This is a genomic window from Bradyrhizobium sp. B025 (assembly GCF_042257955.1).
GTDB classification, from domain to species: domain Bacteria; phylum Pseudomonadota; class Alphaproteobacteria; order Rhizobiales; family Xanthobacteraceae; genus Bradyrhizobium; species Bradyrhizobium diazoefficiens.
Window position 1 is genome coordinate 4209454 of record NZ_CP170150.1, and the last position, 57671, is coordinate 4267124.

Below are 57671 nucleotides of genomic sequence, written 5' to 3' on the forward strand. Positions count from 1 at the left end.
CTCTATTTGCGCACGCGCCACGGCCGCTTCGACCTGCATTGGGTCGATCCGTTCGGCGGCGAGACCGAGGAGCAGGCCGGCGCGGACAAGATCGCGGCACCCTTGCCGGGCACGGTCGTCGCCGTGCTGGCCGAGGAGGGCGCAACGCTGGAGAAGGGCGCGCCGATCCTCACCCTCGAAGTGATGAAGATGGAGCAGACGCTGCGGGCGCCCTATGCCGGCGTGCTGACGTCGATCAAGTGCAAGGTCGGCGACATCGTGCAGGAGGGCGTCGAGCTCGCCGTGGTCGAGCCTTCGGGAGAATGAGATGAGCGAGCCCGTCCGCATCATCGAGATGGGGCCGCGCGACGGCCTCCAGAACGAGAAGAGTCCCGTCAGCGTCGAGGCCCGCATCGCCTTCGTCGAGGCGCTGGTCTCAGCCGGCCTCGATACGGTCGAGGTCGGCGCTTTCGTGTCGCCCAAGGCGATCCCGCAAATGGCAAGCTCCGATGCCGTGCTGCGCGGCGTGAGCCATATAACGGGTGCCGAATTCCACGTGCTGGTGCCGAACGAGAAGGGCTATGACGCCGCCCGCGCCGCGGGCGCGAAGGTGGTCTCGGTGTTCGCGGCAGCCTCCGAAGGCTTTTCGCGGGCCAACATCAACTGCACGGTCGCGGAGTCGATCGAACGGTTCAAGCCGGTGCTGGCGCGCGCCAAGACCGACGGCATCAAGGTGCGCGGCTACATTTCCTGCGTGCTGGGCTGTCCGTTCGACGGCGAGATCAAGCCGAAGGCGGTGGCCGATCTTGCTAGCACGCTGTGGGACCTCGGCTGCTACGAGATCTCGCTCGGCGACACCATCGGCGTCGGCACCCCGGCCAAGGCGAAGGAAATGCTGCGCGCCGTCAGCGCCGACATCCCCGCCGCCAATCTCGCGATGCACTTTCATGACACCTACGGCCAGGCGCTCGCCAACCTCTATGCCGGGCTGGAGCAGGGCGTCCGCGTCATCGATGCCGCCGCCGGCGGCCTCGGCGGCTGCCCCTACGCCCCCGGCGCGACCGGCAATGTCGCGACCGAGGATGTCGTCTACATGCTCGAAGGCATGGGCATCAGCACCGGCGTCGACATGGAGAAGCTGTTGGCGGCGACGAACGAGATGAGCGGCGTGCTGGGCAAGCCGCCCGTGAGCCGCGTGGCGTCCGCGCTGAATGCGAAGAAGAAGCGAACTACGTCCTAATTTTCGTAGGGTGGGCAAAGGCGCATAGCGCCGTGCCCACCATCTCTCCGCGATCGAATTTGGAAATGGTGGGCACGCTTTCGCTTCACCCACCCTACGAGACAACGAAACGCGCGGTCAGGCCGCCTTCAGCCCAACATCCGGCAGACGCGGCCGGCTCTTGAGCGCCTTCACCATCATGGCCTCGACCTCGGCCTTTTCCTGCGGCAGCAGGGCGAGGCGGGGCGGACGGGTCAGCACCGTGCCGCGGCCCATGATGTGCTCGCACAGCTTGATGCACTGGACGAGGTCCGGGCGCGCATCGAGATGCAAGAGCGGCATGAACCATTCGTAGAGTGGCATCGCCTCGGCATAGCGTCCCGCCTTGGCCAGGCGAAACAGTGTCTCGCCCTCGCGCGGGAAGGCGTTCGACATGCCGGAGACCCAGCCCACGGCGCCCATGGCGACGCTCTCGACGATGACGTCGTCGAGGCCTGCGAACAGCACGAAGCGGTCGCCGACCATGTTCCTTGTGTCGATGAAGCGGCGCGTGTCGCCGGAGGAATCCTTGAAGCAGACGACCGTCTCGACGTCGGCGAGCGAGGCGAGGATGTCGGGGGTGACGTCGTTCTTGTAGATCGGCGGGTTGTTGTAGAGCATCACGGGAAGGTCCGTCGCGGTGGCGACGGCGCGGAAATGCGCGGCGGTCTCGTGCGGCTTCGACGAATAGATCAGGGCCGGCATCACCATGACGCCGTCGATGCCGACGCGCGCGGCTTCCTTCGCCGTCTCGACCGCGAAGGCCGTGGTGAACTCGGCGATGCCGCACAGCACGGGCACGCGCCCGGCCGCGACGGATTTCGCCGTCTCCATGATCGCGACCTTCTCCTTGCGATCCAGCGACGTGTTCTCGCCGACGGAGCCGCAGACGATCAGACCGGAGACGCCGTCGCGGATCAGTCCGTCCATCACCTTCGCGGTCGCGTCGATGTCGAGCGAGAGATCGTCGTGGAATTGCGTGGTGACGGCCGGGAAGACGCCTTCCCAGGAAACGCGGCGGCTCATGGTCTTACTCCAAGTAAATTTCGCCGGCGGGGGGCTGGGGCCGCCGGCTGTGGTGAAGAGGATGGCGGGCGGGATCAGAGCGTAGCGCCGACCTTGCGCAATTCGGCGAGGACCGGAGCCTTGGGCAGCCAGATATTGTCGAACTCGGCAATGACTGCCTCGGTGTCGCCGGCCGGCACCTGGCGGATCGGGATCGGCGCGCTCTTGAAGTTCTCGATCAGTGCGGGCTCATTGCCGGCGAGCTCGTCGATCTGCGCGTCCAGCGTCGACTTGACCGTCTTGGCGATCAGCTCGCGGTCGGCTGCGGGGAGCGACTGCCAGACCCGGCCCGAGACCACTGCGGCCATCGGCATGAAGACGGCGTTCATCTGGAGGATCACCTTCGAGACCTTGTCGAAGCGCTGGTTCCAGGAGAATTCGAGATCAGCCTCGAGGCCATCGACCTGGCCGTTGGCCATCGCGTCGAACACCTGCGGCGTCGGGATCGGTGTCGGCGCTGCGCCAAGCGAAGAATAGAAATCGCGATAGACCGGCGTCGGGTTGATGCGCAGCTTCATGCCCTTGATGTCGGCGAGCGAATTCAGGTCCCTGGAGGAGAACACGGCGCGCATGCCGGTGATGCCCCAGCCGAGCCCGATCGTGCCGGTCTCCTGCGGCAGCACGTCGAACAGCTTCACCGCCGCGGGATGCCGCACGAATTTCGCGACCGCCGGCGTCGAGCGGACGATGTAGGGCGCATTGATCGCGGCGATGTGCGGGACGCGCGAGCCGAGCTCGGCGGCCTGGATGAAGCCCATGTCGAGCGCGCCGGACTGCAATTGCTGCATCATCGCGGGCTCGTTGCCGAGCTGGCCGGAGTGGAACACGGTCAGCGTCAGCCGGCCGCTGGTGGCGGCCTTGAGGTCGTCGCCGAATTTGAGTGCGGCCTTGTTCCAGGAATGGCCGTTCGGCGTGATCAGGCCGAGGCGGAATTCCTTGGCCTGGGCGAGCGCCAGCGACGGCGCGAACACCGATGCGGCGGCGCTGGCGGCGAGAAGGCGGCGACGAGAAAGCGGCATGGTCGGGCTCCTTTTGGACGGGCCTATTTGACGAGGATCAGCGAGAGCGAAGGGAAGAGCGAGAGCAGCACCAGCAGGACGCAGGAGATGACGAAGAAGGGCAGCGTCACCATGAACATCTTGCCGGGCTTGGCGCCGGTGACAGCGGCCGCAACGAAGAAGCAGAGCCCGACCGGCGGTGACAACAGGCCGAGCACCAGGTTGATCACCACGACGACGCCGAAATGCCGGGGGTCGATGTGATAGACGTCGGTTGCGACCGGCAGCAGGATCGGCACCGTCATGATCAGGCCGGGAATGCCGTCGATGACAGTGCCGATCACCAGCAGGATGACGTTGCAGATCAGCATGAAGCTGATCGGGTCCTTGGCCGCCGACTGGATCCAGCCGGCGGTCTCCTGCGGAACCTTGCCGAAGATCAGGACCCAGGAGAACACCGCGGCGGCGGCGACGAGGAACAGCACGATGGCCGAATAGATAGCACTGCGCAGCATCATCTGCGGCAACTGGGAGAACTCGAACTCTTTGGTCCAGTATTTCCCGACCAGGGCAGCGGCCACGGCGCCGACCGCGGCGGATTCCGTTGCGTTGGCGAGGCCGCCGAGGATGGTGCCGACGATGACGATCGGGATCAGCAGGGTGGGCGACGTCCGCAGGATCGTCATGACGCGCTGGCGCGGCGTCTGATAGTCGGCGCGGGGATAATTGTAGATGTATCCCATCAGCGCGATGACGAGGCAGAACATCACGGTCAGGATGACGCCCGGCACGATTCCGGCGATCAGCATGTCGCTGACCGAGACCTGCGCGAGCACGCTGTAGACCACGAACATGACCGAGGGCGGGATGATCGGCCCGAGCATGCCGCCATAGGCGGTGAGGCCCGCCGCAAAGGTCTTGTCGTAGCCCTTCTTCTCCATCTCCGGCACCATGATCTGGGCCATGATCGCGACCTGCGCGGTCGCAGATCCCAGGATCGAGGAGATGAACATGTTGGCGAGGATGTTGACGTAGGCGAGCCCGCCCTTCAGCGAGCCGACGAAGGCCATCGCCATGTCGACGATGCGGCGGGTGATGCCGCCGCCGTTCATGATCTCACCGATCAGGATGAAGAGCGGAATGGCAATCAGGCCGTAACTGTCGACGCCGCCGAACAGCTGGAGCGGATAGGACTGGAACAGCACCGGATTGCCGGATGCGGCGATATAGACGAGGCCGGCGAGGCACAGGCAGAGCCCGATCGGCACGCCGACCAGCATGATCGCGACGAAGGCGGCAGACGTGATCATCAGTTGACCCCGTCGAGCTCGGAGAGCTGGAAGCCCCTCAGCGGCGTGCGCGGGACCAGCTCGAGATCTTCAAGTAGATTGGCGAGGCCGTGAATGGTCATCGACACCGCGAAGATCGGCAGCGTCAAATAGAGCACCCAGGTCGGCCAGTTCAGCGTCTGGGTGTGCTCGGTGTAGAGGAAGTTGAAGGTTTCGGCCGCGAGCTTGCGCCCGTCGAAGCCGGCGCGTGCGAGCCCGATCGGGTCCATCCAGAGCACGCAGGTGACGATCAGGGCGATGCCGAACACGACGACGAGACCTGTCGAGATCACTTTGGCGATCTTCTGGTGCTGCGGCGAGAGACGCTCCGTCAGCATCGTGACGGCGAAGTCCAGCCGCAACCGCGTCATGGCGGAGGCGCCGATGAAGGTCAGCCAGACCACGCAATAGACCGCGGATTCATCGATCCAGTAGATCGGGAAATGCGAGTAGCGGGTGACGACGTTCACCAGGATCAGTGCGGTGAGCAGGTACATCAGGCCCATCAGCGCCAGACGCTCGAAGGCCAGCAGCGCGCTCGACGCCCTGATCACAATCCGCCGGGCGCTGAGCGCGCCCGTATCCGGCATCGTCCCTTCGATCATCAAAGGCCCCAATCCCCCGTCAGAATTCTCGTGCCAAGGCAAAATGTATAATTTATACATTTTGGGTGTCAAACGGAGATTGCGGTCATTTCGGCGGCAGGACGCGCTTTTGCTGGGCACCTGGTTTTGTGGGGGGCTGGCTTTTGCTGGCGCCCTCAACATGCAAGAGAGGGACCGCTTTCTGCCGGACGAGTCGCGAAGAAAGACGGAAGGTCAGATGAAACAGCCTCTGAAGCATCGCACCCTGTCGGCTGCGATCGTCGACCAGCTCCGGCAGGCGATCCTCGACGGCACCTATCCGGCGGGATCGCAATTGCGCCAGGATGCGCTTGGCGATGCCTACGGCGTCAGCCGCATTCCGGTGCGCGAGGCGCTGTTCCAGCTCGAGGCCGAAGGGCTGGTGCGCATTGTTCCGCAGAAGGGCGCCATCGTCTCGGAGCTGTCACTGGACGAGATCAACGACGTGTTCGACCTCCGCCGCATCCTGGAGCCGCGCTTGCTGGCGCAGTCGGCGCCGCGCTTCACCGCGGAGGATTTCGCGGGGCTCGACGACATCCACAAGAGTTTCGAGAAGGCGATCAAGGCGCGCAACGTCAGCGAATGGGGCCAGCTCAACGCCGACTTCCACATGGCGCTCTACGTCCACGCCCCGCAGCCGCGCACGCGCGCGATCGTGCTGTCGCTGCTCCAGACCAGCGACCGCTACACGCGCCTGCAGCTCTCCAACACCAAGGCGATGGGGACGGCCGAGAAAGAGCACGCCCACCTGATCGCGCTCTGCCGCGCGCAGAAGGTCGATGAGGCCTGCCGGTTTTTGGAGCGGCACATCGAGGCCGTGCGCAAGGATCTGTTGCAGGTCGTGGCCGGCAGCACGATCGCGCCGAAATCACGGCGGAAGGAGAAATCGTAGGGTGGGCAAAGGCGCATAGCGCCGTGCCCACCGTCTAGGCGTCGTACATTCTGGTGGGCACGCTACGCTTTGCCCACCCTACGGAAGTTGCGATTGCCGCTACCTGCTCCCGTCCGGCCCCATCACGAGATCCGGCAGCGCGGTCGATATCCCCGGCACGAAGCACAGCAGCAGCACGGCGAGCATCATCAGCAGCACGAAGGGGAGGGTGCCCCAGATCACCTCGCTGAGGGGAATATCGGGCGCGACGTTGCGGATGACGAAGATGTTCAATCCCACAGGTGGGTGGATCAGCCCCATCTCCATCACGATGGTCATGACCACGCCGAACCAGATGATGTCGAAGTTCGCGGCGCGTAAGGGCGGCAGGATGATCGGCGCGGTCATCAGGATGATCGAGACCGGCGGCAGGAAGAAGCCGAGCACGACGACCATGACGAGGATCGCGAACAACAGGCCCCAGCGCGGCAGGTGCATCGCGACAACGGATTCGGCGACCGATTGCGAGATGTGCAGATAGCTCATCACGTAGGAATAGAGCAGCGACATGCCGATGATCATCATCAGCATGGTCGATTCCCGGATCGTCGACTTCATGATCGGCGCAAGGTCGCTCGGCCGCCACACGCTGTAGATCGCGGCGATCAGCCCCAGCGCGAGGAGGCCGCCGAGGCCGGCGGTCTCCGACGGCGTGGCATAGCCGCCATAGAGCGCGATCATGACGCCGGTGAGCAGAAGCACGAACGGGATCACACGCGGCAGCACGCTGAAACGCTCGGCCAGCGTGTACTCGTCGCGGGCGAGAATTGCGGCTTCCGGTCCGCCTTTCCTGTAGATGGCCTCAGCGGCTGCATATTCCCGGCGGAAGCGGATCACGGCATAGGTGCCGAACAGGGACACCAGCAGCAGGCCCGGCCCGATGCCGGCGAGGAAGAGACGCCCGAGTGACTTTTCCGCCGCGACCGCGAACAGGATCATGGTGATCGAGGGCGGCAGCAGGATGCCGAGCGTGCCGCCGGCGGCGATGATGCCCGCGGCAAAGCCGCCGGAATAGCCGCGCTTGCGCATCTCGGGGATGCCGGCCGAGCCGATTGCCGAGCAGGTCGCTGGGCTCGAGCCCGCCATCGCCGCGAATAGCGCGCAGGCGAACACGTTGGCGACGCCGAGCCCGCCGGGGACGCGATGCAGCCAGGCATGCAGGGCCAAATAGAGATCCTGGCCGGCACGCGACTTGCCGATCGCCGCGCCCTTCAGGATGAAGAGCGGGATCGACAGCAGCGTGATCGAGGCCATTTCCTCGTAGACGTTCTGCGTCACCGTATCGAGGGAGGCCGACGGCATGTAGATGCCCATGAACACGACCGCGACCGCGCCAAGTGCGAAGGCGATCGGCATGCCCGAGAACATCACGACCAGCGTCGCAATCGCGTAAGCTAGGCCAATACCGAAAACGCTCATGGACGCCTGGCTCCTGCGAAAGGCAGCGCAAGCTGCACGAGAATTTGGACGCAGAGCAGGCTCATGCCGAGCGCCATCAGCGAATAGGGAATGGCGAGTGGCGGCGACCACATCGAGTTCGAGACCTGGCCGTCGACATAGGCCTCATGGGCCAGCGTCCAGGATTTCCATGTGAAGAAGGCGCAGAACATGAATGTCGCGGCATCGACCAGCCAGAGCCTGATCCGGTTCGCCAGCGGCGAGAGCAGGCCGACGAAAGCCTCGATGCCGATATGACCGCGGTTCTGCTGCACATAGGCGGCCGTCATGAAGGTCGCGCCGACCAGCAGGAACACGGCGGCCTCGTCCTGCCAGTAATTGGCGGCCTTGAACAAGGCGCGGCTCAGCACGCTGTAGCTCAGGATGGCGCAGGCCGCGACCAGCGCGATCGCCGCGAACACGACGATGATGCTGTTGAGGATGGCGAGACCGCGATCGATCGCCGCCGCAAGGCCGGTCCTTGCGGCAGCGTTGGCCTGGTCGTCACGATCCGGAAGCGGACCGTGGCTCATGCCGCGACGTCGGTGGCGAGCTTGAGCAGGTTCGCGGCGGTCGCGGTCTTGGCGCCGTAATCCTTCCACGCGGTGTCGCGGGCGATGTCGCGCCACTTTCCGACGGTCGCGGCATCGAGCACCGAGACCTTGGCGCCGGCCTTCTCGTATACCTTTGCGACCTCGACGTCGTCGTCCTGCGCGCCCTTGCGGCCGAAGACTTCGAGCTCGGCGCCAACTGCGAGCAGCACGTCCTGCTGGTTCTTCGGTAGCTTGTCGAAGATCGCCTTCGACATCATCAAGGGCTCGAGCATGAACCAGTAGGAAGCGCCCGCGCCCGAGGTCAGCGACTTCGCGACCTCTTCGAGCCGGAACGAGATCAGGCTGGTGGAGGAGGTGAGAGCGGCGTCGCAGGCGCCGGTCTGCATCGCCGCGTAGATTTCGTTCGAAGGCACCGACAGCACCGAGGCGCCGGCGGTCTGGAGCACCATGTCCATCTCGCGCGAGCCGCCGCGCACCTTCATGCCTTTGGCGTCTTCAGGCGCGACGATAGGCTTGGAGCGGCTGGCGAGGCCGCCGGCCTGCCATACCCAGGTGAGCAGGATGATGCCCTTGTCGGCGAGGAAGTCGGAGAGCGCCTTGCCGACCGGCTCCTTCTTCCAGCGCATGCCCTGGTCGTAGGTGGTGACGAGGCCCGGCATCAGGCCGATATTGGTCTCCGGCAATTCGCCGCCGGCGTAAGGCATCGGATAGAGCGAGATATCGAGCGCGCCCTTGCGCATCGCGGAGAACTGCGCGTTGGTCTTGATCAGCGAGGAGTTCGGATAGATCTCAGCGGCAATGTCGCCATTGCTGCGCTTGGCGACTTCGGCGGCGAACATGCGGCAGAGCCGGTCGCGGAAATCGCCCTTGTCGATGGTGCCGCCCGGGAATTGGTGCGAGATCTTCAGCGTGGTCGCGGCATGCGCGGTGCCAGTGCCGAAGCGGAGAATGGCGGGTGCCGCGACGGCGGTCGCGAGCAGGTGGCGGCGCGTGAGCATGGTGTGATTCCCTTGGACGGTTCTTGTTTGGTGTGATTTGGGTCAGGCCTTGTGAGACCGGTGCCTGGGCCCATCCTAGCCGGTCTTTCGCCCGATGTTCTCTCATCTGATAGTTCGAGACCGAATGCCGCGGCAAGTGTCGGCCGTGCTGCGCTGCACACTTCTGGTCCTCCTAGGCCAGGCGGAACGAGGGACGGCGGCGGCGCGCAGAAATTTATCAGCGACCGCGTAACAACGCCGCGTGGCAATCCGTCGAGATTGAATAGCGGCGTCCGTCGCTGACAAACACCATCTCGAAGGGAAGACCAATCATGACCATTCGCACCCGCATCGCGCTCGGCGTCTCGGTTGCCGCTCTCTCGCTTGGCCTCGCACTGTCGCCGGCCGCCTTTGCCCAAGACAAGATGGGCGACAAGATGGGCAAGGAGGACGGCATGATGAAGAAGGACACCATGTCCAAGGACGGCATGAAGAAGGATGCCATGACCAAGGACGACGGCATGAAGAAGGATCACATGTCGAAGGACGGGATGAAGAAAGACGACGGGATGATGAAGAAGAACTGATCTTCCATCGTCGCGGGAGGCGTTTGCGCAAGGCAGACGCGCGCTCTCGAAAGTCCGGAGCGGTCCCGTGGACCGCCCCGGAGCGATGTCTCAGCGCAAGTTCAACTGAATGTGACTTGTGAACGTTACTTGCGCTTGGCCTTGCGGGCGGCGTAACGGGCGTCGCGCTTGGCCTTCTGTTCGGCCTCGAGCGCAGCCGCTTGGGCGGCCGCTTCCTCGGCCTCACGCGCAAGTCGCGCAGCTTCCGCGGCCTTGGCTTCTTCCTCAAGGCGCTTCTGCTCGGCCTTTTCCGCCTCGCGCGCAGCCTTTGCCTCGGCGCGCTTGGCCGCGAGCGCCTCACGCTCGGCACGCTTCGCCGCAACCGACGGATCATCCGGTCCCGGTTGGGATTTGAATTTGTTCAAAAGATTTTTGCGGGCGTCCTGCGCCGCCTTTTGCCGGTCTGCGAAACCTGGTTCCCTGAATCCACTCATCGACGAGCCTTGTCTTCCTCGCTTTCGACCCTACATCACTGCGTGTTGGTACGTCGGCTGGGCATAGCAGGCGCCACGCGACGCAGATGCGTGTACATCGCCGCGCGTCGCAACGCCACCCAAATCGCAGCCGACCAGGTAGACGAAAATCGCCTCCCGACGATCCTCGTAGCCCGGAAAAACTGCCGAATTGTGATGTCCCTCATAAGGGAGCACGCGGAGCGGCGCCTAGCGTCCGCGCCAACGAGACGGAGCACGGGCATGATGATCTTCCGATTGAGCCTGAAGGCGCTCGCAATCACCGTCGCTGTCGCCGCCTTGGCCGGCGCCGCGTTCCTGCTCGCCCGTCCGCAGCCGATCGAAAGTGCCGTCCTGGGCGCCGACTGGGAGTGCAGCCAGACCGCGTTCGTGCTCACGACTTGCGCACCACGCGTCCGTGAGGCGATCCCCGCGGTCGAAACCTCGCGCAAGGATGCGATCCGGGCGACCCGAGGCTGAACCGGAACTTGCGATGTGACGCGTCGCCGCAGAGGTGTTAAAGCCGGCTCGCCTCCGTGATCATCCCGTCATGACCAAGCCCGAGTCTGAGCCCAATCCCGAACCCAAGCCTGAACTGGGTGAGGGGCCCAAATCCCCGCCAAGACCTCAATCCGGTGACAACCGCCGCGGCGCGGTCGCCGGCCTGATCATCGCGATCGTGATCCTCGGCGTCGGCTGGTGGCTGGCCCGCGATCTCACCGCCGCCAGCAAGATGCAGGACTGCCTGATGTCGGGGCGAAGCAATTGCAACGTGATCGAGCCGGCCCGCTAGAAGTCCTCCAACGCTGTCCTCTGCAGCTCTTTGGGCCGAAAAATCGCCGTGATCTTAATCATTTGTAACGGGACTTCGCCGATCAGGCAGGTCAGTTATGTCAGCCGGCATCAGCCCAGCGCGCAGCGAATCGTCTATCGCGCTGGGACCACGGCAATCGAAAGAGTAGGGGGGCAAGCACGCATGAGTGCGTCCAGCAGCAAGAAGATCATCATTCCCTTGGTTTCGGCCATGTCGTTGCTCGCGCTCTCGGCGCAGGCGCAGGAAGCCAGGCCACCGAGGGACGCCGGCCAATTTCCGGCAGCGCCAGCTCCGGGCTTACCGTCCCAGAACAACCAGAACATGCGCAAGGGCCCGCCGCCGCAGCAGGCGGCCCGGCCTGCGCCGCAGCCCGGCGGCCAGCCCCATGCGGGCCCCGGGGCCGGTCCGCACAATGCGGGCGGCCCGCCGCCCGGACGTAACTACGCCAGGGGGCCCGCACCGGCGCGCGACTGGGGCGGACACGCCTATCGCGGCCACGTCGCCTGGGATGGCGGGCGCTGGCGCCACGAGGTCCACAACGGCCGCTCCGGCTGGTGGTGGGATGTCGGCGGCGTCTGGTACTATTATCCGCAGCGGATGGCCGGTCCGCCCGGCTATATCTCCGAGGAATATTACGACGACGTGCCGGTGGCTTACGCCCCGCCGCCGGTTGCCTACGAACCGCCGCCTCCGCCGCCGCCGGCCGATCCCGGCGCGAGCGCGCTTGGCGGCGCCATCGTCGGCGGCGTGCTCGGCGGTCTGCTCTCGGGCAACGCGACGGGCGCGGCCGCGGGCGCCGTGATCGGCGGCGCCACCGGCGCGATCGCCGGTGCTACGGCTGCCTCGCGTCCCGGCTACTACCTGGCCGAGGGCAATTGCTACTACCGCTATCCGAGCGGCCAGTATGTGCAGGCCGATCCTCGCGCGTGTTACTGAGGGTCCAGGCAGCTCTGAAATGAAGAGGCGGGCGAAAGCCCGCTTCTTTTTTGTCCGGGTTTGTCGTCTTGGCTTGGCGCCGCGGCGGAACGACTGATTGCCGCGCGCCTACGACACCAGCCAGGTCATGAACGCCATGAGGCCCCAGACCAGGCCCGCGATCCAGGCCAGCATCACGATGCCGATGGTCGCAAGAAAGGTGACGCCGAACGCGTCGGACCTTTTTCGCGGTGTGGGGACGTGAGCCTCAGCTGCTGCTTCTCGTGTCATGACCGCAAGACCACCCGTGCCTTCTCCCGTCTTTGGGAGCGCTGAGATGTTCTAGCCGAGACGCCGGGCGCAGGCTGTGACGCAATTCACATCCGTCCGAATGACGCCGAGTCTCACGGGTTCGTGCGGTATGGCGTCGCACGGTCGCCGTGGGGCGCGTTAAAACCGCGGGTGCAGTTTCATATGATGCACAATTTAAGCGTGTTGAAATCGCTCACGACAACGCTGATTATCCGCAATCATACGGACGAAATTGCCATGCACTTGTCCAGATCGGACGGCTAGAATCCGCCCATGTGTAACAAGTACGATCCACAGCACGAAGCCGAGGCGGCAATGAAGCGCGCCGCGGCATCAGAAGGCCCGGACCGGCAGAGACTCATCGAGCTCGCCATTGCCTGGCATCAGCTGGCACGCGACCGGCGCGACGATGAACCGACGGAATAGTCGGATCAAGCCGACGACTGCCGGCCGAATCCTTGAGCCTGCGATCCACCGCAAGCGACGTTACACGCCGCGATCGATTCCTGCCGGTTTCGACCCGTGCTCGTAATCCTGGATGCATGGTCGATCCGCCGAACGGCGATTCTGGTCGCTCCCGCCCGCCAGCGAACGAACGGCGAAGGCCAGCTGATGCTGGCTCGCCGCGACGTTCATAATGGAAGCTTGTGCCGCCTCGAGGTGTTTGGCTATCCCGCTGGAGTTCAAGTCCACGCCCGCATCGATCGCCAGAAACGACATTGCGCCGACGGCAATTCCGGACGCGACAGCCATTCTTGTCCATTCAGATGACGGCATCACAAAACCTTCGACACCTTTTCTGCATGCCGGATAGGTAGGATTCTCTCGCCGCCTGGACAGGTCCGCGCACGCTTTGTTGAAGTGCGCTGGATCTGCAAATCACGCCGCCACGGAGATCGCGGGCCGGGGTGATTTCTGGCTCTCGTCGGCTCGGCTCAGCCCGAACGAAGCCAATCCGCTCGGAGAGTGTTAAGACTGGCGATCCCAGCAGGACTCGAACCTGCAACCCGCGGAGTAGAAATCCGCTACTCTATCCAGTTGAGCTATGGGACCGTCGTGAGGCCGCTCTTGAGCCGGCCTCGGCTACCGTCTGCCGGTCTTCTATCACGCCAAATATGAAAAATCCGCACGTCCGCCAAGCCTGAACCGAACCGTTTTCCTCAATGGCGCGACAAAACGGAACGGTGGGGTGTCAGGGTGCCGGGTTGAGCGGCAGCGGACCGGACGATGGATCACATCGCCGGGAACGCTGAACAGCTTCCGGGACACGGCCGCCGGTCGACCGGCTAGATATTGCTGCGCCATCAGGACGGCGTGCGCGGCGGTATCTTGATCGGTCTCCTCTGGGCCTGCCTTGTCATGGCGAATGCGACGTTTTGCACCTCTGGTTCCATCGCCTTGAGTCCGTCACCTTTCCACGCATTTCATGCGACAAGCGGCGTTCGTCCGCGATTTCCGGGAGTCCATCCATGATCGGTCTTGTTCGCGCCGTCACAATCTGCGCCGCGCTGGCGCTCGGCCTTTCGGCTGCGCAAGCCGCCGACAAGGCTTTCAAACGCGACGATCTCGCCGATTCCGCGATCAAGCTCGAGGCGCAGATCAAGAGCGAGGCGGGACCGGTCGCCAAGACCAACGCGACGCTGCGCACGGATGCTGACGCCGCCTTCCGGCGCAATGATTACCGTGCCGGCCTGTCGGTGCTCGGCCAGATTGCGGCCACGACGCCTGACGATGCCGGCAACTGGCTGCGGCTTGCCAAGGTGATCTTCCAGATCTGGCCGAAGAACTCGACCGAGCAGACGTTCCTGCTGGAGCGCGCCTCGACCGCCGCCTACATCGCCTACCAGCGCGCCGGCAATCCGGGCGAGGAGGCCGACGCGCTCGCCGTGCTCGGCAAGTCGCTGGCTGAACGCAAGCTGTGGCGGCCGGCGCTGGACGCGCTGCGGCTGTCGCTCGACATGCGCGAGGTCGCCGACGTCCGCGGCCAATACGAGAAGATGCGCGACGAGCACGGCTTCCGCCTGCTCGACTATACCGTCGATTCGGATTCGGCCAGTCCGCGCGCCTGCTTCCAGTTCTCGGAGGAGCTCGCCAAGCGCACCGACTTTGCGCCGTTCCTCGCGCTCGCGGGCCAGGACAAGCCGGCGCTGTCGGCCGAAGGCAAGCAGCTCTGCGTCGACGGCCTGAAGCACGGTGAGCGCTACAACATCAACCTGCGCGCCGGCCTGCCGTCCACGGTGAAGGAGGGGCTGCCGAAATCGGCCGAGTTCAACGTCTATGTGCGCGACCGCAAGCCCTTCGTGCGCTTCACCAGCCGCGCCTATGTGCTGCCCAGGACCGGCCAGCGCGGCATTCCCGTGGTCAGCGTCAACACGCCCGCGGTCAACATCAACGTCTTCCGGATCGGCGACCGCAACCTGATCAACACGGTGGTCGACAGCGACTTCCAGAAGACGCTGTCCAAGTATCAGCTCAGCGATCTCGGCGACGAGCGCGGCGTGAAAGTCTGGACCGGCGAGCTCGCGACCGCGATGACGCTGAACCAGGACGTCACCACGGCATTCCCCGTTGACCAGGCACTGGGCGAGCTCCAGCCGGGCGTCTATGTCATGACCGCGGCGGCCAAGGGGCCGGGCTCGGACGACGAGTACCAGCTCGCCACGCAATGGTTCATCGTCTCCGATCTCGGTGTGTCGGCCTATTCCGGCAACGACGGCATCCACGTGTTCATCAACTCGCTGGCCTCGACCGATCCGGTCGGCAAAGCCGAGGTGCGACTGGTCGCGCGCAACAACGAGATCCTGGCCACCCGCAAGACCGACGATTCCGGTCATGTGCTGTTCGAGGCCGGCCTTGCGCGCGGCGAGGGCGGCCTGTCGCCGGCGATGCTGACGGTGACGGGCGAGAAGGCCGACTATGCCTTCTTGAGCCTGAAGACCTCGGCCTTCGACCTCAGTGACCGTGGCGTGGCGGGCCGCGTGGTGCCTGTTGGCGCCGATGCCTTCGTCTATGCCGAGCGCGGCGTCTACCGCTCCAGCGAGACCGTCTATCTCACCGCGCTCTTGCGCGACGGGCAGGGCAATGCCGTCACCGGCGGGCCGATGACCCTGGTGGTCGAGCGCCCTGACGGCGTCGAATACCGCCGCGCCGTACTGTCCGACCAGGGCGCCGGCGGCCGCACGCTGTCCGTGCCGCTCAACTCGGCTGTGCCGACCGGGACCTGGCGAGTGCGTGCCTTCACCGATCCGAAGGGCTCGTCGGTCGGCGAAACCACCTTCATGGTCGAGGACTATGTCCCCGACCGGATCGAATTCGACTTGTCTGCCAAGGACAAGCTGATCAAAGCTAACGCTCCAGTGGAGCTTAAGGCCGACGGTCATTTCCTCTACGGCGCACCCGCCGCGGGTCTCCAGCTCGAAGGCGACATGCTGATCGCGCCCGCTTCGGAACGTCCGGGCTTTGCCGGCTACCAGTTCGGCGTCGCCGACGAGGAGACCACCTCGAACGAGCGCACGCCGCTTGAGAACCTGCCCGAGGCCGACGCCAACGGCGTTGCCACCTTCCCGGTGACGCTGGACAAGCAGCCGGCCTCGACCCGCCCGCAGGAGGCGCAGATCTTCGTCCGCATGGTTGAGACCGGCGGCCGCGCCGTCGAGCGCAAGCTGGTGCTGCCGGTCGCGCCCGCGAGCGCCCTGATCGGCGTCAAGCCGCTGTTCGGCGACAAGAACGTGGCCGAAGGCGACAAGGCCGAGTTCGATGTCGTGTTCGTCTCGCCCGAGGGCAAGGCGTTGCCGCGTGACGGCCTGCGCTACGAGCTCCTGAAGATGGAGTCGCGCTACCAGTGGTATCGCCAGAACAATTACTGGGAGTATGAGCCGGTCAAGTCGACCTCGCGCGTCGCGGACGGCGACCTCACCATCGCCTCCGACAAGCCGTCGCGGGTCTCGCTCAGCCCGCGGCCCGGCCGCTACCGGCTCGACGTCAAGTCGAACGACGCTGACGGCCCGGTGACCTCGGTGCAGTTCGACGTCGGCTGGTATTCCGACGGCAGCGCCGATACGCCGGACCTGCTGGAGACCTCGATCGACAAGCCGCAATATGCCTCCGGCGACACCATGACGGTGTCCGTCAACGTGCGCAGCGCCGGCAAGCTCACCGTCAACGTGCTCGGCGACCGCCTGCTGACGACGCAGACGATCGACGTCAAGGAAGGCACCGCCCAGGTGAAGCTCCCGGTCGGCAAGGACTGGGGCACCGGCGCCTATGTGGTGGCGACGCTGCGCCGTCCGCTCGATGCCGCCGCCCAGCGCATGCCGGGCCGCGCCATCGGCCTGAAATGGTTCGGCATCGACAAGCAGACCCGCACGCTGAGTGTGAAGCTGACGCCGCCGGCGCTGATCCGGCCGAACGCGATGCTGAAGATCCCGGTCAGGCTCGACGGGCTCAATCCGGGCGAGGACGCCAAGATCGTCATCGCCGCGGTCGATGTCGGCATCCTCAACCTCACCAATTACAAGCCGCCGGCGCCCGACGATTACTATCTCGGCCAGCGCCGCCTTTCCGCGGAGATCCGCGATCTCTACGGGCAACTCATCGACGGCATGTCGGGCACGCGCGGCCAGATCAAGTCCGGCGGCGATGCCGGCGCGGCCGAGCTCCAGGGCTCGCCGCCCGCGCAAAAGCCGCTCGCGCTCTATTCCGGCATCGTCACGGTTGGCGCTGACGGCACCGCCGAGGTGAGCTTCGACATTCCGGAGTTCGCCGGCACCGCGCGCGTGATGGCGGTGGCGTGGACCGCGACCAAGCTCGGCCGCGCCAACACCGACGTCGTGATCCGCGATCCCGTCGTGCTGACCACGACCTTGCCGCGCTTTCTGCTCAATGGCGACCACGGCACGGTCAACCTCGAAATCGACAATGTCGAGGGCCAGGCCGGCGACTACGTCATCAACGTGAAGACCAGCGGCCCGGTGAAGATGACCGGCAATCCCGCGACCACGGTCAAGCTCGCCGCCAAGCAGCGCAACGCGTTCTCGCTTGCGCTCGATGCGACCGCGGCGGGACAGGCGACGCTCGACGTCGACATCAAGGGGCCGAACGGGCTTGCACTCGCACGCCACTATGCGTTCGACGTCAAGGCGGCGACGCAGGTGCTGGCGCGGCGTTCGATCCGGACGCTGGCGAAGGGCGAGAGCCTGACGCTGACCTCGGACATGTTCTCCGACCTCGTGCCGGGCACCGGCAGCGTCTCGGTCTCGGCGAGCCTGTCCACGGCGCTCGATGCGGCGACGATCCTGAAAGCGCTCGACCGCTATCCCTATGGCTGCTCGGAGCAGATCACGAGCCGCGCCATGCCGCTGCTCTATGTCAACGAGCTTGCGGCCGGCGCCCACCTCGCCATGGACACCGAGGTCGACCAGCGCATCCGCGACGCGATCGAGCGGCTCCTGGCGCGCCAGGGTTCGAACGGGTCGTTCGGCCTGTGGTCGGCCGGCGGCGACGATGCCTGGCTCGACGCCTACGTGACGGACTTCCTGACCCGGGCCCGCGAGAAGGGCTTTGCGGTGCCGGACGTGCTGTTCAAGAACGCGCTCGACCGCATCCGCAACTCCGTCGTCAACGGCAATGAGCCGGAGAAGGACGGCGGCCGCGATCTCGCCTACGGCCTCTACGTGCTTGCACGCAACGGCGCAGCTCCGATCGGCGATCTGCGCTATCTCGCCGACACCAAGCTGAGCAACCTCGCGACGCCGATCGCGAAGTCGCAGCTTGCGGCCGCGCTCGCGCTGGTCGGCGACCGCAACCGCGCGGAGCGGGTTTATGGTGCGGCGCTCGACAGCCTCGCGCCAAAACCCGTGCTGGAGTTCGGCCGCACCGATTACGGCTCGCAGCTTCGCGATGCGGCGGCGCTTGTCTCGCTTGCCAGCGAAGGCAACGCGCCGAGGGCGACGCTGACGCAGGCGGTGTCGCGAGTCGAGACCGCGCGCGGGCTGACGCCCTACACCTCCACGCAGGAGAACGCGTGGCTGGTGCTGGCGGCGCGGGCGCTCGCCAAGGAGAACCTGTCGATCGAGGTCGACGGCCAGCCGGTCAAGACCGCGCTCTATCGCAGCTACAAGGCGGACACGCTGAGCGGCAAGCCGCTGAAGATCACCAACACCGGCGATGCGCCGGTGCAGGCGGTGGTCTCGGTGTCGGGCTCGCCGGTGACGCCGGAGCCGGCGGCCTCCAACGGCTTCAAGATCGAGCGCAATTACTTCACGCTCGACGGCAAGCCCGCCGACATCAGCAAGGTCAAGCAGAACCAGCGCTTTGCGGTGGTGCTGAAGATCACCGAGGCCAAGCCGGAGTACGGCCACATCATGGTGTCCGACTATCTGCCGGCGGGCCTGGAGATCGACAATCCGAAGCTGGTGTCGTCCGGTGACAGCGGTACGCTGGACTGGATCGAGGACGGCGAGGAGCCGGAGGATACCGAGTTCCGCGACGACCGCTTCACGGCGGCTGTTGACCGGGCCTCCGACTCCAAGTCGGTCTTCACCGTCGCCTATGTTGTCCGCGCCGTTTCGCCGGGTAAATACGTATTGCCGCAGGCTTATGTCGAGGACATGTACAACCCCTCGCGCTACGGGCGGACGGGCACGGGGAATGTCGAGGTACGGGCGGCGAAGTGAGTGGAGCGCAGGTGAGCGAAGCCAACCAAGTGTCTCGTCATTCCGGGATGGTCCGAAGGACCAGACCCGGAATCGCGAGATTCCGGGTTCGGCTCTTCGAGCCGCCCCGGAATGACGGAGAAGGAGGGCGCACCACCATGCGCATCCTTTCCGTCCTCGCCCTCACACTCATCCTCGCCATCACCGCCTTCGTCGGCTGGGTCTACTCCCTCGGCCCGCTCCCGCTCGACGAAGCGCGCCAGGTCTCCACCACCATCGTCGATCGCAACGGCAAGCTGCTGCGGGCCTACGCCATGGCGGACGGCCGCTGGCGGCTTCCGGTCGACGCCAGGACGAACGTCGATCCGATCTATCTCAAGCTGCTGCTCGCTTATGAGGACCAGCGCTTCTATGCCCATGACGGCATCGATCCGCTGGCGCTGGGCCGCGCCGCGTTGCAGCTCGGAACGCGCGGCCAGATCGTGTCCGGCGGCTCGACCATCACCATGCAGCTGGCACGGCTGATGGAGCCGCGGCGGCAGCGCTCGCTCTATGCGAAGCTGCGGCAGATGGTCCGCGCGATCGAGATCGAGCGGACCCTCAGCAAGAGCGAAATCCTCGACCTCTATCTCGCGCTCGCGCCGTATGGCGGCAATCTCGAAGGTATCCGCGCCGCCTCGATCGCCTATCTCGGCAAGGAGCCGAAGCGGCTCTCGCTGGCTGAAGCCGCATTGCTGGTGGCGCTGCCGCAATCGCCGGAGACGCGCCGGCTCGACCGCTATCCCGATGCGGCGCTCAAGGCCCGCGACCGCGTGCTCGACCGCATGGTCGAGGAGCACGTGGTCAGCCTCGATGACGCAAAGCAGGCCAAGGCCGTGCCGGTGCCGAAGCTGCGCAAGCCGATGCCGGTCCTGGCGCCGCATGCGTCCGACACCGCGCTTGCGACGGTCAAGGATACGCCCGTCATCAAGCTGACGCTGGACGCCAATCTCCAGAAGGTGCTGGAGCCGCTGGCCCGCGACCGCGCGGTTGCGCTCGGTGCGAACATCTCGGTCGGCATCATCGTGGTCGACAACGAGAGCGGCGACGTGCTCGCGCGCGTCGGCTCGGCTGATTATTTCGACGAGAGCCGGGCAGGGCAGGTCGACATGACGCGCGCCATCCGCTCGCCAGGTTCGACGCTCAAGCCCTTCATCTACGGCCTCGCCTTCGAGGACGGCTTCGTCCATCCCGACAGCCTGATCGACGACCGGCCTGTCCGCTTCGGCTCTTACGCGCCGGAAAATTTCGACATGACGTTCCAGGGCACCGTGCCGGTGAAGAAGGCGCTGCAATTGTCGCTGAATGTGCCGGCGATCGTGCTGCTCGACCGCGTCGGCGCGAGCCGGCTGGCGTCGCGGCTGCGGCAGGCCGGCGGCAATCTCATCCTGCCCAAGGACGAAGCGCCAGGGCTTGCCATGGGGCTCGGCGGCGTCGGCGTGACGCTTCAGGACCTTGCGCAGCTCTATGCCGGGTTTGCCCGCCTTGGAACCACCAAGCCGCTGCGCGAGGTCGTGGCTGCCAAAGACGACCGCGAGCCGCTGCGGCTGCTCGATCAGGTCGCGGCCTGGCAGGTCGGCAACGTGCTGCTGGGTACGCCACCGCCGGAAAACGCCGCCCACAACCGGATCGCCTTCAAGACCGGCACATCCTACGGCTATCGCGACGCTTGGTCGGTCGGCTTCGATGGCCGCATGACCATCGGCGTCTGGGTCGGTCGGCCCGATGGAGCGCCGGTTCCCGGCCTGATCGGCCGTGTCGCCGCCGCGCCCATCCTGTTCGACGCCTTCGCCCGGACCGGTAAGACGCTGGCCCCGATGCCGAAGCCGCCCAAGGGAACCCTGGTCGCCAGCAACGCCAAGCTGCCGCTGCCCTTGAAACGGTTCCGCCCGGTCGGGGAACTGGTGCGGACCGGCAGCGAGCAGGCGCTGCACATCCAGTTCCCGCTGAACGGCTCGCGGATCGACGTCGATCGGTCGGGTGGCTCCGAGGCCGCAGCCATGCCGGTTAAGGTCGCCGGCGGCGTTCTGCCCATGACCGTCATGGTTAATGGCACTGCGCTCGGCGAGATCGACGGGCGCCGCCAGCGCCTGATTGATCCGCCCGGTCCGGGCTTTGCGCGGCTCACTGTGATCGATGCCACTGGCGCCGCGGACACAGTTGTCATTCGAATTCAATGACCCGGCCTTAAGCGGTTGTCGGAATGACGGTTTCAGCGTAAGCGGAACCAATGGCCGAGACCTACCCAAGCCCCCGTTTTGGAGCCCCCCGCGAGCCGAAATCGCCCGTCAATCCGGGTAGCCGGCTGGTGTCGATGCTCGATGTCGTCACGGCTAGCCACGCCCGCGCGGTGGCCTTTCTGGTGCTGTGCGCGCTGCTGCTGTTCCTGCCGGGCTTCTTCACAATCCCGCCTGTCGACCGCGACGAGGCGCGCTTTGCGCAGGCCACCAAGCAGATGGTCGAGAGCGGCGACTATGTCGACATCCGCTTCCAGGAGGACGTCCGCTACAAGAAGCCGGTCGGCATCTACTGGCTGCAATCCGCGGCGGTTGAAACCGCCGCGGCGCTCAAGCTGCCGAAGGCCGAGTTGCGGATCTGGGTCTACCGGCTGCCGTCGCTGCTAGGGGCGATCGGCGCCGTGCTCATGACCTATTGGGCTGCGCTCGGCTTCGTCACGCGGCGCGGTGCGGTGCTCGCAGCGCTCTTGATGTGCGCCTCGGTGCTGCTCGGCGTCGAGGCGCGGCTCGCCAAGACCGATGCGATGCTGCTGTTCTGCGTCACCGCCGCGATGGGCGCGATGGCGCGGGCCTATCTGTCCTGGCAGCGCGCCGAGGACGAGACACATCCGCCCTGGAGCTGGCCCGCGATCTTCTGGACCGCGCTCGCCGTCGGGATCCTGATCAAGGGGCCGCTGATCCTGATGTTCGCCGGCCTGACCATCGTCGCACTGGCGATCCAGGACCGCGATGCCTCCTGGCTGTGGAAGCTGCGCCCGCTCTGGGGCTTGATGTGGATGCTGGTGCTGGTGCTGCCCTGGTTCGTCGCGATCTTCTGGCGCGCGGGCGATGCCTTCTTCGCGGACTCCGTCGGCGGCGACATGCTGAGCAAGATCGGCGCGCAGGAATCCCATGGCGCGCCGCCCGGACTGTACCTCGCGCTGTTCTGGATCACCTTCTGGCCGGGCGCACCGCTCGCGGCGATGGCGGCGCCTGCGGTGTGGCGGGCGCGGCGTGAGCCCGGTGCGCAATTTTTGCTGGCCTGGCTGGTCCCGTCCTGGATCGTGTTCGAGGCGGTGCTGACCAAGCTGCCGCATTACGTGCTGCCGCTGTACCCGGCGATCGCGATCCTGACCGTGGGCGCGCTGGAGCGGCGCGTGCTGTCGCGCTCCTGGCTGATGCGCGGCTCGGCCTGGTGGTTCGCGATCCCCGCGGCCGCCTCGATCATCGCGGTGGTCGGCGCCGTGATGCTGACGCGGCAGCCGGCTTTCGTGGCCTGGCCGTTCATCGCGGCGTCGCTGATCTTCGGCCTGTTCGCCTGGTGGCTGTTCGACACCAACCACGCCGAGCGCTCGGTGCTGAACGCGCTGGTCGCAGCCTTGATGCTTGCGGTCGTGGTCTACGGCATCGTGCTGCCGTCGCTGACGCCGGTGTTTCCGAGCATCGAGGTCGCGCGTGCTCTGCGCAACGTCACCTGCGTCGGACCGAAGGCGGCCGCCGCCGGCTATCACGAGCCGAGCCTCGTGTTCCTGACGGGCACCCAGACGCTGCTCACCGACGGCTCGGGCGCGGCGGACTTCCTGCGGCAGGGCAGCTGCCGCTTCGCGCTGATCGAGCAGCGCTCGGAGCGCAGCTTCGTGCAGCGCGCCGAGGCGATCGGGCTGCGCTACAAGGTCGGCGCCCGCATCGACGGCTACAATTTCTCGCAAGGGCGCGCGATCTCGATCTCGATCTTCCGCTCGGAAGGCACCGAATAGGATGCCGGCCTCGACCAACATCGCGCCGCGGCCGAGCTATCCCGCGCAGTTTCTGACCGTGACGGGGCGTGCGCTGGCGCAGCTCGTGCGTTCGCCCTCGCATTCGCGCCGCGCCGAGGCCGCGCGAAAGCTGGCGCGCCATTCGCTATGGCTCAGCGCAGCGGGCGCGGCCCTGGTCATCGCGCTGATGCTGGCGTTCGACCTGACTGAGATCCAGTTGATGCCGGCGCGCGGCACGCCCAGCCTGTGGCCGATCCGCATCCTGACCGATTTCGGCAAGGACGAGTATGTGCTCTCGGCGCTGGCCGTCGCCCTCGTGGCCGTGGCGCTCGTTGCGGCCGGCCTTTACGGCACCCGCCGCGCGCTGCTGCTCGGCCTCGGTACGCGGCTCCAGTTCCTGTTTCTATCCGTTGCATTCTCGGTGTTGATCGCCGAGATCCTGAAATATCTCATTGGCCGCGGACGTCCGTTCGTCGGCGGCAAGGCCGACCCGTTCAACTTCATCCCGTTCGAGGGCAGCGGGGCCTATGCCAGCCTGCCATCCGGCCATGCGGTGACGGCGTTCGCGCTCGCTTTCGCGGTGTCCGCACTCTGGCCGCGGCTGCGCGTCTTCATGTTCACTTACGCAATCGTGATCCTGCTGACGCGCCTGGTGCTGCTCGCGCATCATCCGAGCGACGTCGTGGCCGGCGCCCTGGTCGGCATGGTCGGCGCCATGGCGGTCCGCTACTGGTTCGCGGCCCGTAGGCTCGGCTTCGCCATCCGCGCCGATGGCAGCATCTTGGCCATCCCAGGACCGGTCGGCGGCCGCCTCAAAAGGGTTGCCCGCGGGGCCTCCGCCCCATAAAAGCGGCTGCCTGCCGGGGCCGCCGGTTCCCCGAGGCGCAGGCCAATTCCAACCACGAGCCTCATTTGTCGACGTCCCAGCCTTCGGTTTCCATCGTCGTTCCCGTGCGCAACGAAGCCGACAACATCGCGCCCCTGATCGAGGAGATCACCGCGGCGCTCGACAGCCGCTGGGATTACGAGATCATCTACGTCAATGACGGTTCGACCGATACGACCGGCGAGCGGCTCAAGGCCATCATGGCGCAGCGGGGCAATCTGCGTCAGCTCCGACATGCAAAATCCGGTGGCCAGTCCGCTGCCGTGCGCAGCGGCGTGCGTGCCGCGCGCGGCGCGATCGTGGCCACGCTCGACGGCGACGGCCAGAACAATCCGGCGTTCCTGCCGGACCTGATCGCGGCGGTCGAGAAGGGCGCCCATGTCGGGCTCGCCGCGGGCCAGCGCGTCGGACGCAAGGACACGGGCTTCAAGAAATTCCAGTCGCGCGTGGCGAACAAGGTCCGCAACGGCATCCTGAAGGACGGCACGCGCGACACCGGCTGCGGCCTGAAAGCATTCCGGCGCGAGGTCTTCCTGGCGATGCCCTATTTCGACGGGCTGCACCGTTTCCTGCCGGCACTGGTGCGGCGTGAAGGCTACGAGATCGCCTATGTCGACGTGATCGACCGGCCGCGCCGCTCCGGCGTGTCAAATTACGGTTTCTTCGACCGGCTATGGATCGGCATCATGGATCTGGCCGGCGTGTGGTGGCTGATCCGACGCAAGAAGCCGACGCCCGACGTGACCGAGGTGACACCTCATGACTAGCCTTCTCAACTATCTGCACGACGTCTTCGTCGTGAAATTCGACGCCTGGGTGATCCTGGGCTTCGTGGCGCAGGCGTTCTTCACCATGCGCTTCGTGGTGCAGTGGATCGCGTCCGAACGTGCGCGCAAGAGCGTCATGCCGGTCGCGTTCTGGTTCTTCTCGGTCGGCGGCGGTGCGCTGCTCCTGGTCTACGCGCTCTATCGCAAGGATCCCGTGTTCATCGCGGGCCAGGCGCTTGGCCTCGTTGTCTACCTCCGCAACGTCTATTTCATCATCATCAACGGCAAGCAGGTCTCGAGCGAATAGCTCGCTCTTGCGTGCCTCATCGGCATGAACAAGTTACAAGCTGTCCTGTTCACATCTGTCCTTCTGGCCGGCCTGCTGTTACTTGGGCTCGGCCTGTTCGAGCTCGGCAGCACCGTCGCGTTCCTTGTGCGGGCCGAGCAGACCGAAGCGCGCTTCGTGGGTGCCGTCGCGCGGACCGGCGGGAATCATGGCGGAACGTTTCTCTATCCGTCGTTTCAATTCACGACGATCGACGGGCGCTCGGTGACGTTCACGTCCTCGTCGGGCTCGACCGCTCAGCCTTATTCAGACCGCGAGCAGGTCAAGATAGCCTACGATCCACGGCGGCCCGAGGATGCGCGGCTGCTGTCGTTCCTGACGCTGTGGATCGCTCCGGTCCTGCTTTGCGGCGCGGGCCTGCTGCTGGCGGGCGGCGCGGTTCTTGTTCGCGCCGGGCTAGCGCGGCAACGCCGAGGCCGCGCCTGAGGCGGGCAGGGCGACTGTCTCGGTCTCGGTCCTGCGATACGGCTCGCCCGCGGCATCCAGCACGGGATAGGCGACCGAGCAGATGTGCGAATGGATGCGGCGCAGATCGCGCAGCACGTCGAGGTGCAGCGAGGTGGTCTCGATGGTCTCGGGGCGGCCCTCGCGCAGGCGGTCGAGATGGCGCTCGACGGCGGCAAGCTCGGTGTTCTTCAGCGTGGTCTTCTCCACCAGCAGCTTGCGCGCTTCATTCGCATCGCCCGACATGAACACGCCGAAGGCGATCCGCAGCGATTCCATCGTGCGCTTGTGGAAGGCGGCGAGCTCGTCGGAGCCCTCGGCCGAGAACTGGAAGCGGCGCTTGATCTTCTTGGTCGCAAGCTCGCTCAGGCTCTTGTCGATGATGTCGCCGATGTGTTCGAGGTTGATGGCGAAGGAGATGATCTCCATCGCGCGCCGCCCCTCGCTCTCGTCGAGGCTGCCCCGCATCAGTTTCGTCACGTACAGCTTGATGGCTTCATCCAGGCCGTCGACGACATTGTCCATCTTCGAGACCTGGTCGACCAGGGCACGGTCGCCCGTCATCATCGCGGCCATGACCTTGCGCAGCATCACCTCGACGAAGTCGCCCATCCGCAGCGTTTCGCGGGCGGCGTCGGCGAGCGCCAGCGACGGCGTCTCCAGCGCGGTCTCGTCCAGATAGCGCGGGCGGGCCGGATCGGTGTCCTGGATGCGGTCGGGCAGGAGGCGGGTCAGCAGGCGCGACATGGTGTCGAGCAGGCCGATGAAGATGATGGCGGTGCCGACATTGAAGGCGATGTGGAAGGCGGCCGTCATCCTGGCGAGATCCGGCTGCCAGGCGTGCATGTGCTCCGCGATCGCGCTCAGGAATGGCAGCACCAGTGCAATCCCGATCACGCGATTGACGAGATTGCCGACCGGCAGGCGGTAGCTCGCGGGATCGTCGCGCCTGGCCCCTTCGAACACGGGGTTGATGGCGCTGCCGAGATTGGCGCCGAGCACCAGAGCCAGGGCCGCGTAGGGCGTGATGAACTGCGAATAGGCCAGCGACATGATCAGCAGCACGCTGGCGACGCTCGAATGCACCGCCCAGGTGACGAGCGCCGCGATGACGATGCACAGGATGGGATCACCCGTGATCGCCGACATCACGACGCGCACGCCGGGTGCGTTCTCGGCCGGCGCCAGCGTGTCGAGCAGGATGTGCAGCGACAGCAGCATCAATCCGAGACCGATGCAGACGCGGCCGACGTCCTTGATCCGCGAGCGCGGTCCGGAGCGGAAGGCGACGAGCCCGAGGACGAACAGCACGGGCGCGACGGCAGCAATGTTGAACGACAGCACCTGCACGATCAGCGTCGTGCCGACATTGGCCCCCAGCATGATGGCAAGCGCTGCGGCGAGGCTGACGAGGCCCTCGGCGGTGAACGAACTGGTGATCAGGGCTGTCGCGGTGCTGCTCTGGAGCAGCGCGGTGAGCCCGAGGCCGGCGGCGAACGCGCTGACGCGGTTGCCGAGCGCCTTGCCGAGCAGGCGGCGGAGGTCCGGGCCGAAGGCGCGCAGGATCCCGCTGTGGACCATGTGCAGTCCCCACAGCAACAGCGCCACGCCGCCCATCAGATCGAGCAGAACCAACGTTCCCATGCTCCGTGTCCGGATTGGAGTCGATTGGTGAAGCTAGCGCCAAATGTCTGGGGATCAAACCATTTGTTGGCGCGTCGGCGTTAACGTTTGCGGCGGCTGCGCGTTCCCGCGGCGCGCGTTGGCGCGTCCGCAGGCGCGATGCCTTTTGAGCAGGCTCACATTGCTGCCTTGAGGGCAGCGAAGCCGCGATCGAGATCCGCTTTGAGGTCGTCGGTGCTTTCGAGCCCGATATGCAGACGCAGGGTAGGGCCGCCCGGCGCCCACTTGGTCGCGGTGCGATAGCCGTCGCAGTCGAAGGGAATCGCAAGACTTTCGAAGCCGCCCCAGGAGAAGCCCATGCCGAACAGATTGAGCGTGTTGAGCATGGTGTCGACGGCCTTCTGCGGGGCCGGCTTCAGCACGATGCTGAACAGGCCCGAGGCGCCGGTGAAGTCGCGCTTCCAGATCGCATGGCCCGGATCGGTCTCGAGCCCGGGATGCAGCACGCGCGCGACCTCGGGACGGCTTGCGAGCCAGCGCGCCATGTCGAGGCCGGAACGATGATGCTGCGCCAATCGCACCGATAGCGTGCGCAGGCCGCGCAGCGCCAGGAAGACGTCGTCGGGGCCGGCGCAGACGCCGAGCAGGCGGATGCCCTCGGCGATCTGCGGCCAGGCTTTTGCGTTGGCCGAGATGGTGCCGAACATGATGTCGGAATGGCCGCCGATATATTTGGTCGCCGCCTGCATGCTGATGTCGACGCCCTGCTCGAGCGAGCGATGATAGAGCGGGGTGGCCCAGGTGTTGTCGTCGACGACGAGCGCATCGCGCGCATGCGCGACCTCGGCGATGGCGCGGATGTCGGGCATCTCGAACGATTGCGAGCCCGGCGCCTCTACCAGCACCGCACGCGTGTTGGGCTTGAACAGCTTGTCGATGCCGGCGCCGATCAGCGGATCGAAATAGGTGGTCTCGACGCCGTAGCGGGCGAGCATGCCGTTGCAGAAATTGCGCGAAGGCCGATAGACATTGTCGCAGACCAGAATGTGGTCGCCGGTCTTCAGCACCGAGAGCAGGGTGGTGGAGATCGCCGACAGCCCGGATGGCACGATGCCGACGCCGGCGCATTGCGGCCCCTCCAGCGCCATCAGCGTGTCCTGGAACGCCCTGGTCGTCGGGGTGCCGTGGCGGCCATAGGTGAACTCGCCGCGATGGGCATGCAGGTCCTCGGCGGTCGGATAGAGCACGGTCGAGCCGTGGAACACCGGCGGATTGACAAACCCCTTCTGCGCCTTGGTGTCGCGGCCGGAGGTGACCAGCCGGGTCTCGGCCTGCTGCTGGGAGGGGTGCGAGGAATCCATGCGCCTGCTTTCAAAACTGCGTTTCCGCCGGGCGCGATGCGCCCCGCTGGCCGGCCGAAAGGCCGCTGTCGTTAATAACAGAACACAGAAGAGTCCCGTCAACCCCTTGACCCGGCTCGCCAGTCGTTCTGTGATGCGTAGGTGCTATTCAGTCGCCGCATGTTGAGGGGCCTGCCGCGACCTTCGATCCATCGTCTGACCGGACCTTGCGCCACAGCCATAATGGCGGGCGCCTGCGGCGGGGATTAAGGTATGGCCTCCCGAGATCGGCGAGTGTTCGGCAAGGTTTTCCAGCATGACTCTTGCAAGGCTCACCCTGGCAGAGACGATCCTGAGACAACATTCCTGACCTTGAGACGACCCTTGAAAGGCCTTCCCCCCATGAAACGCGTAACCCTGGCTCTCACTCTTGCTCTCGCCGCCGGCCTGACTGCCCAAGCCGCCGATGCGCAAACGCTCAAGACCGTCAAGGACCGGGGCACGCTGTCCTGCGGCGTCAGCCAGGGCCTGCCGGGCTTCTCCGCGCCCGACGACAAGGGCAACTGGACCGGGCTCGACGTCGACGTCTGCCGTGCGATCGCGGCCGCCATCTTCAACGATCCGACCAAGGTCAAGTTCGTGCCGACCTCGGCCAAGGACCGTTTCACGGCGCTGCAATCCGGCGAAATCGACGTACTCTCGCGCAACACCACCTGGACCATCTCGCGCGACACCTCGCTGGGCGCCAACTTCACCGGCGTGACCTATTATGACGGGCAGGGCTTCATGGTGAAGAAGTCGCTCAAGGTGAATTCCGCCCTCGAGCTCAACAGCGCCTCGGTCTGCGTGCAGACCGGCACCACCACCGAGCAGAATCTGGCCGACTACTTCAAGGCCAACAACATGAAGTACGAGGTGATCGCGTTCGGCACCAACGACGAGACGGTCAAGGCCTATGAGGCCGGCCGCTGCGACGTGTTCACCACCGACCAGTCGGGCCTCTATGCCAACCGCCTCAAGCTCGCCAATCCCAATGACCACATGGTGCTGCCCGAAATCATCTCGAAGGAGCCGCTCGGCCCGATGGTGCGCCACGGCGACGACCAGTGGTTCGACATCGTGAAATGGACGCTGTTTGCCCTCGTCACCACCGAGGAGCTCGGGGTGACCTCGAAGAACGTCGACGAGAAGGCGAAACTCGAAAGCCCTGAGCTGAAGCGCGTGCTCGGCAGCGACGGCAATTTCGGCGAACAGCTCGGCCTGACGAAAGACTGGGTGGTGCGGATCGTGAAGGCGGTCGGCAATTACGGCGAGGTGTTTGATCGCAACGTCGGCGCGGGCTCGCCGCTCGCCATCAATCGCGGCCTCAACAATCTCTGGAACAAGGGCGGTCTCCAGTACGCGCCGCCGATCCGCTGATCCCGCTTGAGCGGCACGCGGCGATGAGCACCGAGGCTCGAAAACCGCCGGCCCAGATCGCGCTGAAGATCAGGCGCATTCTGGGCGGCAAGGCAGGCTGGAACGGCGTCGCCGTCCAGTTTGCCTTCGCGGCGATCCTGGGCTGGATCGGTTATGAGATCGTCTCCAACGCCCGCGCCAACCTCGAAAACCAGCACATTGCCGCCGGCTTCGGCTTCCTCAGGAACAATGCCGGCTTCGACGTCAACCAGACCCTGATCTCCTACACTGGCTCGGACACGTTCCTGCGCGTGTTCATCGTCGGGCTTCTGAACACGCTCGTGGTCTCGGTGGTGGGCATCTTTTTCGCCACCGTGATCGGCTTTATCGTCGCGCTGTGCCGGCTGTCGCCCAACTGGCTGCTGTCGCGCATCGGCGAGCTCTATGTCGAGATCATCCGCAACCTGCCGCTGCTGTTCCAGATCCTGTTCTGGTACCTGGCGGTGCTCGCGGCGCTGCCAAATCCGCGGCAGAGCATTTCGCTGCTCGGCATCGCCTTCGTCAGCAATCGGGGCCTCGTCATTCCCCGTCCGATCGGCGAGAGCGGGTTCGAGCCGTTCCTGGCGATGCTGGTCCTCGGCATCGTCGCATCGCTGGCGTTGCGCTTCCATGCGCGGCGCGCGCTGTTCCAGCGCGGGCAGGTGATCCGCATCTGGCCTTATGTGCTGGGCCTGCTGTTCGGGCTGCCGCTGGTCACGATGCTGGTGTTCGGTCTGCCCTTCACCTTCGAGCTGCCGCAGCTCAAGGGCTTCAATTTTGCCGGCGGGTCGCGGATCATCCCGGAGTTCGTGGCGCTGACGGTCGCCTTGTCGACATATACCGCCGCCTTCATCGCCGAGATCGTGCGCGCCGGAATCCTGTCCGTGCACAAGGGACAGATGGAGGCGGGGTCCTCGCTGGGCTTGAGCCGCGGCACAACGCTCCGGCTGATCGTCGTGCCACAGGCGATGCGCGTCATCGTGCCGCCGCTGACCAACCAGTATCTCAACCTCACCAAGAACTCCTCGCTGGCGGTCGCCATCGGCTATCCCGACCTAGTGTCGGTGTTCGCCGGCACCTCGCTGAGCCAGACTGGACAGGCGATCGAGATCATCGCCATGACGATGGGCGTCTATCTCTTGATCTCGCTCGTCACCAGCGCCGTCATGAGCGTCTACGGTTGGCGCGTCAGCCGGAGTCTGGGCGCATGACCGACATCACCTCGTCCAGCTTCGTTCGCCAGGACCTGCTCACCGAGCGTCCCGCGCCGGTGAAGACCACGGGCTTCGTCGGCCTGATGCGTACGCGCCTGTTCAACTCGCCGACCAACATTCTGCTCACGATCGTGGGCGCCCTGCTGCTCTGGTTCACCATCATTCCCTCAGTCAGGTTCCTGATGGTCGATGCGGTCTGGGCCGGCAAGGATCGCACGGCCTGCCTGGCCGAGAATGCCGGATTTGCGGTCGGCGCCTGCTGGCCCTACATCCAGGCCAAGCTGCCGCAACTGATCTACGGCTTCTATCCCGAGGCCGAGCGCTGGCGGGTCAACCTCACGCTCATCCTGGCGGCGGTCCTGCTGGTGCCGCTGCTCGTTCCGCGCCTGCCGTCGAAAGGGCTGAACGCCGGCCTGTTCTTCTTCGCCTTTCCGGTGGTCGCATTCTTCCTGCTGCGCGGCGGCGGCATCACCGGCTTTGGCCTGAGCTGGACGGCCGGCCTCCTGCAATTGTTCAACGACAGCATCATCGGGGCAGGGCAGGCCCTGCTCAATCTCAGCAAGACGTCGGCCATCGCCCCATTGCTGTGGGTCGTTGGCAACCTCGTCGTGCTTGTCGGCACGGCGATCTACTGGCTGATCTTTCCGCTGACCTGGCTGCGCGATCAGCTCCAGGGAACGGGCCAGTCGGTCTGGGTCGATTTCGCCATCACCGCGGTGATCGTCTCCCTGATCGCCTTCCTTCTCGGCGGTGGTGTGCGCGCCGGCTGGCGTGCGCTCGCATCGAGCATTGCCACCTTCGTCGCCATCGCCATCGTGATCAAGCTGATGGGGCTCGATCATGGCGGGCTGCCGGTCGTGGAGACGAGCCTGTGGGGCGGCCTGCTGGTGACGCTGGTGGTGTCCGTCACCGGCATCGTCACCTCGCTGCCGATCGGCATCGCGCTGGCGCTGGGCCGCCGCTCCACCATTCCGCTGATCCGGATCTTCTCGATCGCCTTCATCGAGTTCTGGCGCGGCGTGCCGCTGATCACCGTGCTGTTCTTCGCGACCTACATGCTGCCTCTGTTCCTGCCCGGCAATTTCACCGTTGACGGTCTGGTGCGTGCGCTGATCGGCATCGCGCTGTTCACGGGCGCCTATCAGGCCGAGAACGTTCGCGGCGGGCTTGCTGCTATCCCGCGCGGGCAGGGCGAGGCCGCGGCCGCCCTGGGGCTGTCCTGGTGGAAGACGACCTCGCTGATCGTGCTGCCGCAGGCGCTGCGCCACGTCATTCCGAACCTCGTCAACAGCTTCATCTCGCTGTTCAAGGACACTTCGCTGGTCTCGATCGTGGCGCTGTTCGACCTCCTGGGCTCGCTCAGGGCCTCGTTCTCGGATCCGAAATGGTCGACGCCGTCCACGGCGTTCACGGGTTTCGCGTTCGCGGGGATCATCTATTTTCTGTTCTGCTTCGGAATGTCACGCTACTCGCTGTTCGTCGAGCACCGCCTCAACGCCCACCGCCGCAACTGATCGAGGCCACCATGTCCGACCCCATCGTCAAGATTTCCGGCCTGAACAAATGGTACGGCGAATTTCACGTCCTGCGCGACATCGACCTCGAGGTGAAGAAGGGCGAGCGCATCGTAATCTGCGGGCCCTCGGGCTCCGGCAAGTCCACGCTGATCCGCTGCATCAACGCACTGGAGGAATTCCAGGAGGGCGAGATCGTCGTCGACGGCATCGCGCTCGGGCCGAACCTCAAGCATGTCGACGCGGTGCGCCGCGAGGTCGGCATGGTGTTCCAGAGCTTTAACCTGTTCCCGCATCTGACGGTTCTGGACAATTGCACGCTGGCGCCGATCTGGGTCCGCAACATCCCCAAGAGGGATGCCGAGGCAACCGCGATGAAATTCCTGGAGCGGGTCAAGATCCCGCACCAGGCCAACAAGTTTCCGGGCCAGATGTCCGGTGGCCAGCAGCAGCGCGTCGCGATCGCGCGCGCGCTGACGATGAACCCGAAGGTGATGCTGTTCGACGAGCCGACCTCGGCGCTCGACCCCGAGATGGTCAAGGAGGTCCTCGACACCATGGTTGACCTCGCCGGGGAGGGCATGACCATGCTGGTCGTGACCCACGAGATGGGATTCGCCCGCGAGGTCGCCAACCGCGTCGTGTTCATGGACGCCGGCCAGATCATCGAGGCCAATACCCCGAACGAGTTCTTTGCCGCCCCCCAGCACGCCCGCACGAAACTGTTCCTGAGCCAGATTCTGCGGTGAGCGCCTGAAAATCCGGCGGCCTCGCTGCTCCAACCGACCCACCAGCTTCGCACCATGCGAATCAGCTTGCCTCTTTTCGGACCATCCTCCGGAGAGAGACCTTGCAGAGCAGTGTCGGCGCGCGCGCATACCAGAATGCGCGATTGGAAAAGAAGCTGAGGAAGCAGGCGGACGCCGTCATGTCCTTCGCGATCGAGGCACTTGGGCAGGGCAGATTTGACGAAGTCGAGATCCTTTGCCGCGAGATCCTGAAGGAGGTTCCGGATCACTTCCACGCCACGCACCTGCTCGGCCTGCGCGCGTTCGACGGCGGGTGGCTCGAGGACGCGCAATTCCTGCTTGAGCGCGCCGTTGCACTCGATCCGCGTTCGCCCGATGCCCATGGCAATCTCGGGGCCGTGTATTTCGCGCTCGAGAGGTTCAAGGATGCCCGCGCATGCCAGGAGAAGGCGATTGCGCTGAAGCCGAATTGTCCGATCACCCTGACCAATCTCGGCAATACGCTGCTGCACCTCGGCCTCGCCAAGGAGGCGATCGAACTGCACGAGCGCGCCATCAGGCTGAAGCCGAACTATGCCGATGCATTTTGCAACCGCGGGATGGCGGAACTGATGATCGGCCAGTTTGAGCGCGCCGGGGTGGACTTCGATCGCGCCCTGTCGTTTCAGCCGCGTCACGCCGAAGCGATCGCCGGCAAGGCCATGGTGAGCCTCGAGCTCCGGCACTTCGAGGCGGCGGAGGCCGCCTTCGAAGCTTCGCTCGCGCTCAAGCCGGGCTCACCGCGGATTCTGGTGCAGCGCGGACGGCTCCATTTGACCCTGTACCGGCTGGAGCAGGCGGCCGCGGATTTCGATGCAGCGCTGGCGCAATCGCCACGGAACGAGCTCGCGCTGTGCTGGAGGGCGCAGGTCGACATTATGGTGAGGAACACGGCGGGGGCGATGGCGGGCGTCAAGACCCTGCTTGAGGTCAATCCGCAATCCGAGGCGGGCATGTCGCTCCTGGCCTCTTGCTATGCGAACCAGGGAGACATCGCGACGGCGCTCGAATATCTCGATGCGGCGCTGGCGATCGCGCCGGACTTTCCGGAGGCCATCGGATACAAGATTTTCGTGCTGGATTACCTGCCGGAGGCCGATTTCGTGGTCCAGCAGGCGGCACGAAAATATTGGTGGGATCAGATCGGCGCCAAGCTTCCGCAAAGGACCCTGTCGCCGCGCGATCTCGATCCGGACAGACGGATCGTGATCGGATATGTCGCGTCGGAATTCAGGCAGCATTCGGCGGCGTACACCCTGTTGCCGGTGATGCGCCATCACGATCACGCCAAGTTCAAGATCGTCTGCTATTCCTGCTGGCCGTTGCAGGATGGGATGACCGAGAAGTTCAAGGCTTGCGCAGACGTCTGGGTCGAGGCCGCGCAGTTTTCGGACGATGAACTGGCCGATCGTATCCAGGCCGACGGGATCGATATTCTGATCGATGTGTCCGGACATACGACCGGCAGCAGGCTCCATGTTTTCTCGCGGAAGCCGGCCCCCATCCAGGTCACGGGCTTCGGGCACGCAACAGGCACGGGCCTTCAGACGATGGACTACGTGCTCGCGGATCCGATCTTCATTCCGCAGTCGGCGCGCCACCTGCTGGCCGAAAAGGTCTATGACCTGCCGAGCCTGATCACGATCGATCCCATCCTGGACGTGCCACCTTCGGAGCTTCCCATGCTCCGCAACGGCTATGTGACCTTCGGTGTGTTCAACCGCATCTTGAAGATCTCGGACGAGGCCATCCGGGTGTGGTCGAAGGTGATGCGTGAGGTGGCGGGATCGAAGATCATCATCAAGAACGGGCTGCTCGACGATCCGATGCTGCGCGACGGTCTGATCGCGCGGTTCGTGGCACAGGGCATCGCCGAGGAGAACGTCATCTGCATGGGCTCGACCTCGCGCCGCGAGCATTTGCGGGCCTTTGCCAATGTCGACATTTCGCTCGACACCTTCCCGCAAAACGGTGGCATCAGCACCTGGGAATCCCTCTATGCGGGCGTCCCGGTCGTCGCCAAGCTCGGTAATGGCTCCTCGTCGCGCGCCGGCGGCTCCATCGTGGCGGCCGTCGGTCTCGGCGACTGGGTTGCCGATGACGACGAGGGCTATGCCGCGATCGCGTGCAAATTTGCCGCGCAGCCTGCCCATCTGGCGAAGCTGCGCGCGGATCTGCCGGCGCAGATCGCCAATTCACCCGCCGGCAACGTCGAGATCTACACGCGTGAGGTCGAGGCGGGATATCGCAAGTTCTGGCGCGACTATTGTGCCGAGGCCTCGGAAACATGCGACGTTGCGTAGGCACGTCCGCCGCGCCGGACCGCGACGTCCGAGGCCTGAGATGATCGACATCAGCTTTGGATGGTGCATGCCCGAGGCTGGTCCCGAGCCAGATCCCGCGCGGGGCACCGGAAGATCCCGGGGTGTTGCCGGTCCAGCCGATCGGGCGGCCTCGGCCGCGAATCAGTTAGACTCTCGGTAAGGCCATCCTCCGGAGAGTAACCTTGCAGAACAGCGGCGGCGCGCGCGCATTCCAGAACGCGCGATTGCAGAAGAAGTTGATGAAGCAGGCGGATGCCATCATCTCCGCCGCGGCCGCCGCCTATGGCCAAGGCAAATTTGCCGAGACAGAGGCGCTATGCCGTGAGATCCTGAAAGCGCTTCCGGATCATGTCGACGCCTTGCACCTGCTCGGGATGTGTGCGCATGACGGCCGCCGCCTGGAGGAGGCCCGGGAGCTGCTCGATCGCGTGATTGCGCTCGATCCGCGCCTGCATGACGCCCATAACAACCTGGCGACCGTGCACTTCGACCTCGGTAATTTCGAGGAGGCGCGGCGGTGTCAGGAGAGGGCCATCGCGCTGAAGCCGAATTTCGTGGTCGCGCTGACCAACCTCGGCAATACGCTGATGCATCTGGGGCAGTACGAACAGGCGCTCGAACTGCACGAGCGCGCAATCAAGATCAAGCCGGACTACGCCGATGCGTTCTGCAATCGCGGAATGGTCGAGATAGTGCTTGGACAGATCATGCGCGCCAAGGAAAGTTTCGATCGCGCCTTGCTGTTTCAGCCGCGTCACGCCGAGGCAATCGTCGGCAGCAGCATGGTCAGCATGGAGCTCCGGCACCACGAGGAGGCGGCAGCCAAGCTTGCCACGGCGCTCGCGATCAAGCCCGGCTCGCCGAGGATTCTGGCCCAGCGAGGGCGGCTCAGTTACGAGTTGCAGCGCCTGGAGCCGGCGCTTGCGGATTTCGAGGCCGCGCTTGCCATTTCGCCCAAGCTCGAACTGGCCCTCCGGGGCAAGGCACAGGCCTGCCTCGTGATGGGGAAGACCGCGCAGGCGATGGCGGCCGCAACGGCCTTGATCGAGCAAAATCCGCGCTCCGAGGTCGGCTTGGCGCTGATGGGATTCTCTCATTCAAATCAGGGAGAGACGGACGCCGCGATCGAATATCTCGATCGCGCGCTGGCGATCCGCCCGGACTATGGAGATGCGATCAGGGGCAAGATCTTCTTGCAGGACTACCGCGCCGAGGCCGATTTCGCGCTCCAGCAGGCGGTACGACGAGATTGGTGGGACTTGATCGGCTCCAAGCTGCCGCGGCGGACGCTGCCGAAGCGGCCGCTCGATCCGGACAAGCAGATTGTGGTCGGCTATGTCGCTGCCGAATTCCGGCAACACTCGGCGGGCCTCACCTTGCTACCGGTGCTGCGCCATCATGATCACGCCAACTTCAAAATCATCTGCTATTATTCCTGGCCGGGAGCGGACGAGTACACCGCCATGTTCAAGTCGCTGGCGGACGTCTGGGTCGACGCCTGGGGCCTTTCGGACGACGAACTCGCCGATCGCATTCAGGCTGACAATGTCGACATCCTGATCGACGTTTCGGGCCATACGACCGGTAACAGGTTGCAAGTTTTCGCGCGGAAGCCTGCCCCGATCCAGGCCACTGGGTTCGGACACGCGACGGGCACGGGCATGCAGACCATGGACTATGTGCTCGCGGATCCCGTTTTCATTCCGCCGTCGGTCCGGCATCTGTTTCCCGAAAAGATCCACGATCTGCCGTGCTTGATCACGATGGAGCCCGTCTCGGATCTGCAGCCGTCCGAGTTGCCGATGCTCCGCAACGGCTACGTCACCTTCGGCGTGTTCAACCGCATCTACAAGATATCGGATGATGCGATCCGTGTGTGGTCGCGGATCATGCGCGAGGTTCCGGGATCCAAGATCGTCCTCAAGCACGGTCTGCTCGATGATCCCCTGCTGCGCGATAGCCTGATCGCGCGTTTCGTGGCGCAGGGCATTGCCGAGGAGAATATCACCTGCCTCGGCACCACCTCGCGCAACGACCACCTGATGGCCTTTGACAAGATCGATATTTCGCTCGACACGTTCCCACAGAATGGCGGCATCAGCACCTGGGAATCCCTCTATGCGGGCGTCCCGGTCGTCGCCAAGCTCGGCATTGGAGCCTCCTCGCGCGCCGGCGCTTCCATCGTGGCCGCCGTCGGTCTCGGCGACTGGGTCGCCGAGGATGACGATGGCTATGTCGAGATCGCCCGCAAGTTTGCATCGCAGCCCGATTATCTGGCGAAGTTGCGCGCGGGATTGCCGGCTCAGATCGCAGCCTCGCCCGCCGGCAATGTCGAGATCTACACGCGTGAGCTCGAAGCGGGTTACCGCCAGTTCTGGCGAGACTATTGTGCCGCCGCCTCGGAGAGCGGCGACGCTGCGGTAAGCGGGACAGACGCACCTAGCGGTTCCTGAGCCGGATCCTGCAGCGAGCCCCGGAATAGCCCGGAAGGGTTTCCGGTCCCGCCGACCGGCCGGCCCGCCGCGCGAATCAGTTAGTCTCGCCGCGGGGCATCTTCCGGAGAGACACCTTGCAGAGCAGCGTCGGCGCGCGCGCATTCCAGAATGCGCGATTGCAGAAGAAATTGAAGAAGCAGGCGGACGCCGTCATCTCTGCCGCGGCAAGCGCCTATGGCCAAGGCAGGTATGCGGAGACCGAGGCGCTCTGCCGCCAGATCGTGCAAGCCGTTCCGGATCATTTCGACGCCACGCACCTGCTCGGCCTGAGCGTGCAACAGGGCGGGCGCCTGGAAGAGGCGCAACAGCTGCTCGAGCGCGCGATCGCGATCGATCCGCGTTCGCACGAGGCCCACAACAATCTCGCGGCCGTGTACGTCGTCCTTCAGAAATTCGAGGCCGCTCGCGCATGCCAGGAGAAGGCGATCGCGCTGAAGCCGAATTTCACGCCGGCCCTGACCGGCCTCGGCAATACCTTGCTCAACATGAACCTGCCCGAGCAGGCGATCGAGATGTACGATCGCGCGATCAGGCTAAAGCCTGACTATGCCGACGCGTTCTGCAACCGTGGCCTGGCCGAGCTTGCGCTGCGCCAGCTTGATCGCGCCAGGCAAAGTTTCGAGCGGGCGCTGCTGTTTCAGCCGCGAAACGTGGAGGCGCTCGTCGGCAAAGGTTTGGTCAATATCGAGCTCAAGAACTTCGACGAGGCAAAGGGCGCGCTCGAGGCGGCGCTCGCGATCAGGCCAGGTTCGGCGAAGATCCTGGCGAACCGCGGACGGCTCAATTTTGAGATGTCGAGGTTGGAACAGGCGGCTGCGGATTTTGACGCAGCCCTTGCGATTTCGCCCAAGCTCGAGGTGGCCTTGCAGGGGAAGGCGCAAGTCTCGCTCGCCGTGGGAAATACGGCGCAGGCGATCCTGGCCTGCACCACGTTGCTGGAGGAAAATCCGCGCTCCGCGAGCGCGATGGCGCTGATGAGTGCTTGTTTTGCAAACCAGGGAGAGATCGCATCGGCGATCGAATTGCTGGATGCGGCGCTGGCCATTGTGACGGATGCCAGCCTGATCGGGCGGAAGATCTTTTTCCTGGACTATCTCTCCGACGCCGATTTCGCTGTTCAGCAGGCCGCCCGAACGCAGTGGTGGGACGCAATCGGCGTCAAATTGGCGCAAAGGAAGCTCGCGCCCCGGCAGTTCGATCCCGACAGGAGGATCGTGATCGGCTATGTCGCTGCCGAGTTCTGGTTCCACTCGGCAGGGTTCACGCTGTTGCCAGTGCTCGCTCATCACGATCATAGCAAATTCGAAATCGTCTGCTATTCGTGCTCACCGGTACGAGATGAAGTGACCGCCAAATTCGAGTCGCTGGCGGACGTCTGGGTCGAGGCCGGGCGGCTCTCGGACGATCAATTGGCCGATCGCATCGAGGCCGACAAGGTCGATATCCTGATCGACGTGTCCGGACACACGACCGGCAACAGGCTCCCTGTCTTTGCGCGGAAGCCGGCCCCCATCCAGGTCTCTGGATTCGGACACGCGACCGGCACTGGCCTTCGGACCATGGACTATGTGCTCGCGGATCCGGTCTTCATTCCGCAATCGGCCCGCCATCTGTTGGCCGAGAAGGTCCATGATCTGCCCTGCCTGATCACGATCGATCCGATCCTGGATGTGCCGCCCTCGGAGCTTCCGATGCTCCGCAATGGCTACGTGACCTTCGGCGTGTTCAACCGGATTTACAAGATTTCGGATGAGGCGATCCGCGTTTGGTCGCGCGTCATGCGTGAGGTGACCGGGTCGAAAATCATCATCAAGCATACTATGCTTGACGATCCCTTGGTGCGCGACCGCCTGATCGCGCGGTTCGTGGCGCATGGCGTCGCCGAAGCAAACATCACTTGCCTGGGCTCGAGCCCGCGCGCCGAGCATCTGCGGGCCTTTGCCAATGTCGATATTTCGCTCGACACGTTCCCGCAAAATGGCGGCGTCAGCACCTGGGAATCCCTCTATGCGGGCGTTCCGGTCGTCGCCAAGCTCGGTAACGGTGCCTCCTCGCGCGCCGGTGCCTCCATCGTGGCGGCCGTCGGTCTTGCCGACTGGGTTGCCGATGACGACGCGGGCTATGCCGCGATCGCGTGCAAATTTGCGGCGCAGCCCGCTCATCTGGCGAAGTTGCGCGCGGAGTTGCCGGCTCAGATTGCGGCCTCGCCCGCCGGCAATGTCGAGATCTACACGCGTGAGGTCGAGGCAGGATATCGCCGGTTCTGGCGCGACTATTGTGCCGTGGCCTCGGAACACGGCGAGGTGGCGTGAACCGGCCGAACCGCGACGATCAAACGAAGGGCGGCTTGATGTTGCTGCGCTTCTCCAGCCATTCCGGCACCGGAAGGTTCTTGGCGCGCATGAAGTCCGCATTGAACAGTTTTGACTGATAGCGGCTGCCGGAATCGCAGAGCACGGTGACGATGGTCTTGCCGGGGCCGAGCTGCTTGGCGAGGCGTATCGCGCCGGCGATGTTGATGCCGGTCGAGCCGCCGAGGCACAGGCCCTCGTGCTGGAGCAGGTCGTAGATCTCCGTGACGGCGTCAGTGTCGGGAATGAGATAGGCGTCATCGACCTTCGCGCTCTCGACGATCGCGGTCGCCCGGTTGAGGCCGATACCTTCGGTGATCGAACCGCCCGGCGTCGCCTTGGCTTCGCCGGTCCTGAAATAATCGAACATCCCGGCACCATGCGGGTCGGCGCAGGCGATCCGGACGTTCTTGTTCTTTTCCTTCAGAAGGCGGCTGACGCCGGCGAGCGTGCCGCCGCTGCCGACCGAGCAGACGAACCCGTCGACCTTGCCGCCGGTCTGCTCCCAGATCTCCGGCCCCGTGGACTCGTAATGCGCTTTCGCATTGTCGAGATTGTTCCACTGGTCGGCGAACAGCACGCCGTTAGGCTCGGTCTTGCGCAGCTCGTCGGCGAGCCGGCGGCCGACATGCTGGTAGTTGTTGGGATTGGCGTAAGGAAGCGCCGGCACCTCGATCAGCTCGGCGCCGCACAGCTTGAGAAAGTCCTTCTTCTCCTGGCTCTGCGTCTCCGGGATCACGATCAGCGTGCGATAGCCGCGCGCACTCGCCACGACCGCGAGCCCGATGCCGGTATTGCCGGCGGTCGCTTCCACCACGAGGCCGCCGGGCTTGAGCTCGCCGCGCTTCTCGGCCTCCAGGATCATCCACTTGCCGGCGCGGTCCTTCACCGACTGGCCGGGATTCATGAATTCGGCCTTGCCCAGAATGGTGCAGCCGGTCGCCTCCGAGGCGCGTTTGAGCTTGATCAGCGGGGTGTTGCCAATGGCTTCGACAACGTCGTTTCGAATGGTCATGTCAGGGGGAAATCACTGGCAAGGGGTTGATCAGGTTGGCCAGAACCTAGTGCCTGGGAGGCCAAAGGGGAAGGCTTTTGCGCTGCGGCGAAACGGGTGGAAGTGCCCCTCCGGGCAACCATATTTCGGGGGAAGATGAGCGCGGGCGATCCTGAGCTGCGGCGCCGGATTTCGGTGGAATGATTTGTCCGACAACTGTCAGGGCATGGAAGATAATGGTCGTCGCGATTAACCTTGGCGCCCAATCTCCGCCGGGGCGAGATGGCGGACGACACATCTGCACAACAGCTGCATATTCCTTCTCGATCACTGCCGGCTTCGTGACGATGGCCCGCCGCGGTTTGAGGTGGAGCCAAAGCCGCATAAAGCTTGTTGCCGACCAATGCTCCGCCGGATCAAACGGATCCGTGTGGGTGTGGCGCCAATATCACATGAAATCTTGGTAAGCTTGAATCCGCTTCGCGATGGCGGAAAAATACGAGAAGTCTTTGCAAGACAGCCATATCTTGCACTTTCATGGCGCGGATATCCGCGCATCCGGGTCGCCATCTCGCACCTGCGGGACTGTCCCGCTGTTCCGCGCCCGGCTAGTATGAAGCTCAAAGTTCCGCTGAAAGCATCACCGTTGTGATCGAGCTACACGAAGCCCCCCGACTGTCCGGCCGCGAATCGGTTAATCCGGCTGCGCGGTGGCGGCTCGGTCTGCCCGGCGGGGGGTGGAAGTGACACAGCATGTTCTGGCGACCGTCATGCGGCGGTCTCTGGGTTCTGCGTCCCGGACGCGTCGTGCGGCGCGCTGGCTTGCGGTGCTGTGCCTCGCCGCCGGTTCGGGCGGTTGCGTGCTGACGCAGGATCTTCCGGATCCCGCGCTCGATGTTCCCGCGCAGTACAAATACGCCGGGAAGGGGGATACGCCGCCGTCGCTGGATTGGTGGCGCGGCTTCCGTTCCGCCGAGCTGACGCAGCTGATGGAGGAGGCGCAGACCGTCAACCTCGACATCGCGGCCGCCGTCTCGCGCATCGTCCAGGCGGACGCCCAGGCGCGGCAGGCGGGCGCTGCGCTGCTGCCGAGCGTGTCGACCGGCGGATCGGAAACCTATTCACGCACCTCGGGCTCGTCGTCCTCGGGTCTCACCAACGGCGGCCGCGAGGTCGTCAATTATTCGGCTTCGCTGAGCGCGAGCTACCAGCTCGATTTCTGGGGCCAGAATCGCGACGCACTCCAGACCGCGGAGGAGACAGCGAACGCCAACCGTTTCGATCGTGACGTCGTCGCGCTCACGACGCTGGCGAGTGTCGCCAACGCCTATTTCCAGGTGCTGACCTCGCAGGATCGCCTCAGGACCTCCCAGCGCAACATCGCGAGCGCGCAACGCATCCTCGATGCCGTCAAGGAGCGTCGCAAGGCCGGCACCGGCACCGATCTCGACGTTGCCCAGCAGGAGAGCGTGGTCGCCAACCAGAAGGCGCTGGTGCCGCCGCTGCGCCAGACGCTCGACCAGAACGTCAACGCGCTCGCCGTGCTGGTCTCGCGCCCGCCCGAGAGCGTGCGCGTGCTCGGCGGCTCCCTGGACCGGATCGCGATCCCGCGCGTGACGCCTGGCCTGCCGTCGGAGCTGCTGACGCAGCGGCCGGACATCCGCCGGCAGGAGGCGCAGCTCGCCTCGGCGACCGCGAACATCGGCAATGCCCGCGCGCAGTTCTTTCCGACCATCCAGCTCACCGGCAATGGCGGCTATCAGAGCTCGGCGCTGGTGTCGCTGTTCCAGCCGCATGCGGCCTTCTTCCAGCTGGTCGGCAGTGCCACCCAGCCAATCTTCGACGGCGGCAAGATCCTCGGCAATTTCGAATTTGCCAAGGCGCGGCAGGACGAACTGCTCCAGACCTACCGCAAGACCATCGTCCAGGCCTTCGCCGACGTCGACAATGCGCTGTTCTCGATCAAGCAGACTACGATCAAGCTGCAATTGCAGCGCGATGTCGTCACCGCCTCGCGGCGCGCGTTCGATCTGTCGGAGCAGCAATTGCGCGCCGGCACCGCCGATATCGTGACCGTGCTCAACACCCAGCTGACCCTGTTCCAGGCGGAAGACGCGCTGTCGCAGGCCCAACTCGCACGGCTTCTCGCCATCGTCAGCCTGTATCAGGCGCTCGGCGGCGGCTGGGAACCGAGGATGGAGAAACCGGTCAATGCTCTTTAAGCCGGATAAGAAGGATGACGCGAAGGCGGGGACGGTGAGGAAATCGTCGCGCGGCGGCTTCATCCTGACTCTGGTCACGCTCGCGATCCTCGGCGGCCTCGGCTATCTCGGCTGGACCGTGTGGCATCAGCAGCCGCAGCAGGCGAACGGCCGCAACCAGCGCCCCGATCTGCCGGTGCCGGTGCTGGCGGCAACGCCCCGCATCCAGGACGTCCCGGTCTATCTCGACGGCGTCGGCGCGATCCGCGCGCTCAACACCGTCACCGTGCGCTCGCAGGTCGACGGCAAGCTGATCGCGGTCAATTTCACCGAAGGCCAGGACGTCAAGAAGGGCGACGTGGTCGGCGAGATCGATCCAGCGCTCTATCAGGCGACGTACGATCAGGCGGTCGCCAAGAAGGCGCAGGACCAGGCCCAGCTCGCCAACCAGCGCATTGACCTCACCCGCTATGAGCAGCTCGCCGCCTCCAACGCCGGCTCCAAGCAACAGGCCGATACGCAGCGCGCGCTGGTCGCCCAGACCGAGGCGCTGGTGAAGGCCGACCAGGCCGCGATCGACAATGCGGCGGCGACGCTGAGCTATACCAAGATCGTTGCGCCGATCTCGGGGCGCGCCGGCCTGCGCCAGGTCGACCAGGGCAACATCATCCACGCCGCCGACACCACCGGCCTCGTCGTCATCACGCAATTGCAGCCGATCGCGGTGTGGTTCAGCCTGCCGCAGCAGCAGATCATGCGGGTCAATGCGGCCGCCGCCAAGGGCGCGCTCGCAGTCGACGTGTTCGGCAATGACGGCGTCACCGTGATCGATACCGGCAAGCTGACCGGCATCGACAACCAGGTCGACCAGACCACCGGCACGCTCAGGCTCAAGGCTGAGTTCCCCAACGCCAATTACCAGCTCTGGCCGGGCCAGTTCGTCAATGTCCGCCTCAAGGTCGAGACCTTGATGCAGGCGCTGGTCGTCCCGACGTCGGCGGTCCAGCGCGGTCCGATCGGCACCTTCAGCTATGTCATCGGCGAAGACAACGTCGTCTCGGCCAAGCCCGTGACGGTGACCCAGCAGAACGAGCATGACGCCGTCATCGCCAGCGGCCTGTCGGCGAACGACCGCGTCGTGACGACAGGCTTTGCCAATCTGTCCGATGGCTCAAAGGTCGTCGTCGGACGCGACGACCAGACGCCGTCGGCCGACCTCGCGCCGCGCAAGCGCTCGCGCGGGCCGGACGCTCAGAAAAAGGATGGCGCCAAGGACGGCCAAAAGGACGGCGAGCCCCGCGCCAAGCGGAGCAGCAGCGAAGGCGACCAGAAGGGACAGACCGGGCCGGCACCGGGACCCGGGGCAACGGGAAGTGGAGCCAAGCAGCCATGATCCCGACAACAGCCGCCTGAGCGGCAGGCGCATCCCATGGGTGTCTCCGAACCCTTCATCCGCCGTCCCATCGCGACCTCGCTGCTCGGCATCGCGCTCCTGATCGGCGGGCTGCTGGGCTATTTCTCGCTCCCGGTCTCGGCGCTGCCGCAGGTCGACTTCCCGACCGTGCAGGTGACGACGCAGCTGCCGGGCGCCAGCCCCGACGTGATCGCCTCGCTGATCACCGCGCCGCTGGAGCGGCAGCTCGGCCAGATCCCGTCGCTGTCGGCGATGAACTCGACGAGCTCGTTCGGCGTCAGCCAGATCTCGCTCCAGTTCGACCTCAACCGCGACATCGACGGCGCGACCCAGGACGTCCAGGCCGCGATTAACGCCGCAGCCGGCGTGCTGCCCAAGACGCTGCCATATCCGCCGACCTACGCCAAGGTGAACCCGGCGGATGCGCCAGTCATGACGCTGGCGCTGCGTTCGGACACGATCTCGCTGCGGGCGATGAGCGACATCGCCGATACGCTTCTGGCGCAACGGCTGAGCCAGATCTCCGGCGTCGGGCGCGTTTCCGTGCTCGGCGGGCTGAAGCCGGCCGTGCGCATCCAGGCGGATCTGGCGCGGCTGGCGGCCTATGGTATCGCCATGGAGGATCTGCGCACCGCGATCGCCAATGCCAACGTCTCGGGTCCGAAGGGCTCGCTCGACGGCGCGCAGCAATCCTACATCATCGCCGCCAACGACCAGATCGCCGCCGCCGAGGCCTACAAGCCTGTCATCATCGCCTATCGCAACGGCTCGCCGGTCACGATCGCCGACGTCGCGCAGATCGTCGATGGCCTGGAGAACGACCGCACTGGCGGCTGGTACCAGGGCACGCCGGCCGTCATCATCGACATCCAGCGCCAACCCGGCGCCAACGTCATCGACGTCGTCAGCCAGATCCGCGCCGAAATCCCGAAGGTCCAGCGCGCGATCCCGGCCGGCGTGAACCTCACCATCGTCTCCGACCGCACCGTCACCATCCGCGCCTCGGTGCGCGACGTGCAGTTCACGCTGATCCTCAGCGTCGTGCTGGTGACGCTGGTGGTGCTGCTGTTCCTGCGCTCGCTCAGGGCCACGCTGATCGCGGGCGTGGCGTTGCCGCTGTCGCTGATCACGAGCTTCGGCATCATGTATTTTGCCGGCTTCAGCCTCGACAATCTGTCGCTGATGGCGCTTACGATCGGCACCGGCTTCGTGGTCGACGACGCCATCGTGATGATCGAGAACATCGTCCGCCACATGGAGAATGGCGACGGGCCGATGGAGGCCTCGCTGAAAGGCGCGAGCGAAATCGGCTTCACGGTGATCTCGCTGACGGTGTCGCTGATCGCGGTGTTCATCCCGCTCTTGTTCATGTCGGGCCTCGTCGGGCGCATGTTCCGCGAATTCGCGCTGACGCTGACGATCGCGGTCGTGACCTCGGCCGTGGTCTCGCTGACGCTGACGCCGATGATGTGCTCGCGGCTGCTGAGGCACGCCCATGAGGAAGTGGCGGTGCCGGGCCTCGCTGCGATCAGCCGCTTCATCGACCGCACCGTCGAGTTCTATCACCGCACGCTGCTCTGGGTTCTGGAGCGCCAGCGCGCCACGCTGGTCGTGACCTTCGCCACGCTGATCGCAACCCTCGTCCTCTACGTCGTGGCGCCAAAGGGCTTCCTGCCGCTTCAGGACACCGCCTCGATCACGGCGGTGACGGAGGCCGGACCCGACGTCTCGTTCGCGGAGATGCAGAAGCGGCAGGCCGAGGCCGCCGACGCCATCAAGGCAGACCCCGACGTGGTCGGCGTCGTCTCGGTGATCGGCGCCGGCTCGGTCAATCCGACCACCAATGTCGGCCGTCTCGTCATGACCTTGAAACCGCGCGGCGAGCGGCGTGACGACGTCAGCGTGGTCGTGACCCGGCTGAAGCAGAGGGTGTCGGGCATCCCCGGCATGACCGTCTATTTCCAGCCGGTGCAGGACGTGCAGATCTCGACCCAGTCGAGCCGCTCGCAATACCAGTACACGCTGACCGGCACCGATGCGGCGCTGGTGTCGGAATGGGCGCGCAAGCTGGTTGCGGAGATGCGGCGCGATCCCTTGTTCCGCGACGTCTCCTCGGAGGCGCAGGAGGGCGGCCTGCGGGCGCAGCTCGATGTGGATCGAACGCGGGCGGGCCAGCTCGGCGTGAGCCTGCAAGGCATCACCGACACGCTGAACGATGCCTTCGCCCAGCGGCAGATCTCGACCATCTACGGCCAGGCCAACCAGTACCGCGTCGTGCTGGAGGCGCTGCCGATGTACCAGCGCGATCCCTCGATCCTGTCGAAGCTCTATCTGCCGGGCGCCGCGAGCGCCATCGTCGGCGCGCCCAACGCCCAGGTGCCGCTGTCGGCGGTGGCGACGCTGAAGCGCACCACGGCGCCGCTGGCGATCTCGCACCAGGCGCAATTCCCGGCGATCTCGCTCAGCTTCAACCTCGCGCCGGGCGCAGCCCTCGGCGATGCCGTCGAAGCGGTGAAGACGATCGAGACCCGCATCGAAATGCCCAACAGCATCGTCGGGGTCTATGCCGGCGATGCCGCCGAATTCGCCAAGGCGCTCGCCGGCCAGCCCTGGCTGCTGCTCGCCGCCGTCATCACGATCTACATCGTGCTCGGCGTGCTCTACGAGAGCTACATCCACCCGATCACCATCCTGTCGACGCTGCCCTCGGCCGGCGTCGGCGCGATCCTGGCGCTGGTCCTGTGCGGACAGGATCTCTCGGTGATCGGCCTGATCGGCATCATCCTGCTGATGGGCATCGTCAAGAAGAACGCGATCATGATGATCGACTTCGCGCTCGAGGCCGAGCGCGGGCAGGGGATGTCGCCCAACGAGGCGATCGTGCAGGCGTGTCTCCTGCGCTTCCGCCCGATCATGATGACGACGCTGGCCGCGCTGTTCGGCGCGCTGCCGCTGGCGATCGAGAGCGGCACCGGCGCCGAGCTGCGCTTTCCGCTCGGCATCTCCATCATCGGCGGCCTGCTGCTGAGCCAGCTCCTGACGCTGTACACCACGCCCGTGATCTACCTGGCGCTCGACCGCATCAACCGCCGCCTCGAGCAGGCGCTGCCGCCGGCCGAATCCGGCGGCCCGCCGGTCGCGGGCGCGACCGAGGGGATGCAGTGATGGCATCGATCTCGGAGCCCTTCATCCGCCGCCCGGTCGCGACCACGCTGCTGTCGATCGGGTTGTTCCTGCTGGGTGTCGTCGCCTACGAGTTCCTGCCCGTCGCCTCGGTCCCGAACGTCGACTTCCCCGCCATCTTCGTCTCGGCCAGCCGGCCCGGCGCCGACCCTTCCGTGATGGCGGCGACTGTGGCCTCGCCGCTGGAGCGGCGGTTAGGTGAGATATCAGGCATCAACCAGATCACCTCGACGTCGTCGCTCGGCGTCACCAACATCCAGCTCCAGTTCGACATCGGCCGCAACATCGACAAGGCCGCGCGCGACGTGCAGGCCGCGATCAACGCCTCGTTGGTGGACCTGCCGAGCGATCTGCCGACCCTGCCGCGCTTCCGGAAAGCGAACACGGCCGGCGCGCCCGTCTTCGTGCTGGCGCTGACCTCGAAGACACTGTCGGCGAGCGCGATCTACGACGTCGCCGATACGGTGCTGGCGCAGCGCATCTCGCAGGTGCCGGGGGTCGGCGACGTCACGGTCAGCGGCGCCGACCAGCCGGCCGTGCGGGTGCAGCTGAACCCCGTCGCGCTGTCGAACGCCGGCATCGCCACCGACGACGTGCGGACCGCAATCGTCAACGCCAATCCGCTTGGTCCCGTCGGCATCTTCAACGGCGAGCGCCAGAGCGAGACGCTGTCGCTGAACAAGCAGATGCGCACCGCGAAAGAGTTCCGCGACATCGTCATCAAGAGCTCCAACGGCAATTTCGTCCGGCTTTCCGACGTCGCCGAAATCGAGGACTCCGTCCGCAACGCCCGCTCGATCGCCTGGTTCAACAAGCAGCCGGCGGTGCTGATCCAGATCACCAAGCAGGGCGATGCCAACGTCATCGACACCGTCGACCGCGTGAAGGCGCTGATCCCCGAGCTGAAGCAATGGATCCCGGCCGGCGTGGACATTTCCACCCTGGTCGATCGCACCAGCACGATCCGCGCCAGCGTCCTCGACATGCAGTGGACCCTGCTGGCAACCGCCATCCTCGTGATGCTCGTCGTGTTCGTGTTCCTGCGGCGGATGACGCCGACGATCGCGGCCGGCATCTCGGTGCCGCTGGCGCTGGCTGGCACCTGCGCCGGGATGTGGGTCGCAGGCTTCTCGATCGACAATTTGTCGCTGATGGCGCTCGCCATCTCCGTCGGCTTCGTGGTGGACGATGCCATCGTCATGATCGAGAACATGTTCCGCAATCTCGAGCACGGCATGCGGCCGTTCGAGGCGGCGCTGGAGGGGGCGAAGCAGATCGGATTCACCGTCGTGTCGATCAGCCTGTCGCTGATCGCCGCCTTCACCCCGCTGATCTTCATGGACGGCATCGTCGGCCGCCTGCTGCGCGAATTCTCGCTGACGCTCACCTTCGCGATCCTGGTCTCGACGCTGGTGTCGCTGACCGTGACGCCGATGATCTGCGCCCATTACATCCGGCAGACCACCTCCGGCACCGCGACCCTGTTCGATCGCCTGATCGAGGGCTCGCTGTCGCGCATCGTCGCCTTCTACACCCGCACCCTGCGCACCGTGCTGGAATTCCCGCTGCTGACGCTGCTGGTGTTCTTCGCCACCATCGGTCTCACGGTGACGCTCTACATCAAGGTGCCCAAGGGCTATTTCCCGACCGACGATTCCGGCTTCGTCATCGGCGCGACGCGGGCCTCGGCCGACATCTCGTTCCAATCGATGCTCAGCCTCCAGCAGCGGCTCGCCGACATCGTGATGCAGGATCCGGCCGTGGCCGGCATCGGCTCGACCGTCGGCAGCGGAGGCGGGGGCCCGGGGGCGGCGACCTCGAACCGCGGCACCATGTTCATCAGCCTGAAGCCGCCGGAGGAACGCGACCACGTCTCGACACAGGTCGTGATCGACCGTCTCAGGCGCGCGCTGTTCCCGGTGCCCGGCATCCGCCTCTTCATGTTCGCCGCCCAGGACGTGCGCGCCGGCGGACGGCAGAGCGATTCCGACTACCAGTACACGCTCTCCTCGACCGATCTCGACCTGTTGCAGAAATGGGCGCCGATCGTCGCCAAGCGCATGGAGAGCGTCGAAGGCATCACCGACATTTCCAGCGATCGCGATCCCGGCGGGCTTCAACTGACGCTCAGCATCGACCGCCAGAAGGCCTCGGCGCTCGGCGTCAAGGTTCAGGACATCGACAACGCGCTGAACAACGCGTTCTCGCAGCGGCAGATCTCGATCATCTACACCCAGCGTAACCAGTACATGACCGTGCTGGAGATCGACCCGAAATTCCAGGTCGATCCTTCCAACCTCGATCGCATCTATGTCGCCGGCGCCGGCGACGTGCAGGTGCCGCTGTCGGCCGTGGTGCGCGCGACGCGCGGCCTTGCCGCGCTCGCGGTCTATCATTCGCAGTCGTTCCCTTCGACCACGGTGTCGTTCAACCTGCTGCCGGACGTGCCGCTCCAGGCTGCGACGCAGAACATCCAGCGGGCGGTCGAGGAGCTGCATATGCCGGAAGGCATCCGCGGCAGCTTCGACGGCAATGCCGGCGATTTCGCCAGGACCAGTGGCCGCCAGCCGCTGCTGATCCTCGGTGCGCTGGTGGCGATGTATATCGTGCTTGGCGTGCTCTATGAGAGCCTCGCCCATCCGCTCACGATCATCTCGACGCTGCCCTCGGCCGGCCTCGGCGCGCTGCTGGCCCTGCAGATCACCAACACGCCGCTGACGGTGATCGCCTTCGTCGGCATCATCCTCTTGATCGGCATCGTCAAGAAGAACGGCATCATGATGGTGGACTTCGCGCTCGACGCCGAGCGCCAGCGCGGCCTGTCCTCGGCGGAGGCGATCTTCGAGGCCTGCCAGGCCCGGTTTCGCCCCATCCTGATGACGACGATGGCGGCGCTGTTCGCCGGCATTCCGCTGGTCGTTGCGACCGGGCCCGGCACCGAGCTCCGCCGTCCGCTCGGCATCACCATCATCGGCGGCCTGTTCGTCTCGCAGATCCTGACGCTCTACACCACGCCCGTGATCTACCTGCTGATCGACCGCCTGCGGCGGCGAACAGGGCCGCGTCCGCTGCCCGCACCGGCGGAATAGGTTGTTGAACCGCCGTGCAAAGCGTATAGCGGCGGCCATGTCGAACCCTACTGCCGCCGCGCCGGCCGACCCGATCCCCGAATGTCCGCACTGCCAGAAGCCGATGCCGCTGTGCATCTGCGACAGTGTCGCGCCCATTGAAAATCGCCTCGGCCTCTTGATCCTCCAGCATCCGCAGGAGCAGGACAGGGCGCTCGGTACCGCGCGGTTGACTGCGAAGCACTTCCCCAATGCCGTGGTGCGCGTCGGCCTGTCCTGGCCGAGCCTGTCCAAGGCGCTCGGGCAGCCGGTCGAGAATGCCTCCCACTGGGCCGTGCTCTATCTTGGCTCGGCCCGCGCGGCCGATCTCGAAGCCGAGGCCGAGATCGTCGCGCTCAACCGCAAGGGCGAGGTCGCGGACAACCAGCGCGCGATCCTCGGCAAGCTCGAAGGCGTCGTGCTGCTCGACGGCACCTGGAGCCAGGCCAAGGCGCTGTGGTGGCGCAATCCGTGGATGCTCAAATGCCAGCGCGTGATCCTCAACCCGTCGCGCCCCTCGCGCTACGGGCGCCTGCGCAAGGAGCCGCGCAAGGACGGGCTGTCGACCATCGAAGCGGCTGCTGCGATCCTGGCAGGCCTAGAGCGGCGCCCCGACATCGCCGAGACGCTGCATGCGAGCTTCGAGCGGATGCTGACGCGCTATCGCGAGGTGCAGGCGGAGATGCCTGAACTGGCGCCGAAGCCGGTGGTCAAGGACCGCCGGCGCGGTGTCCGGCGGGGCAAGCGAGCCTGACTTCGGCCTACGTCATCCGCGCGATCCTGCTGGTTCGCCGCTGCCGGCGCGACCGAGGAGATTCTCGGCCGATATCTCGCTGGCGCGAAGGCTTAGCCGCCCGGTCGGGGTTGCCTAAGCCATTGATCCCCTATATTGGTCCGCCCTTACGGGGCCACGTGGCGGAGTGGTTACGCAACGGTCTGCAAAACCGTGTACACCAGTTCAATTCTGGTCGTGGCCTCCATCACAAGCTTCTGATTTTTCAGCCAAAAAATCAAATTCGGCGCAGGTTCCACCGATGCCGCTCGCCGTCGGCTGCCGGGGTGAGGCGGGACGCTGCCACCGGGTTTGCCCGGGGCTTGGCGGAAACCAGCGATTCAGGCCCGATGGCATAGACTTCGCATCTGCGAAGTGATGCGTCACGAACCCTGAAAGCTGGAGAGCACGTGAGCGACGTCGTTCGATTTGTCCCGAAATCCGAGCTGGAGCGGGCCCGTCTCATTCGCGAGGCCCGTGCGATCTATGACAGCATCTTTCCGCCGGCCGCACCCGACCGGGTGCCGCAGGACGGCGAGGAGCGCGTCAAGAATTGATCGTGGCCGCGCCGGGTTCCGGCGCATGGCGATGCCAAACCGCCCAGCAGGCGGGCGCATTCGTTCACGGTGAAGGTGGCCTCAGCAGGCCGCGTACCAGCCGTCGGGAAACGGCAGCATGGGCCAGGCGCCCTCATTGTCATTGGCGGCTTTGGGCGTTGCGTCGAAGCTCCACGAGCGGGGCACGAATTCCTCCTCCGGCGCGGGCGCAAAATCGTCATGGACGATGGCGTCGCGGACGGCATCCAGCAGCAAGTTGAATTCGGCTTCGCTCATCGCACCCTCCGGAACGCGGATGGCGCAATGTCGCAAAGCCGGTTTGTTGCCCGATTGAGCCGATCGTTCGCATTTTAACGATCCGGCGATCAGGTCTCGTATGGTTAGCGATTCCTGAAAATCCTCGCGGGAACTTAGGCGTCCCGGGCTGGCTGCCCGTGTGAAAGGGATCACATTCTCCACGATTTATTTCTCCTACCCCTGCACACATCGGCCAACGGCTGGCCGGGGCGGGCAGGGCAGACAGGAGACTTCGTCATGAAGGCAAGGTTCTTGCGGTTAGCGGGTGTGAAGAGCCGGGCGCGACACGCCTCCACGGTCGGACTGTTCCTGACGCTGTTTGCCTCCGCGGCTCACGCGCAGCAGGGAACGGCGGAGCAGCGCCGGGCCTGCACCCCCGACGTCTACCGGCTCTGCGCCGGCGAGATTCCCAATGTCCGCGCCATCACGGCCTGCCTGCGCCGTAACCGGTCAAGCTTGAGCGAGGCTTGCCGTTCCGTGTTCGATCAGGCCGGCGGCTGACATAGCGGGTCTGTGAGTTTGTGCGCAGCAAGTGGCTCGTGCGGCCTCGCGAATCCGGCATAGTCACCCTGTGGATATGCTGCGGACAGGCTGTGGAGGGGCGGTGATCTGCTTCGGATATCGCACGCAGATACGTCCGTAACGCGTCACATCTCTGTCAAATGACCCAATCGAATGGTTCCCTGATCGTGCAGACCCCTGCGTGATACGAGATCATTTGGTTCCGCCGAATTCGGAATATCGGTTCACCGCGCGCAAAGCCTGCGAACAGTTTTTGTGCAGCGGCTTGCCCAAATTGCGGGCCCCCTCCATCCAATTTTTTGTACGCCCGCGGACAAGCTTTCCCCGGCGCACTCCACCTAGGCTCGCTCCCGAGATCTGGAACATGGCCAGTGCCATGACAATTCGAAGGAGCTGGATATGGAGAGACGGGTATTGCCCCAAGTACGGAGGAACGTGCGGCGGGGGATCGCACGCTCATCGTTGCCGTGGCACAAGGCCGCGCTCGGCGCCGCCATCGCTCTCGGCGTTCTCGGCGCACCGCTCAGCGCGCAGGCCGCAGCGCCCGCCGCCTGCGCCGCGCTCCAGGAGAAATATCCGGACTGGAAGGGCAAGACGCTCGTCAACGCCATCAACCCCCACACGCCGGGCTATGAGACCATCGATCCGAAAGACCCCAGCAAATATATCGGCTTCGACATCGATCTCGGCGAGGCCATCGGCGAATGCCTCGGCTTCAAGCTGACCTACAAGCCCGTGGTGTTCGCGGCGCTCCTGACCACACTTTCGGCGGGACAGGCCGACATCGTGATCTCCGACATCTACGCCACCAAGGAGCGCGCCAAGGCCGCCGACTTCATCACCTACTCGAAGGTGTTCGATGGCGTGCTGGTCGCCAAGGGCAATCCGAAGGGCATCAACGGCATCAACACGTCGATGTGCGGTGCGGCCGCCGCGGAAAACACCGGCTACGTCGAGGTGCCCCTGATCCAGGCGCTGATGCCGGAATGCAAGAAGGCCGGGAAGGCGGAGCCGACCATCCAGCTCTACGACAACAACGCCAACTGCATCCAGGCGATCCTCGCCGGCCGCGCCGACACCTATGTCAACGACGTCAACACCGTCGACAGCGCGGTGAAGGCCTATCCGGACAAGCTGGAGAAGGCGATCGCGGTGACGATCCCGTATTCGGTCGGCATTGCCGTCCCGAAGGACAAGCCGAAATTCCGCGACGCCGTGCTCGCCGCGCTGATCGAGGTGCAGAAGGCCGGCACGCATATTGAGCTTCTCAAGAAGCATGGGCTCGACGTGAACAACTTCAAGGAGCCGGACATCCTGACGGCTGACTGATGTCGCTGTTCCTCCATTACCTGAGCATGCCGTATCTGCTCGAGGGCATCGAGCTCACCCTCGAGGTGACCGCCCTCGGGCTCGGCGGCGGATTGATCCTCGGATTGATCCTCGCCGGCATGCAGCTCTCCCGCTTCTGGCTGCTGGCGGCGATCGCCAGGGCCTACACCGTGATCTTCCGCGGCACGCCGCTGATCCTCCAGATGGTGTTCGCCTACGACGCGCTGCCGCATATCGGCATCAAGCTGCCGGCGGTGCTGGCGGCCGGCCTCGCGCTCGCCTGCAACGAGGCGCCGTTCATCGCCGAGATGCTGCGGGCCGGCGTGCTCGGCGTCGATCGCGGGCAGGTGACCGCCGGCCAGGCGCTCGGCATGACGCCGCGGATCCTGATGTGGCGGGTGATCGCGCCGCAGGCGATCCGCACCATGATCCCGGCCTTCGGCAACGAGGCGGTGAGCGCACTGAAGAATTCCTCGCTCGCCTCCGTCGTCGCGGTCCAGGAGCTGACGCTGCGCTCGACCCAGCTGGCGTCCTCGACCTTCGACTTCTTCTCGATCTTCTTCGCCTCGGGCCTTCTGTATCTCGTGCTGACCGCCACCATCAGCGTCATCCAGCTGTTCGTCGAATGGCTGCTCGATCTCGACCGCGCCAAGGGCCGCGAGCGCAAGCTTGCTGATTACCTGCCGTGGCGCCGCGTCGATCTCGGCACCAAGCTCGAACTTGCAGCCGTGACCGTTGATGATCCGGAGCCCGCACAGGCAGAGCTCGCGGACACCGCGCCGCTGGCGCTGACCCGCGAGGAGCGCACCCGCCGCGCCGCGACGATCGCGCGCAACAACATCGCGGTCGAGGCCAAGGACCTCACCAAGAGCTATGGCCCGCAAAAGGTGCTTAGAGGTCTCGACCTCACGGTCCGCGTCGGCGAGGTGGTCGCGCTGCTCGGCCCCAGTGGCTCCGGCAAGAGCACGCTGCTCCGCTGCATCAATCATCTCGAAGACTGGGACGCCGGCACCGTGCGCGTCGGCGGCCGGCGTCTCGGTTTTGACGACGACGGCAAGCTGCTGTCACCGCGGGCGATCGCCAACGAGCGGGCGACCGTCGGCGTCGGCATGGTGTTCCAGCAGTTCAATCTGTTTGCCCATTTGTCGGCAAAGGAGAACATCGCCGGCCCGTTGCGCTGGGTCCACGGCATGCCCCGGATCGATGCCGAGCGCCGCGCCACCGAGCTGCTCGACCGGGTCGGGCTGTCGCACCGCGCCGATGCGCTGCCGCGGCATCTCTCCGGCGGCCAGCAGCAGCGCGTCGCCATTGCGCGGGCGCTTGCGCCGAACCCCAGCGTGCTGCTGCTGGACGAGCCGACCTCCGCGCTCGATCCCGAGCTCGTCAACGAGGTGCTGGAGGTGATCCGGCGCCTCGCCATCGACGACGGCCTCACCATGATCATCTCGACGCACCAGATCCGCTTCGCCGATGAAGTCGCCGACCGCGTCGCCTTCTTGAGCGGCGGCACGATCATCGAGGAGGGGCCGGCGCACGAGGTGCTCTCCAACCCCCGCAATCCGCTCACCGCGCGCTTCCTCAGCGTAATGGAAGCCGACAAGACACCGGAGGCGGTCCGATGAGCGCAGTGTCCACAAGGCTCAAGACTCCCGAAGAGGCCACCTCATGACGCATTTCACGCTGCCGGTTTCGCCGAAAACCGTTCACTGGGGCTATTTCTCCAAGACGGTCGCTCCGGCCCTGACGCTGCGCTCGGGCGACCGCGCCACCATCGAGACGCTGACCCATCACGCCAACGACGATTACGAGCGCATGATCCAGGGCGATCCCGGCGCCGAGAGCGTGTTCCAGTGGACGCGCGAGCACAAGGCGGTGGCGCGGCGCGGCTCGGGCCCCGTCGAAGGCCCGTTCATCCGCGGCGCGGGCGAGGGGATCGGCGTGCACCTCCTCACCGGCCCGGTCGCGATCGAAGGCGCCGAGCCCGGCGACATTCTCGAAGTGCGCATCCTCGATATCAGGCCGCGGCCGAGCTGCAGCGCCTGCCATGCCGGCCGCTGCTTCGGCTCCAATGTCGCAGCGAACTGGGGCTTTCACTACCACGACCTGATCGAGGAGCCGAAGCCGCGCGAGGTCGTCACCATCTTCGAGCTCGACACCTCGGGCGAGCCCTACGCGAAGGCGGTGTACAACTATGTCTGGACGCCGCAGACCGACCCTGATGGCATCGTGCATCCGACCATCGACTATCCCGGGGTCCGCGTCGACCACGCCACCATCAAGAAGCGCGAGAACATCCTCGCGAGCATGAAGGTGCCCGCACGATTGCATTTCGGAACCATGGGCCTTGCGCCGTCGGAAGCCGATTTCGTCAGCTCGATCCCGCCGAGCTACACCGGCGGCAATATCGACGACTGGCGCATCGGCAAGGGCGCGCGAATGTTCTATCCGGTCGCGGTTCCCGGCGCCTATTTCTCGGTCGGCGATCCCCACGCCGCCCAGGGCGACAGCGAGCTCGGCGGCACCGCGATCGAGACCTCGCTGACCGGCGATTTCGAATTCATCCTGCACAAGAGGGCCGATCTGGCCGGCACCAATCTGGAAGGCCTCGACCATCCGATGCTCGAGACCGAGCAGGCCTGGTCGTTCTACGGCTTCACCTATCCGAACTATCTCGCCGCGCTCGGGGCCGACGCACAAACCGAGATCGCCAATCACAGTAGTCTCGACCGTGCGATGCGCGATGCGTTCCGCAAGCTGCGCCGGTTCCTGATGACCGTGCACGGCCTCAGCGAGGACGAGGCGATCTCGCTGCTGTCGGTCGGCGCCGATTTC

46 protein-coding genes and 2 tRNA genes (2 of these 48 only partly in view) are annotated in these 57671 nt (G+C 65.4%); 33 read left to right on the forward strand and 15 right to left on the reverse strand.

Features of this window, described 5'->3' with window-relative positions:
• Together ACE10W_RS19460 and ACE10W_RS19465 are read left to right on the forward strand one after the other, a co-directional pair.
• Positions 1-306 carry the end of an acetyl/propionyl/methylcrotonyl-CoA carboxylase subunit alpha gene (locus ACE10W_RS19460; RefSeq protein WP_375762678.1) on the forward strand. It extends 1698 nt beyond the left edge of the window, so only the last 306 of its 2004 coding nucleotides appear in the window; the start codon falls outside the window, past its left edge; the stop codon is at positions 304-306.
• A gap of 1 nt (position 307) precedes the next feature.
• Positions 308-1219, forward strand: coding sequence for a hydroxymethylglutaryl-CoA lyase (locus tag ACE10W_RS19465; RefSeq protein ID WP_271557471.1), 912 nt, complete (start codon positions 308-310; stop codon positions 1217-1219).
• A 117-nt stretch (positions 1220-1336) separates the two neighbouring features.
• Here ACE10W_RS19465 and ACE10W_RS19470 read toward each other — a convergent pair whose 3' ends face one another.
• The 4 genes from ACE10W_RS19470 to ACE10W_RS19485 all read right to left on the reverse strand — a co-directional run bounded on the left by ACE10W_RS19470 (position 1337) and on the right by ACE10W_RS19485 (position 5218).
• A complete protein-coding gene (locus tag ACE10W_RS19470; protein ID WP_375762679.1) occupies positions 1337-2263 on the reverse strand; it encodes a dihydrodipicolinate synthase family protein in 927 nt (308 codons plus the stop codon).
• 74 nt (positions 2264-2337) lie between these two features.
• Positions 2338-3321 (reverse strand): TRAP transporter substrate-binding protein, encoded by a 984-nt coding sequence (locus tag ACE10W_RS19475; protein WP_271557475.1) that lies wholly within the window; start codon positions 3319-3321, stop codon positions 2338-2340.
• A gap of 23 nt (positions 3322-3344) precedes the next feature.
• Positions 3345-4610 carry a TRAP transporter large permease gene (locus ACE10W_RS19480; RefSeq protein ID WP_011087197.1) on the reverse strand — a complete coding sequence of 422 codons (1266 nt, stop codon included), beginning with the start codon at positions 4608-4610 and terminating at the stop codon, positions 3345-3347.
• Positions 4610-5218 (reverse strand): TRAP transporter small permease, encoded by a 609-nt coding sequence (locus ACE10W_RS19485; RefSeq protein WP_271557924.1) that lies wholly within the window; start codon positions 5216-5218, stop codon positions 4610-4612. The genes ACE10W_RS19480 and ACE10W_RS19485 overlap by 1 nt, the downstream gene beginning before the upstream one ends.
• A 232-nt stretch (positions 5219-5450) precedes the next feature.
• On the opposite strand from ACE10W_RS19485, the gene ACE10W_RS19490 reads away from it, so the two are divergent.
• Entirely contained in the window at positions 5451-6143 is a 693-nt protein-coding gene (locus tag ACE10W_RS19490; protein WP_271557478.1) for a GntR family transcriptional regulator, read from the forward strand.
• Between the two features lie 99 nt (positions 6144-6242).
• Here the strand turns inward: ACE10W_RS19490 and ACE10W_RS19495 are convergent, their stop codons facing one another.
• The 3 genes from ACE10W_RS19495 to dctP are packed head-to-tail and all read right to left on the reverse strand — an operon-like array spanning position 6243 to position 9171.
• Positions 6243-7601: a TRAP transporter large permease gene (locus ACE10W_RS19495; protein ID WP_011087200.1), complete on the reverse strand. Its 1359-nt coding sequence runs from the start codon at positions 7599-7601 to the stop codon at positions 6243-6245.
• Positions 7598-8152: a TRAP transporter small permease gene (locus tag ACE10W_RS19500; protein ID WP_060912279.1), complete on the reverse strand. Its 555-nt coding sequence runs from the start codon at positions 8150-8152 to the stop codon at positions 7598-7600. Before ACE10W_RS19500 ends, ACE10W_RS19495 begins: the two co-directional genes overlap by 4 nt.
• Complete coding sequence (dctP, locus tag ACE10W_RS19505; RefSeq protein WP_011087202.1) at positions 8149-9171, reverse strand: TRAP transporter substrate-binding protein DctP; 1023 nt, start codon at positions 9169-9171, stop codon at positions 8149-8151. Before dctP ends, ACE10W_RS19500 begins: the two co-directional genes overlap by 4 nt.
• Before the next feature lie 311 nt (positions 9172-9482).
• On the opposite strand from dctP, the gene ACE10W_RS19510 reads away from it, so the two are divergent.
• On the forward strand, positions 9483-9737 hold the full coding sequence (locus ACE10W_RS19510) for a pentapeptide MXKDX repeat protein (protein WP_028171344.1): 255 nt from the start codon (positions 9483-9485) through the stop codon (positions 9735-9737).
• A 125-nt stretch (positions 9738-9862) separates the two neighbouring features.
• Here the strand turns inward: ACE10W_RS19510 and ACE10W_RS19515 are convergent, their stop codons facing one another.
• Complete coding sequence (locus tag ACE10W_RS19515) at positions 9863-10210, reverse strand: DUF6481 family protein (RefSeq protein WP_028171345.1); 348 nt, start codon at positions 10208-10210, stop codon at positions 9863-9865.
• 261 nt (positions 10211-10471) lie between these two features.
• Between ACE10W_RS19515 and ACE10W_RS19520 the strand changes: the two genes are divergently transcribed.
• From ACE10W_RS19520 to ACE10W_RS19530, 3 genes are all read left to right on the forward strand, one after another.
• Positions 10472-10708 carry a hypothetical protein gene (locus ACE10W_RS19520; RefSeq protein WP_028171346.1) on the forward strand — a complete coding sequence of 79 codons (237 nt, stop codon included), beginning with the start codon at positions 10472-10474 and terminating at the stop codon, positions 10706-10708.
• 70 nt (positions 10709-10778) lie between these two features.
• Positions 10779-11021: a hypothetical protein gene (locus tag ACE10W_RS19525; RefSeq protein WP_028171347.1), complete on the forward strand. Its 243-nt coding sequence runs from the start codon at positions 10779-10781 to the stop codon at positions 11019-11021.
• A gap of 183 nt (positions 11022-11204) precedes the next feature.
• On the forward strand, positions 11205-11978 hold the full coding sequence (locus ACE10W_RS19530) for a hypothetical protein (RefSeq protein ID WP_028171348.1): 774 nt from the start codon (positions 11205-11207) through the stop codon (positions 11976-11978).
• Positions 11979-12086: 108 nt separating this feature from the next.
• Here ACE10W_RS19530 and ACE10W_RS19535 read toward each other — a convergent pair whose 3' ends face one another.
• Entirely contained in the window at positions 12087-12248 is a 162-nt protein-coding gene (locus tag ACE10W_RS19535) for a hypothetical protein (protein ID WP_011087208.1), read from the reverse strand.
• A 294-nt stretch (positions 12249-12542) separates the two neighbouring features.
• On the opposite strand from ACE10W_RS19535, the gene ACE10W_RS19540 reads away from it, so the two are divergent.
• Positions 12543-12695, forward strand: a complete 153-nt coding sequence (locus tag ACE10W_RS19540; protein ID WP_165448158.1) for a hypothetical protein — start codon at positions 12543-12545, stop codon at positions 12693-12695.
• A 60-nt stretch (positions 12696-12755) separates the two neighbouring features.
• Here ACE10W_RS19540 and ACE10W_RS19545 read toward each other — a convergent pair whose 3' ends face one another.
• Entirely contained in the window at positions 12756-13022 is a 267-nt protein-coding gene (locus ACE10W_RS19545; protein WP_271557487.1) for a hypothetical protein, read from the reverse strand.
• A gap of 223 nt (positions 13023-13245) precedes the next feature.
• Positions 13246-13322: transfer RNA gene (locus ACE10W_RS19550), tRNA-Arg, on the reverse strand.
• Between the two features lie 416 nt (positions 13323-13738).
• On the opposite strand from ACE10W_RS19550, the gene ACE10W_RS19555 reads away from it, so the two are divergent.
• The 7 genes from ACE10W_RS19555 to ACE10W_RS19585 all read left to right on the forward strand — a co-directional run bounded on the left by ACE10W_RS19555 (position 13739) and on the right by ACE10W_RS19585 (position 25359).
• Complete coding sequence (locus tag ACE10W_RS19555) at positions 13739-18943, forward strand: alpha-2-macroglobulin (protein ID WP_271557488.1); 5205 nt, start codon at positions 13739-13741, stop codon at positions 18941-18943.
• 137 nt (positions 18944-19080) lie between these two features.
• On the forward strand, positions 19081-21141 hold the full coding sequence (gene pbpC / locus ACE10W_RS19560; protein ID WP_271557489.1) for a penicillin-binding protein 1C: 2061 nt from the start codon (positions 19081-19083) through the stop codon (positions 21139-21141).
• A gap of 50 nt (positions 21142-21191) precedes the next feature.
• A complete protein-coding gene (locus ACE10W_RS19565) occupies positions 21192-22934 on the forward strand; it encodes a glycosyltransferase family 39 protein (protein WP_028174101.1) in 1743 nt (580 codons plus the stop codon).
• A gap of 1 nt (position 22935) precedes the next feature.
• Positions 22936-23781, forward strand: a complete 846-nt coding sequence (locus tag ACE10W_RS19570; RefSeq protein ID WP_271557492.1) for a phosphatase PAP2 family protein — start codon at positions 22936-22938, stop codon at positions 23779-23781.
• Between the two features lie 65 nt (positions 23782-23846).
• Entirely contained in the window at positions 23847-24587 is a 741-nt protein-coding gene (locus tag ACE10W_RS19575; protein ID WP_028174100.1) for a glycosyltransferase family 2 protein, read from the forward strand.
• A complete protein-coding gene (locus ACE10W_RS19580; RefSeq protein WP_011087215.1) occupies positions 24580-24894 on the forward strand; it encodes a lipid-A-disaccharide synthase N-terminal domain-containing protein in 315 nt (104 codons plus the stop codon). The genes ACE10W_RS19575 and ACE10W_RS19580 overlap by 8 nt, the downstream gene beginning before the upstream one ends.
• 24 nt (positions 24895-24918) lie before the next feature.
• Positions 24919-25359, forward strand: coding sequence for a DUF3592 domain-containing protein (locus ACE10W_RS19585; protein WP_271557495.1), 441 nt, complete (start codon positions 24919-24921; stop codon positions 25357-25359).
• On the opposite strand, the gene ACE10W_RS19590 is transcribed toward ACE10W_RS19585, so the two are convergent.
• Both ACE10W_RS19590 and metC read right to left on the reverse strand, forming a co-directional pair.
• Positions 25330-27021 carry a Na/Pi cotransporter family protein gene (locus ACE10W_RS19590; RefSeq protein ID WP_271557496.1) on the reverse strand — a complete coding sequence of 564 codons (1692 nt, stop codon included), beginning with the start codon at positions 27019-27021 and terminating at the stop codon, positions 25330-25332. The genes ACE10W_RS19585 and ACE10W_RS19590 overlap by 30 nt on opposite strands.
• A 155-nt stretch (positions 27022-27176) precedes the next feature.
• Positions 27177-28361 (reverse strand): cystathionine beta-lyase, encoded by a 1185-nt coding sequence (metC, locus tag ACE10W_RS19595; RefSeq protein WP_271557498.1) that lies wholly within the window; start codon positions 28359-28361, stop codon positions 27177-27179.
• Positions 28362-28742: 381 nt separating this feature from the next.
• Here metC and ACE10W_RS19600 point away from each other — a divergent pair, with 381 nt between their 5' ends.
• From ACE10W_RS19600 to ACE10W_RS19630, 7 genes are all read left to right on the forward strand, one after another.
• Entirely contained in the window at positions 28743-29759 is a 1017-nt protein-coding gene (locus tag ACE10W_RS19600; RefSeq protein ID WP_011087218.1) for an amino acid ABC transporter substrate-binding protein, read from the forward strand.
• Positions 29760-29782: 23 nt separating this feature from the next.
• Entirely contained in the window at positions 29783-30988 is a 1206-nt protein-coding gene (locus ACE10W_RS19605; protein WP_060912270.1) for an amino acid ABC transporter permease, read from the forward strand.
• On the forward strand, positions 30985-32505 hold the full coding sequence (locus ACE10W_RS19610) for an amino acid ABC transporter permease (protein ID WP_271557501.1): 1521 nt from the start codon (positions 30985-30987) through the stop codon (positions 32503-32505). The genes ACE10W_RS19605 and ACE10W_RS19610 overlap by 4 nt, the downstream gene beginning before the upstream one ends.
• A gap of 11 nt (positions 32506-32516) precedes the next feature.
• Positions 32517-33254 (forward strand): amino acid ABC transporter ATP-binding protein, encoded by a 738-nt coding sequence (locus ACE10W_RS19615; RefSeq protein WP_028174094.1) that lies wholly within the window; start codon positions 32517-32519, stop codon positions 33252-33254.
• 101 nt (positions 33255-33355) lie between these two features.
• Positions 33356-35596: a tetratricopeptide repeat protein gene (locus ACE10W_RS19620; protein WP_271557504.1), complete on the forward strand. Its 2241-nt coding sequence runs from the start codon at positions 33356-33358 to the stop codon at positions 35594-35596.
• 203 nt (positions 35597-35799) lie between these two features.
• Complete coding sequence (locus ACE10W_RS19625; protein ID WP_375762680.1) at positions 35800-38070, forward strand: tetratricopeptide repeat protein; 2271 nt, start codon at positions 35800-35802, stop codon at positions 38068-38070.
• 116 nt (positions 38071-38186) lie between these two features.
• Positions 38187-40424, forward strand: a complete 2238-nt coding sequence (locus ACE10W_RS19630; RefSeq protein WP_271557508.1) for a glycosyltransferase family 41 protein — start codon at positions 38187-38189, stop codon at positions 40422-40424.
• 19 nt (positions 40425-40443) lie between these two features.
• Here the strand turns inward: ACE10W_RS19630 and ACE10W_RS19635 are convergent, their stop codons facing one another.
• Positions 40444-41478: a cysteine synthase A gene (locus ACE10W_RS19635; RefSeq protein WP_011087225.1), complete on the reverse strand. Its 1035-nt coding sequence runs from the start codon at positions 41476-41478 to the stop codon at positions 40444-40446.
• 749 nt (positions 41479-42227) lie between these two features.
• Between ACE10W_RS19635 and ACE10W_RS19640 the strand changes: the two genes are divergently transcribed.
• The 7 genes from ACE10W_RS19640 (at position 42228) to ACE10W_RS19670 (ending at position 52691) form a co-directional block, all read left to right on the forward strand.
• A complete protein-coding gene (locus tag ACE10W_RS19640) occupies positions 42228-43679 on the forward strand; it encodes an efflux transporter outer membrane subunit (RefSeq protein WP_370204411.1) in 1452 nt (483 codons plus the stop codon).
• A complete protein-coding gene (locus tag ACE10W_RS19645) occupies positions 43669-45051 on the forward strand; it encodes an efflux RND transporter periplasmic adaptor subunit (RefSeq protein ID WP_304553254.1) in 1383 nt (460 codons plus the stop codon). Before ACE10W_RS19640 ends, ACE10W_RS19645 begins: the two co-directional genes overlap by 11 nt.
• A 36-nt stretch (positions 45052-45087) precedes the next feature.
• A complete protein-coding gene (locus ACE10W_RS19650; RefSeq protein WP_028174087.1) occupies positions 45088-48237 on the forward strand; it encodes an efflux RND transporter permease subunit in 3150 nt (1049 codons plus the stop codon).
• Positions 48237-51344, forward strand: coding sequence for an efflux RND transporter permease subunit (locus ACE10W_RS19655; RefSeq protein WP_271557520.1), 3108 nt, complete (start codon positions 48237-48239; stop codon positions 51342-51344). Before ACE10W_RS19650 ends, ACE10W_RS19655 begins: the two co-directional genes overlap by 1 nt.
• 37 nt (positions 51345-51381) lie before the next feature.
• Positions 51382-52116: a tRNA-uridine aminocarboxypropyltransferase gene (locus ACE10W_RS19660; protein WP_028174085.1), complete on the forward strand. Its 735-nt coding sequence runs from the start codon at positions 51382-51384 to the stop codon at positions 52114-52116.
• 152 nt (positions 52117-52268) lie between these two features.
• Positions 52269-52342, forward strand: a tRNA-Cys gene (locus ACE10W_RS19665).
• 202 nt (positions 52343-52544) lie between these two features.
• A complete protein-coding gene (locus ACE10W_RS19670; RefSeq protein WP_165448159.1) occupies positions 52545-52691 on the forward strand; it encodes a hypothetical protein in 147 nt (48 codons plus the stop codon).
• Positions 52692-52772: 81 nt separating this feature from the next.
• Here the strand turns inward: ACE10W_RS19670 and ACE10W_RS19675 are convergent, their stop codons facing one another.
• Entirely contained in the window at positions 52773-52967 is a 195-nt protein-coding gene (locus ACE10W_RS19675) for a hypothetical protein (RefSeq protein ID WP_028174084.1), read from the reverse strand.
• A gap of 258 nt (positions 52968-53225) precedes the next feature.
• On the opposite strand from ACE10W_RS19675, the gene ACE10W_RS19680 reads away from it, so the two are divergent.
• The 4 genes from ACE10W_RS19680 to ACE10W_RS19695 all read left to right on the forward strand — a co-directional run.
• Complete coding sequence (locus ACE10W_RS19680; protein WP_271557521.1) at positions 53226-53489, forward strand: hypothetical protein; 264 nt, start codon at positions 53226-53228, stop codon at positions 53487-53489.
• Positions 53490-53909: 420 nt separating this feature from the next.
• Positions 53910-54839 (forward strand): ABC transporter substrate-binding protein, encoded by a 930-nt coding sequence (locus tag ACE10W_RS19685; RefSeq protein ID WP_271557522.1) that lies wholly within the window; start codon positions 53910-53912, stop codon positions 54837-54839.
• Positions 54839-56461: an amino acid ABC transporter permease/ATP-binding protein gene (locus ACE10W_RS19690; protein WP_271557524.1), complete on the forward strand. Its 1623-nt coding sequence runs from the start codon at positions 54839-54841 to the stop codon at positions 56459-56461. The genes ACE10W_RS19685 and ACE10W_RS19690 overlap by 1 nt, the downstream gene beginning before the upstream one ends.
• Positions 56462-56504: 43 nt before the next feature.
• Positions 56505-57671: the 5' portion of an acetamidase/formamidase family protein gene (locus ACE10W_RS19695; protein WP_271557526.1), read on the forward strand. 75 nt of this gene lie beyond the right edge of the window; 1167 of the gene's 1242 nt are visible here — the first part of the coding sequence; the start codon lies at positions 56505-56507; the stop codon falls past the right edge of the window.

What these genes read in the sequence shown, in the direction of transcription:
- ACE10W_RS19680 (WP_271557521.1), top strand. Translation starts at nt 53,226, where the DNA reads ATGAAGGCAAGGTTCTTGCGGTTAGCGGGTGTGAAGAGCCGGGCGCGA.
- ACE10W_RS19635 (WP_011087225.1), bottom strand. Translation starts at nt 41,478, where the DNA reads ATGACCATTCGAAACGACGTTGTCGAAGCCATTGGCAACACCCCGCTG.
- ACE10W_RS19615 (WP_028174094.1), top strand. Translation starts at nt 32,517, where the DNA reads ATGTCCGACCCCATCGTCAAGATTTCCGGCCTGAACAAATGGTACGGC.
- ACE10W_RS19530 (WP_028171348.1), top strand. Translation starts at nt 11,205, where the DNA reads ATGAGTGCGTCCAGCAGCAAGAAGATCATCATTCCCTTGGTTTCGGCC.
- dctP (WP_011087202.1), bottom strand. Translation starts at nt 9,171, where the DNA reads ATGCTCACGCGCCGCCACCTGCTCGCGACCGCCGTCGCGGCACCCGCC.
- ACE10W_RS19480 (WP_011087197.1), bottom strand. Translation starts at nt 4,610, where the DNA reads ATGATCACGTCTGCCGCCTTCGTCGCGATCATGCTGGTCGGCGTGCCG.
- ACE10W_RS19685 (WP_271557522.1), top strand. Translation starts at nt 53,910, where the DNA reads ATGGAGAGACGGGTATTGCCCCAAGTACGGAGGAACGTGCGGCGGGGG.
- ACE10W_RS19690 (WP_271557524.1), top strand. Translation starts at nt 54,839, where the DNA reads ATGTCGCTGTTCCTCCATTACCTGAGCATGCCGTATCTGCTCGAGGGC.
- ACE10W_RS19585 (WP_271557495.1), top strand. Translation starts at nt 24,919, where the DNA reads ATGAACAAGTTACAAGCTGTCCTGTTCACATCTGTCCTTCTGGCCGGC.
- ACE10W_RS19490 (WP_271557478.1), top strand. Translation starts at nt 5,451, where the DNA reads ATGAAACAGCCTCTGAAGCATCGCACCCTGTCGGCTGCGATCGTCGAC.
- ACE10W_RS19485 (WP_271557924.1), bottom strand. Translation starts at nt 5,218, where the DNA reads ATGCCGGATACGGGCGCGCTCAGCGCCCGGCGGATTGTGATCAGGGCG.
- ACE10W_RS19655 (WP_271557520.1), top strand. Translation starts at nt 48,237, where the DNA reads ATGGCATCGATCTCGGAGCCCTTCATCCGCCGCCCGGTCGCGACCACG.
- ACE10W_RS19600 (WP_011087218.1), top strand. Translation starts at nt 28,743, where the DNA reads ATGAAACGCGTAACCCTGGCTCTCACTCTTGCTCTCGCCGCCGGCCTG.
- ACE10W_RS19570 (WP_271557492.1), top strand. Translation starts at nt 22,936, where the DNA reads ATGCCGGCCTCGACCAACATCGCGCCGCGGCCGAGCTATCCCGCGCAG.
- ACE10W_RS19465 (WP_271557471.1), top strand. Translation starts at nt 308, where the DNA reads ATGAGCGAGCCCGTCCGCATCATCGAGATGGGGCCGCGCGACGGCCTC.
- ACE10W_RS19675 (WP_028174084.1), bottom strand. Translation starts at nt 52,967, where the DNA reads ATGAGCGAAGCCGAATTCAACTTGCTGCTGGATGCCGTCCGCGACGCC.
- ACE10W_RS19495 (WP_011087200.1), bottom strand. Translation starts at nt 7,601, where the DNA reads ATGAGCGTTTTCGGTATTGGCCTAGCTTACGCGATTGCGACGCTGGTC.
- metC (WP_271557498.1), bottom strand. Translation starts at nt 28,361, where the DNA reads ATGGATTCCTCGCACCCCTCCCAGCAGCAGGCCGAGACCCGGCTGGTC.
- ACE10W_RS19640 (WP_370204411.1), top strand. Translation starts at nt 42,228, where the DNA reads ATGCGGCGGTCTCTGGGTTCTGCGTCCCGGACGCGTCGTGCGGCGCGC.
- ACE10W_RS19645 (WP_304553254.1), top strand. Translation starts at nt 43,669, where the DNA reads ATGCTCTTTAAGCCGGATAAGAAGGATGACGCGAAGGCGGGGACGGTG.
- ACE10W_RS19555 (WP_271557488.1), top strand. Translation starts at nt 13,739, where the DNA reads ATGATCGGTCTTGTTCGCGCCGTCACAATCTGCGCCGCGCTGGCGCTC.
- ACE10W_RS19510 (WP_028171344.1), top strand. Translation starts at nt 9,483, where the DNA reads ATGACCATTCGCACCCGCATCGCGCTCGGCGTCTCGGTTGCCGCTCTC.
- ACE10W_RS19520 (WP_028171346.1), top strand. Translation starts at nt 10,472, where the DNA reads ATGATGATCTTCCGATTGAGCCTGAAGGCGCTCGCAATCACCGTCGCT.
- ACE10W_RS19525 (WP_028171347.1), top strand. Translation starts at nt 10,779, where the DNA reads ATGACCAAGCCCGAGTCTGAGCCCAATCCCGAACCCAAGCCTGAACTG.
- ACE10W_RS19545 (WP_271557487.1), bottom strand. Translation starts at nt 13,022, where the DNA reads ATGGCTGTCGCGTCCGGAATTGCCGTCGGCGCAATGTCGTTTCTGGCG.
- ACE10W_RS19590 (WP_271557496.1), bottom strand. Translation starts at nt 27,021, where the DNA reads ATGGGAACGTTGGTTCTGCTCGATCTGATGGGCGGCGTGGCGCTGTTG.
- ACE10W_RS19540 (WP_165448158.1), top strand. Translation starts at nt 12,543, where the DNA reads ATGTGTAACAAGTACGATCCACAGCACGAAGCCGAGGCGGCAATGAAG.
- ACE10W_RS19650 (WP_028174087.1), top strand. Translation starts at nt 45,088, where the DNA reads ATGGGTGTCTCCGAACCCTTCATCCGCCGTCCCATCGCGACCTCGCTG.
- ACE10W_RS19605 (WP_060912270.1), top strand. Translation starts at nt 29,783, where the DNA reads ATGAGCACCGAGGCTCGAAAACCGCCGGCCCAGATCGCGCTGAAGATC.
- ACE10W_RS19515 (WP_028171345.1), bottom strand. Translation starts at nt 10,210, where the DNA reads ATGAGTGGATTCAGGGAACCAGGTTTCGCAGACCGGCAAAAGGCGGCG.
- ACE10W_RS19565 (WP_028174101.1), top strand. Translation starts at nt 21,192, where the DNA reads ATGGCCGAGACCTACCCAAGCCCCCGTTTTGGAGCCCCCCGCGAGCCG.
- ACE10W_RS19580 (WP_011087215.1), top strand. Translation starts at nt 24,580, where the DNA reads ATGACTAGCCTTCTCAACTATCTGCACGACGTCTTCGTCGTGAAATTC.
- ACE10W_RS19660 (WP_028174085.1), top strand. Translation starts at nt 51,382, where the DNA reads ATGTCGAACCCTACTGCCGCCGCGCCGGCCGACCCGATCCCCGAATGT.
- ACE10W_RS19470 (WP_375762679.1), bottom strand. Translation starts at nt 2,263, where the DNA reads ATGAGCCGCCGCGTTTCCTGGGAAGGCGTCTTCCCGGCCGTCACCACG.
- pbpC (WP_271557489.1), top strand. Translation starts at nt 19,081, where the DNA reads ATGCGCATCCTTTCCGTCCTCGCCCTCACACTCATCCTCGCCATCACC.
- ACE10W_RS19610 (WP_271557501.1), top strand. Translation starts at nt 30,985, where the DNA reads ATGACCGACATCACCTCGTCCAGCTTCGTTCGCCAGGACCTGCTCACC.
- ACE10W_RS19475 (WP_271557475.1), bottom strand. Translation starts at nt 3,321, where the DNA reads ATGCCGCTTTCTCGTCGCCGCCTTCTCGCCGCCAGCGCCGCCGCATCG.
- ACE10W_RS19535 (WP_011087208.1), bottom strand. Translation starts at nt 12,248, where the DNA reads ATGACACGAGAAGCAGCAGCTGAGGCTCACGTCCCCACACCGCGAAAA.
- ACE10W_RS19500 (WP_060912279.1), bottom strand. Translation starts at nt 8,152, where the DNA reads ATGAGCCACGGTCCGCTTCCGGATCGTGACGACCAGGCCAACGCTGCC.